The organism is Amycolatopsis deserti, from assembly GCF_014653945.1.
Lineage (GTDB): Bacteria > Actinomycetota > Actinomycetes > Mycobacteriales > Pseudonocardiaceae > Amycolatopsis_E > Amycolatopsis_E deserti.
In genome coordinates this window covers 109,820-165,441 of record NZ_BNAU01000011.1, presented here as the reverse complement: position 1 = coordinate 165,441, position 55,622 = coordinate 109,820, and the positions used below count along the sequence as shown (strand labels likewise).

At 71.8% G+C, this 55,622-nt stretch carries 55 protein-coding genes (2 of these 55 running past the window's edge); 25 read left to right on the top strand and 30 right to left on the bottom strand.

The genetic code is table 11. The features are described from left to right. Together IE290_RS34455 and IE290_RS34450 are read right to left on the bottom strand one after the other, a co-directional pair. Nucleotides 1-104, bottom strand: partial view of a hypothetical protein gene (locus IE290_RS34455; protein ID WP_191248919.1) — the beginning only. The gene continues 118 nt to the left of window position 1, outside the view; 104 of the gene's 222 nt are visible here — the first part of the coding sequence; its start codon is at nt 102-104; the stop codon falls past the left edge of the window. Next, complete coding sequence (locus tag IE290_RS34450; protein ID WP_191248918.1) at nt 101-1,147, bottom strand: aromatic ring-hydroxylating dioxygenase subunit alpha; 1,047 nt, start codon at nt 1,145-1,147, stop codon at nt 101-103. Before IE290_RS34450 ends, IE290_RS34455 begins: the two co-directional genes overlap by 4 nt. Nucleotides 1,148-1,425: 278 nt before the next feature. Between IE290_RS34450 and IE290_RS34445 the strand changes: the two genes are divergently transcribed. Continuing rightward, a complete protein-coding gene (locus tag IE290_RS34445; protein WP_191248917.1) occupies nt 1,426-1,893 on the top strand; it encodes a mycothiol transferase in 468 nt (155 codons plus the stop codon). A gap of 4 nt (nt 1,894-1,897) precedes the next feature. Here IE290_RS34445 and IE290_RS34440 read toward each other — a convergent pair whose 3' ends face one another. After that, the gene (locus IE290_RS34440) at nt 1,898-3,424 is read right to left on the bottom strand and encodes an AMP-binding protein (RefSeq protein ID WP_191248916.1); all 1,527 of its coding nucleotides are present in this window, start codon (nt 3,422-3,424) and stop codon (nt 1,898-1,900) included. 9 nt (nt 3,425-3,433) lie between these two features. Continuing rightward, nucleotides 3,434-4,297 carry an amidohydrolase family protein gene (locus tag IE290_RS34435; RefSeq protein ID WP_191248915.1) on the bottom strand — a complete coding sequence of 288 codons (864 nt, stop codon included), beginning with the start codon at nt 4,295-4,297 and terminating at the stop codon, nt 3,434-3,436. Between the two features lie 187 nt (nt 4,298-4,484). Between IE290_RS34435 and IE290_RS34430 the strand changes: the two genes are divergently transcribed. From IE290_RS34430 to IE290_RS34400, 7 genes are all read left to right on the top strand, one after another. Then, on the top strand, nt 4,485-7,010 hold the full coding sequence (locus IE290_RS34430) for an MFS transporter (protein ID WP_191248914.1): 2,526 nt from the start codon (nt 4,485-4,487) through the stop codon (nt 7,008-7,010). Next, entirely contained in the window at nt 7,007-7,759 is a 753-nt protein-coding gene (locus tag IE290_RS34425; protein ID WP_191248913.1) for an MSCRAMM family protein, read from the top strand. The genes IE290_RS34430 and IE290_RS34425 overlap by 4 nt, the downstream gene beginning before the upstream one ends. Nucleotides 7,760-7,961: 202 nt before the next feature. Beyond that, on the top strand, nt 7,962-9,164 hold the full coding sequence (locus IE290_RS34420) for a sensor histidine kinase (protein WP_191248912.1): 1,203 nt from the start codon (nt 7,962-7,964) through the stop codon (nt 9,162-9,164). Further along, nucleotides 9,161-9,592, top strand: a complete 432-nt coding sequence (locus IE290_RS34415; RefSeq protein WP_191248911.1) for a roadblock/LC7 domain-containing protein — start codon at nt 9,161-9,163, stop codon at nt 9,590-9,592. Before IE290_RS34420 ends, IE290_RS34415 begins: the two co-directional genes overlap by 4 nt. A gap of 26 nt (nt 9,593-9,618) precedes the next feature. Further along, the gene (locus tag IE290_RS34410; protein WP_191248910.1) at nt 9,619-9,999 is read left to right on the top strand and encodes a DUF742 domain-containing protein; all 381 of its coding nucleotides are present in this window, start codon (nt 9,619-9,621) and stop codon (nt 9,997-9,999) included. Then, nucleotides 9,974-10,588 carry a GTP-binding protein gene (locus tag IE290_RS34405; protein WP_191248909.1) on the top strand — a complete coding sequence of 205 codons (615 nt, stop codon included), beginning with the start codon at nt 9,974-9,976 and terminating at the stop codon, nt 10,586-10,588. The genes IE290_RS34410 and IE290_RS34405 overlap by 26 nt, the downstream gene beginning before the upstream one ends. After that, complete coding sequence (locus IE290_RS34400) at nt 10,581-11,810, top strand: styrene monooxygenase/indole monooxygenase family protein (protein WP_191248908.1); 1,230 nt, start codon at nt 10,581-10,583, stop codon at nt 11,808-11,810. Before IE290_RS34405 ends, IE290_RS34400 begins: the two co-directional genes overlap by 8 nt. A gap of 36 nt (nt 11,811-11,846) precedes the next feature. On the opposite strand, the gene IE290_RS34395 is transcribed toward IE290_RS34400, so the two are convergent. The 5 genes from IE290_RS34395 to IE290_RS34375 form a co-directional block, all read right to left on the bottom strand. Beyond that, nucleotides 11,847-12,335, bottom strand: a complete 489-nt coding sequence (locus IE290_RS34395; protein WP_191248907.1) for an AMIN-like domain-containing (lipo)protein — start codon at nt 12,333-12,335, stop codon at nt 11,847-11,849. Nucleotides 12,336-12,422: 87 nt separating this feature from the next. After that, entirely contained in the window at nt 12,423-12,701 is a 279-nt protein-coding gene (locus tag IE290_RS34390) for a PRC-barrel domain-containing protein (RefSeq protein ID WP_191248906.1), read from the bottom strand. Beyond that, the gene (locus tag IE290_RS34385; protein WP_191248905.1) at nt 12,691-13,083 is read right to left on the bottom strand and encodes a hypothetical protein; all 393 of its coding nucleotides are present in this window, start codon (nt 13,081-13,083) and stop codon (nt 12,691-12,693) included. Before IE290_RS34385 ends, IE290_RS34390 begins: the two co-directional genes overlap by 11 nt. Then, the gene (locus IE290_RS34380) at nt 13,080-14,312 is read right to left on the bottom strand and encodes an NRAMP family divalent metal transporter (protein WP_191248904.1); all 1,233 of its coding nucleotides are present in this window, start codon (nt 14,310-14,312) and stop codon (nt 13,080-13,082) included. Before IE290_RS34380 ends, IE290_RS34385 begins: the two co-directional genes overlap by 4 nt. Beyond that, nucleotides 14,309-14,746 carry a hypothetical protein gene (locus tag IE290_RS34375; protein WP_191248903.1) on the bottom strand — a complete coding sequence of 146 codons (438 nt, stop codon included), beginning with the start codon at nt 14,744-14,746 and terminating at the stop codon, nt 14,309-14,311. The genes IE290_RS34380 and IE290_RS34375 overlap by 4 nt, the downstream gene beginning before the upstream one ends. Before the next feature lie 121 nt (nt 14,747-14,867). Between IE290_RS34375 and IE290_RS34370 the strand changes: the two genes are divergently transcribed. After that, nucleotides 14,868-16,031: a S1C family serine protease gene (locus IE290_RS34370; RefSeq protein ID WP_191248902.1), complete on the top strand. Its 1,164-nt coding sequence runs from the start codon at nt 14,868-14,870 to the stop codon at nt 16,029-16,031. Nucleotides 16,032-16,059: 28 nt separating this feature from the next. After that, the gene (locus tag IE290_RS34365) at nt 16,060-16,887 is read left to right on the top strand and encodes an SDR family oxidoreductase (RefSeq protein ID WP_191248901.1); all 828 of its coding nucleotides are present in this window, start codon (nt 16,060-16,062) and stop codon (nt 16,885-16,887) included. 39 nt (nt 16,888-16,926) lie between these two features. Here the strand turns inward: IE290_RS34365 and IE290_RS34360 are convergent, their stop codons facing one another. Continuing rightward, nucleotides 16,927-17,217: a 4a-hydroxytetrahydrobiopterin dehydratase gene (locus IE290_RS34360; RefSeq protein WP_191248900.1), complete on the bottom strand. Its 291-nt coding sequence runs from the start codon at nt 17,215-17,217 to the stop codon at nt 16,927-16,929. Between the two features lie 126 nt (nt 17,218-17,343). Here IE290_RS34360 and IE290_RS34355 point away from each other — a divergent pair, with 126 nt between their 5' ends. Further along, nucleotides 17,344-18,459 (top strand): WD40/YVTN/BNR-like repeat-containing protein, encoded by a 1,116-nt coding sequence (locus IE290_RS34355; protein ID WP_191248899.1) that lies wholly within the window; start codon nt 17,344-17,346, stop codon nt 18,457-18,459. Beyond that, nucleotides 18,456-18,752, top strand: a complete 297-nt coding sequence (locus IE290_RS34350; protein WP_191248898.1) for a MoaD/ThiS family protein — start codon at nt 18,456-18,458, stop codon at nt 18,750-18,752. The genes IE290_RS34355 and IE290_RS34350 overlap by 4 nt, the downstream gene beginning before the upstream one ends. 95 nt (nt 18,753-18,847) lie before the next feature. On the opposite strand, the gene IE290_RS34345 is transcribed toward IE290_RS34350, so the two are convergent. Then, nucleotides 18,848-19,255, bottom strand: coding sequence for a hypothetical protein (locus IE290_RS34345; protein ID WP_191248897.1), 408 nt, complete (start codon nt 19,253-19,255; stop codon nt 18,848-18,850). A 347-nt stretch (nt 19,256-19,602) separates the two neighbouring features. Between IE290_RS34345 and IE290_RS34340 the strand changes: the two genes are divergently transcribed. Then, nucleotides 19,603-20,826 carry an alpha/beta fold hydrolase gene (locus IE290_RS34340; protein ID WP_229874878.1) on the top strand — a complete coding sequence of 408 codons (1,224 nt, stop codon included), beginning with the start codon at nt 19,603-19,605 and terminating at the stop codon, nt 20,824-20,826. Between the two features lie 36 nt (nt 20,827-20,862). On the opposite strand, the gene IE290_RS34335 is transcribed toward IE290_RS34340, so the two are convergent. The 8 genes from IE290_RS34335 to IE290_RS34300 all read right to left on the bottom strand — a co-directional run bounded on the left by IE290_RS34335 (nt 20,863) and on the right by IE290_RS34300 (nt 32,767). Beyond that, nucleotides 20,863-26,346: an ATP-binding protein gene (locus IE290_RS34335; protein WP_191248896.1), complete on the bottom strand. Its 5,484-nt coding sequence runs from the start codon at nt 26,344-26,346 to the stop codon at nt 20,863-20,865. Nucleotides 26,347-26,598: 252 nt separating this feature from the next. Beyond that, entirely contained in the window at nt 26,599-27,201 is a 603-nt protein-coding gene (locus IE290_RS34330; RefSeq protein ID WP_191248895.1) for a dihydrofolate reductase family protein, read from the bottom strand. A 408-nt stretch (nt 27,202-27,609) separates the two neighbouring features. Next, a complete protein-coding gene (locus tag IE290_RS34325) occupies nt 27,610-27,801 on the bottom strand; it encodes a hypothetical protein (RefSeq protein ID WP_229874877.1) in 192 nt (63 codons plus the stop codon). 36 nt (nt 27,802-27,837) lie between these two features. Further along, nucleotides 27,838-29,010 carry an FAD-dependent monooxygenase gene (locus IE290_RS34320; RefSeq protein WP_191248894.1) on the bottom strand — a complete coding sequence of 391 codons (1,173 nt, stop codon included), beginning with the start codon at nt 29,008-29,010 and terminating at the stop codon, nt 27,838-27,840. 11 nt (nt 29,011-29,021) lie between these two features. Continuing rightward, nucleotides 29,022-29,609, bottom strand: coding sequence for a maleylpyruvate isomerase family mycothiol-dependent enzyme (locus tag IE290_RS34315; RefSeq protein ID WP_229874876.1), 588 nt, complete (start codon nt 29,607-29,609; stop codon nt 29,022-29,024). Then, nucleotides 29,596-30,429: a fumarylacetoacetate hydrolase family protein gene (locus IE290_RS34310; protein WP_191248893.1), complete on the bottom strand. Its 834-nt coding sequence runs from the start codon at nt 30,427-30,429 to the stop codon at nt 29,596-29,598. The genes IE290_RS34315 and IE290_RS34310 overlap by 14 nt, the downstream gene beginning before the upstream one ends. After that, a complete protein-coding gene (locus tag IE290_RS34305) occupies nt 30,426-31,499 on the bottom strand; it encodes a cupin domain-containing protein (protein ID WP_191248892.1) in 1,074 nt (357 codons plus the stop codon). The genes IE290_RS34310 and IE290_RS34305 overlap by 4 nt, the downstream gene beginning before the upstream one ends. Next, nucleotides 31,496-32,767 carry an MFS transporter gene (locus tag IE290_RS34300; RefSeq protein WP_191248891.1) on the bottom strand — a complete coding sequence of 424 codons (1,272 nt, stop codon included), beginning with the start codon at nt 32,765-32,767 and terminating at the stop codon, nt 31,496-31,498. The genes IE290_RS34305 and IE290_RS34300 overlap by 4 nt, the downstream gene beginning before the upstream one ends. Nucleotides 32,768-32,815: 48 nt before the next feature. Here IE290_RS34300 and IE290_RS34295 point away from each other — a divergent pair, with 48 nt between their 5' ends. Beyond that, nucleotides 32,816-33,553, top strand: coding sequence for an IclR family transcriptional regulator (locus IE290_RS34295; protein WP_191248890.1), 738 nt, complete (start codon nt 32,816-32,818; stop codon nt 33,551-33,553). 63 nt (nt 33,554-33,616) lie between these two features. On the opposite strand, the gene IE290_RS34290 is transcribed toward IE290_RS34295, so the two are convergent. The 5 genes from IE290_RS34290 to IE290_RS34270 all read right to left on the bottom strand — a co-directional run bounded on the left by IE290_RS34290 (nt 33,617) and on the right by IE290_RS34270 (nt 38,265). After that, nucleotides 33,617-34,093, bottom strand: coding sequence for a GNAT family N-acetyltransferase (locus tag IE290_RS34290; protein ID WP_191248889.1), 477 nt, complete (start codon nt 34,091-34,093; stop codon nt 33,617-33,619). 195 nt (nt 34,094-34,288) lie between these two features. Further along, nucleotides 34,289-35,368: a sensor histidine kinase gene (locus tag IE290_RS34285; protein ID WP_191248888.1), complete on the bottom strand. Its 1,080-nt coding sequence runs from the start codon at nt 35,366-35,368 to the stop codon at nt 34,289-34,291. Nucleotides 35,369-35,471: 103 nt separating this feature from the next. Further along, nucleotides 35,472-35,930 (bottom strand): MaoC family dehydratase, encoded by a 459-nt coding sequence (locus IE290_RS34280; protein WP_191248887.1) that lies wholly within the window; start codon nt 35,928-35,930, stop codon nt 35,472-35,474. Between the two features lie 14 nt (nt 35,931-35,944). After that, the gene (locus tag IE290_RS34275) at nt 35,945-37,255 is read right to left on the bottom strand and encodes an MFS transporter (protein ID WP_191248886.1); all 1,311 of its coding nucleotides are present in this window, start codon (nt 37,253-37,255) and stop codon (nt 35,945-35,947) included. A 107-nt stretch (nt 37,256-37,362) separates the two neighbouring features. Continuing rightward, nucleotides 37,363-38,265 (bottom strand): LysR family transcriptional regulator, encoded by a 903-nt coding sequence (locus IE290_RS34270; RefSeq protein WP_191248885.1) that lies wholly within the window; start codon nt 38,263-38,265, stop codon nt 37,363-37,365. Nucleotides 38,266-38,372: 107 nt separating this feature from the next. Here IE290_RS34270 and IE290_RS34265 point away from each other — a divergent pair, with 107 nt between their 5' ends. From IE290_RS34265 to IE290_RS34250, 4 genes are read left to right on the top strand one after another with little or no spacing between them, the layout of a single operon-like run. Continuing rightward, nucleotides 38,373-39,308 carry a CoA transferase subunit A gene (locus tag IE290_RS34265; RefSeq protein WP_191248884.1) on the top strand — a complete coding sequence of 312 codons (936 nt, stop codon included), beginning with the start codon at nt 38,373-38,375 and terminating at the stop codon, nt 39,306-39,308. After that, complete coding sequence (locus tag IE290_RS34260; RefSeq protein ID WP_191248883.1) at nt 39,305-40,060, top strand: CoA-transferase subunit beta; 756 nt, start codon at nt 39,305-39,307, stop codon at nt 40,058-40,060. Before IE290_RS34265 ends, IE290_RS34260 begins: the two co-directional genes overlap by 4 nt. Beyond that, nucleotides 40,057-41,559 (top strand): 3-hydroxyacyl-CoA dehydrogenase, encoded by a 1,503-nt coding sequence (locus IE290_RS34255; RefSeq protein ID WP_191248882.1) that lies wholly within the window; start codon nt 40,057-40,059, stop codon nt 41,557-41,559. The genes IE290_RS34260 and IE290_RS34255 overlap by 4 nt, the downstream gene beginning before the upstream one ends. 14 nt (nt 41,560-41,573) lie before the next feature. Further along, nucleotides 41,574-42,734, top strand: a complete 1,161-nt coding sequence (locus IE290_RS34250; protein ID WP_191248881.1) for an acyl-CoA dehydrogenase family protein — start codon at nt 41,574-41,576, stop codon at nt 42,732-42,734. Here IE290_RS34250 and IE290_RS34245 read toward each other — a convergent pair. The 3 genes from IE290_RS34245 to IE290_RS34235 form a co-directional block, all read right to left on the bottom strand. Further along, nucleotides 42,718-43,335: an FMN reductase gene (locus IE290_RS34245; protein ID WP_191248880.1), complete on the bottom strand. Its 618-nt coding sequence runs from the start codon at nt 43,333-43,335 to the stop codon at nt 42,718-42,720. The genes IE290_RS34250 and IE290_RS34245 overlap by 17 nt on opposite strands. Before the next feature lie 73 nt (nt 43,336-43,408). After that, nucleotides 43,409-43,651: a DUF2630 family protein gene (locus IE290_RS34240; protein ID WP_191248879.1), complete on the bottom strand. Its 243-nt coding sequence runs from the start codon at nt 43,649-43,651 to the stop codon at nt 43,409-43,411. 45 nt (nt 43,652-43,696) lie between these two features. After that, nucleotides 43,697-44,791 carry a glycosyltransferase gene (locus tag IE290_RS34235; protein ID WP_191248878.1) on the bottom strand — a complete coding sequence of 365 codons (1,095 nt, stop codon included), beginning with the start codon at nt 44,789-44,791 and terminating at the stop codon, nt 43,697-43,699. 221 nt (nt 44,792-45,012) lie between these two features. On the opposite strand from IE290_RS34235, the gene IE290_RS34230 reads away from it, so the two are divergent. The 3 genes from IE290_RS34230 to IE290_RS34220 are packed head-to-tail and all read left to right on the top strand — an operon-like array spanning nt 45,013 to nt 46,339. Then, nucleotides 45,013-45,909 (top strand): acyl-CoA desaturase, encoded by an 897-nt coding sequence (locus IE290_RS34230; RefSeq protein ID WP_191248877.1) that lies wholly within the window; start codon nt 45,013-45,015, stop codon nt 45,907-45,909. Beyond that, nucleotides 45,906-46,109, top strand: a complete 204-nt coding sequence (locus IE290_RS34225; RefSeq protein WP_191248876.1) for a hypothetical protein — start codon at nt 45,906-45,908, stop codon at nt 46,107-46,109. The genes IE290_RS34230 and IE290_RS34225 overlap by 4 nt, the downstream gene beginning before the upstream one ends. 29 nt (nt 46,110-46,138) lie before the next feature. Next, nucleotides 46,139-46,339, top strand: a complete 201-nt coding sequence (locus IE290_RS34220; protein ID WP_020421349.1) for a cold-shock protein — start codon at nt 46,139-46,141, stop codon at nt 46,337-46,339. A 58-nt stretch (nt 46,340-46,397) separates the two neighbouring features. On the opposite strand, the gene IE290_RS34215 is transcribed toward IE290_RS34220, so the two are convergent. Next, the gene (locus tag IE290_RS34215; protein WP_191248875.1) at nt 46,398-47,654 is read right to left on the bottom strand and encodes an ROK family protein; all 1,257 of its coding nucleotides are present in this window, start codon (nt 47,652-47,654) and stop codon (nt 46,398-46,400) included. A gap of 190 nt (nt 47,655-47,844) precedes the next feature. Here IE290_RS34215 and IE290_RS34210 point away from each other — a divergent pair, with 190 nt between their 5' ends. Then, nucleotides 47,845-49,614, top strand: a complete 1,770-nt coding sequence (locus IE290_RS34210) for a DUF8728 domain-containing protein (protein WP_191248874.1) — start codon at nt 47,845-47,847, stop codon at nt 49,612-49,614. Nucleotides 49,615-49,620: 6 nt separating this feature from the next. Here IE290_RS34210 and IE290_RS34205 read toward each other — a convergent pair whose 3' ends face one another. Both IE290_RS34205 and IE290_RS34200 read right to left on the bottom strand, forming a co-directional pair. Next, nucleotides 49,621-52,152, bottom strand: coding sequence for a GH116 family glycosyl-hydrolase (locus IE290_RS34205; protein WP_191248873.1), 2,532 nt, complete (start codon nt 52,150-52,152; stop codon nt 49,621-49,623). Between the two features lie 72 nt (nt 52,153-52,224). Continuing rightward, nucleotides 52,225-53,298, bottom strand: a complete 1,074-nt coding sequence (locus IE290_RS34200) for a Gfo/Idh/MocA family protein (protein WP_191248872.1) — start codon at nt 53,296-53,298, stop codon at nt 52,225-52,227. Between the two features lie 359 nt (nt 53,299-53,657). Between IE290_RS34200 and IE290_RS34195 the strand changes: the two genes are divergently transcribed. The 3 genes in view from IE290_RS34195 to IE290_RS34185 are tightly spaced (at most 57 nt apart) and all read left to right on the top strand, a layout consistent with a single transcriptional unit that may run on beyond the window. Then, nucleotides 53,658-54,104, top strand: a complete 447-nt coding sequence (locus tag IE290_RS34195) for a hypothetical protein (protein WP_094007941.1) — start codon at nt 53,658-53,660, stop codon at nt 54,102-54,104. Nucleotides 54,105-54,161: 57 nt separating this feature from the next. Then, nucleotides 54,162-54,665, top strand: a complete 504-nt coding sequence (locus IE290_RS34190; RefSeq protein WP_191248871.1) for a hypothetical protein — start codon at nt 54,162-54,164, stop codon at nt 54,663-54,665. A gap of 25 nt (nt 54,666-54,690) precedes the next feature. After that, nucleotides 54,691-55,622, top strand: partial view of an MAB_1171c family putative transporter gene (locus IE290_RS34185; RefSeq protein WP_191248870.1) — the 5' portion only. Its footprint extends 196 nt past the window's final position; the window shows 932 of its 1,128 coding nt (coding positions 1-932); it begins with the start codon at nt 54,691-54,693; its stop codon lies off the right edge, out of view.

The window sequence follows — 55,622 nt, the reverse complement described above, 5'->3', positions numbered from 1 at the left end:
TGCTCGGCTCCGCAGTAGCAGACACCGACCAGCAGGTCCGTGCCGAGTTTCCAGTGGATGCGGTACACGGTGTCGCCGTGCAGCATCGCGGTCCGTTCGGTCATCGCGTGGCGGCCTTCTCGGCTTCGCCGGCCATCTTCTTCAGGATGCGGCGCGCGGCCAGCCCGCCGGTGTCGATGTTGACCGACAGCTCCTGGTAGCCCTCGGGCTCGGACTGGATGACCTTCTCCAGGATGTCGAGCGCGACGACGTCCTGGAGCACGACGGTGCGGTTGTTCTCCGCGAGGAAGTCCGAGACCTCCTGGTCGCCGAGCGCGAAATCCCGTGCCACCGCCCAGAAGTCGTGTGTCGAGTGCTCGGTTTCCGGAGTGATCGCGTAGACGACCTCGACGTGGAACCCGTCCGGGTCGGTGCCGTCGGCGTTGGGCAGCACACCGGCCGGCGCGATGCGGCTGTGCAGCAGGTACAGGCACGGCGGGTGGTATTCGATGTCCTGCCAGCGGGTGATGCGGCCGTCGATGCCGGTGGACTTGGCGTAGAACGGCGGGCAGGCCGCGTCGTCCATGTGGCGGCTGACGTAGATGATCCGGCGGTCCTCGTCGACCTCGGTGGTGATCGGGGTGTCGGCGACCTCCGGGGTGCCGATGTAGCCGCCGTGCAGGTAGGTCTCGTGGGACAGGTCCATCAGGTTGTCCACTAGCAGGTCGTAGCGCGCGGCCAGCGGCTCCATGCCGCACACGGTGGTGTAGGCCGGGTCGGCCAGCCACGGCGCGCGCGGGATCAGGGCCGTGTCGGCGCGGGCGGGGTCGCCGATCCACACCCACACGAAGGAATCCTGCTCGACGACCGGGTAGGACGGCACACGCGCGGTGCGCGGGATGCGGGCCTGGCCGGGGACGAACACGCAGGTGCCGGACGGTTCGTAGGTGAATCCGTGGTAGCCGCACACGATCCGGTCACCGTCCAGGCGGCTTTCCGACAGCGGGTAACGGCGGTGCACGCACCGGTCGGCCAGGGCGACGACGTCCCCGGACTCGGTGCGGTAGAAGACGATGGGCTCGCCCAGGATCGTCCTCGCCAGCAGTTCCCGCCCGACCTCGCTCCCGTAGGCGGCGACGTACCACTGGTCGCGCACGAACGCAGTCATCTGCAGCTCCTCTGGTGTAGATGCGACGACCACACTGTGGCCGCCGCCTCCCCGCGCGGACCAGCGGTGTTTTCACCAGGTGAAAGATCACCGGCGGAATGACGGGCCGCGGACGCGGGATCCCGGACGGGGAACGGACTGGTGGTTCGAAAACCGAAGCACCACCTGGACCCGCATCGTGGTGCTGGCCGGCTGGTACCGGACGATCAGCGGGCTCGCCAACGCCCTCGCCCTGCCGCCCGAACCGTGGGCGGCGCGCTTCGGGGAAGATGGTGATCATGCTGGATGAGGAGAGTTTCCTGTTCTTCACCGACCGCGCGCTCGACGGCATGACGGCGATCCTCGCCGGGCTGGGCGACGAGCTGGCGAACACGCGGCCGGACCTGCCCGGCGCGAACTCGCCCTACGCGATCGTGAACCACTGTCTCGGCGTGATCGCCGCCTGGGCCGGGCAGGTGGTCGCGGGCCGCTCGGTGCACCGCGATCGCGAGGCCGAGTTCACCGCCTCCGGACCGGTGGCCCCGCTCCTCGACCGGGTCGCGCGGGCGCGTGAGCAGCTGCGCGCGGACGTCGCGGGCGCCGAGTTCGACGCCCCGCCGCGCGGCGAGGTCCCGGACAAGTACGCGGGCACCCCGGTCGGGCGGCGGCAGGGCGCCGCGCTCGTGCACGTCTACGAGGAGCTGGCCCAGCACCACGGTCAGCTCGAGCTGACCCGCGACGTCCTGCTGGCCTCCGCCAGGTCCTGAACAGTCAGGGGCGGAGCAGCCGCCGCAGGATCTTGCCCGTGGGGGACTTCGGGATCCGCTCGACGAACTCGACCTCGCGGACCTTCTTGTACGGCGCGACCTGCCCGGCCACGAACGACATCAGCTCGTCACCCGTGACGGGCTGCGCCGTGACCACGAACGCCTTCGGCGCCTCACCGCCCTCCGGGTGCGGCACGCCGACCACCGCGGCGTCCAGCACGGCCGGGTGGGTCAGCAGCACCGCTTCCAGCTCGGCGGGCGCGACCTGGTAGCCCTTGTACTTGATCAGCTCCTTGAGCCGGTCGACGACCCAGAACACGCCGTCCTCGTCGGCGCGCACCAGGTCGCCGGTGTGCAGCCAGCCGTCGGTGATGGTCGCGGCGGTGGCGTCCGGGTCGTCCAGGTAGCCGGCCATCACCTGCGGCCCGCGGATCAGCAGCTCGCCGGTCTCGCCCGGGGCGACGTCTTCGTCGGTGCCCGGCACCACGATCCGGGCTTCGGTGTTCGGCGACAGCCGCCCGACACTGCCCGGCGGCGTCGACGCGAAGTCGTCGTCGAACACCTGGTGCGTGCCGGGACTGGCCTCGGTCATGCCGTAGCCCTGCCGGATCAGGCAGCCCAGCCGGCGCTGCGCGCGCTCGGTCACCTCCACGTCCAGCGGCGCCGCCCCGCACAGCGCGAACCGCAGGCTGGACAGGTCGTGGTCCTCGACGTGCGGCGCGGTCGCCAGCGCCAGCACCATCGGCGGCGCGAAGTAGGCGCGCGTGACCCGGTGTCCGGCCAAAGTTCGCAGGTACTCGTCCAGCTCGAACCGCGGCAGCGTCACCACCTTCGCCCCGCCGAGCAGCCCTGAGTTGAGGATGATCGTGAACCCGTAGATGTGGAAGAACGGCAGGACCGCGGCCTGCACGTCGTCCGGGCCGATCCGCCACCCGGCCCGCGTCTGCGCCAGGTTCGCGACGAGGTTGCGGTGGGTCAGCCGCACGCCCTTCGGGATCCCGGTGGTGCCGCTGGAGAACGGCAGCACCGCGACCGTCGTCGCCGGGTCCAGGTCGAGCCGCGGCGCCGGCCCGTCGGTGAACAGCGACGTGAACGACCGGGCGCGCGGGTGCTCGCCCAGCACGAACACCTCGTCGGCGACCTCGAGCGCCTTGTCCGCCACCGGTTCCGCCGCGATCACCACACGCGCCCCGGACAGGCGCAGCTGCTCGGAAATCTCCCCCGGGGTCAGCGCCGGGTTGACCGGGGTGACCGCCGCCCCGGTCGCGATCGCCGCGTGCAGGGCGACCACGAACGACGGCTGGTTGTGGCTCATCAGCGCGACGACGTCGCCGGGCCCGATGCCGTGCGCAGCGAGGCCCGCCGCCCCGGCGGTCACCGCCGCCCGCAGTCCGGCGTACGTCAGGGTCTCCCCGGTGCGGCCGTCGACGAGCGCGGTCGCGTCGCCGAAGCGGGCCGCCCCGCCGATCACGTACTCGGTGAGCGTGACGTCGGGGATCTCGACGTCCGGCAGCGGGCTGCGGTGGATCATCTCCGGCTCCTAGCCCAGGCCGAGCACGCGCACGGCGTTGTCCTTGAGGATCTTCGGGCGCACGTGGTCCTTGATGTCCAGGCGCGCGAAGTCGGCCATCCACCGGTCCGGCGTGATGAGCGGGTAGTCCGAACCGAACAGCACCTTGTCCTGCAGCAGGCTGTTGGCGTAGCGGACCAGCTGCGGCGGGAAGTACTTGGGCGACCAGCCGGACAGGTCGATGTGGACGTTCGGCTTGTGGGTGGCCACCGCGAGCGCCTCGTCCTGCCACGGGAACGACGGGTGGGCCATGATGATCGTCAGGTCCGGGAAGTCGATCGCCACGTCGTCCAGCAGCATCGGGTTGGACAGGCCCAGCCGCACTCCCCCGCCGCCGCGCATGTTCGCGCCGATGCCGGTCTGCCCGGTGTGGAACAGCGCGGGCAGCCCGTGCGCCTGGGCGATCTCCAGCAGCGGGTAGGCGCTGCGGTCGTTGGGCGCGAAGTCCTGCAGGCTGGGGTGGAACTTCAGGCCGCGCACGCCGTGGTCGGCGATCAGCCGCTCCAGCTGCCGCGCGCCGGCCCGGCCCTTGGCGGGGTCGATGCTTGCGAACGGGATGAGCACGTCCGGGTGCTTGGCCGCCGCCTCGGCGATCTCCTCGTTGGACAGGGCGGGGTGCCCGGTGAACGCCTCGATGTCGACGGTGAACAGCACCGCGCCGATGCGGCGTTCGCGGTAGTAGGCGGCGATCTCGTCGATGGTCGGCCGCCGGGCGTCGGCGCCGAAGTAGGCCGAGGACGCCTCGACGAAGTCGTCGGGCAGGGACAGGTGCCCGTGGTCGTCGGTCTCGACGTGGACGTGCACGTCGATCGCCTCGAGCTGGCTGGGATCCATGGTTATCAGGTCTACTGATACTCCCGTGGCGCTGTCAACGCCGCTTCTGCTCGCCGGAAGTGTCCGCTTGAGTGCACATCTTCCGGAATCGCACCAGATGCCTGCGAGCCGGATCACGCGCGAGCCGCATCACCCGAAAGGCGAAAATCAGTTAGCATAGGTCAACTAATTTTCCCTGGTTGGAGTGATGGAAGTGCAGCCTGCGCTCGGTCCCCGGTACAAGTGGATCGCGCTGTCCAACACCACCCTGGGCATGCTGATGGCCACGATCAACTCCTCGATCGTGCTCATCGCGCTGCCGGACATCTTCCGCGGCATCGACATCAACCCGCTGGAGCCGTCGAACACCAGCTACCTGCTGTGGATGATGATGGGCTTCCTCGTCGTCACCGCGGTGCTCGTGGTCGGGTTCGGCCGGCTGGGCGACATGTACGGCCGCGTCCGGATGTACAACCTGGGGTTCGCCGTCTTCGCCGTGTCGTCGGTATTCCTGGCGATCACGTGGATGACCGGCGGCGCGGCCGCGATCTGGATGATCGCCTGGCGCATCGTCCAAGGCATCGGCGGCGCGTTCCTCATGGCGAACTCCAGCGCGATCCTCACCGACGCCTTCCCCAAGCACCAGCGCGGCATGGCGCTGGGCATCAACGGCGTCGCCGCGATCGCCGGCTCCTTCCTCGGCCTGGTGATCGGCGGCCTGCTCGGCCCGGTCGAGTGGCGGCTGGTCTTCCTGGTTTCCGTCCCGTTCGGCGTGTTCGGCACCATCTGGGCCTACCTCAAGCTCAAGGACACCAGCGAGCGCCACCGCGCGAAGATGGACTGGTGGGGCAACCTGACCTTCGCGGTCGGCCTCATCGCGGTGCTGGTGGGCATCACCTACGGCATCCAGCCCTACGGCGGCCACACCATGGGCTGGACGAGCCCGTTCGTGCTGTCCTGCCTCATCGGCGGCGCCGTCGTGCTCGTCGTGTTCTGCGTGATCGAGACGAAGGTCGCCAACCCGCTGTTCAACCTCGGGCTGTTCAAGATCCGCGCGTTCACCTTCGGCAACCTGGCGAACCTGCTCGCCTCGCTCGGCCGCGGTGGCCTGCAGTTCGTACTGATCATCTGGCTGCAGGGCATCTGGCTGCCGCAGCACGGCTACAGCTTCGAACAAACCCCGCTGTGGGCCGGCATCTACATGCTGCCGCTGACCATCGGGTTCCTCGTCTCCGCACCGGTGTCCGGCGTCATCTCCGACCGGATCGGCGGGCGGCTGCTGTCCTGCGGCGGCATGCTGATCACCGCGGTCAGCTTCGTCCTGCTGGAGGTCCTGCCGGTCGATTTCAACTACTGGGCCTTCGCCGCGATCCTGCTCCTCAACGGGCTCGGCATGGGCCTGTTCACCTCGCCCAACCGGGCCGAGGTGATGAACAGCCTGCCGAACAACGCGCGCGGCGCCGGCGCCGGCATGACCGCGACCTTCCAGAACTCGGCGATGGTGCTGTCCATCGGCTTCTTCTTCAGCCTGATGATCGCCGGACTGGCCGACCACCTGCCGACGGCGATGGCCCAGGGCCTGACCGCGCACGGCGTGCCGGCCACCGACGCCGACCAGATCGCGTCGCTGCCGCCGGTCGGCGTGCTGTTCGCCGCGTTCCTCGGCTACAACCCCATCGAGCAGCTCCTCGGCGGCGTGCTGCACACCCTGCCGCCGGACCAGGCCGCCTACCTGACCGGGCGCAGCTTCTTCCCGCAGCTCATCTCCGGCCCGTTCGCCGACGGCCTGACCGCCGCGTTCTGGTTCGCGATCATCGCCTCCGTGGTCGCCGCGCTCGCGTCCTGGTTCACCGGGCCCGCGCGCAAGGCCGCGCCCGGGCAGCCGCACGAGACCGCGGGCTCCGAACTGGCCGCCGCGGCGGGCGAGATCGTCGACGTGAGCGAGCACGACGCGGGCCCGGGCCGGATCGCCGGCCGGCTGCGCACGGCCGGGGGCACCGCGCTCGCCGGCGGGGTGGTCACCGTGACCGGCGCCGACGGCAGGCAGGCCGCCCGCACCCGGGCCGGCGCGGACGGCGGCTACGCGGTGTCCGGCCTGCGCCCGGGCACCTACACGCTCATCGTCACCGCACCCGGGTTCCAGCCGGAGGCCGCCGCGGTCATGCTGAACGGCTCGGGCGCGGTGCGCGACTTCGTGGTGTCCGGGGGCGGGACCGTGACCGGCATCGTGCGCCGCTCCCCCGGCGGCTCCGGCGTCGGCGACACCGCGGTGGTCGCCACGGACGGCGGCGGCCAGGTGATCGCGCAGACGCTCACCCTGGCCGACGGCACGTTCCAGCTGTCCGGCCTGCCCGCCGGGGAGATCACGGTGACCGCCCACCTGGACGGCCACCGCCCGGCGGCCGCCACCGTCGCGGTGTCCGGCACCGAACCCGCCGTCGCGGACCTGCTGGTCCAGGCCGCCGGGACGCTGCGCGGCACCGTCACCGGGCCGGACGACCGTCCGGTGCCCGGCGCCCGCGTCACCGTCAGCACCGCTGCCGGGGAACTCGCCGCGACCGCGGTGACCGACGAGCACGGCGACTACGCGGTGGCGGACCTGGCGCCCGGCGACTACACCGTGGTGACCAGCCTGTTCGAACCCGTGGTGCGGCAGGTCGACCTGGGCGGCGGCGAGTCCGCGACCGTCGACGTCGACCTGCGCGCCGGCCGTCCCGAGCAGGCGCGCTCATGACCGCCCTCGAGGTGCGCGGCCAGGTGCGGGACACCGCGCAGGATCCGGTGGCGGGTGCGGCGGTCACGCTCGTCGACTCCAGCGGGCAGCAGATCGCGCGCGGCACCACCGGCCGCGACGGCGGCTACCGGCTGCTCGCGCCCGGCCGGGGCGTCTACGTCCTGATCGCCTCGGCTCCGGCGTACCGGCCGGAGGCGGCCACCGTGACCGTCGGCGACACCGCGGCCGGTGCGGACCTCGTACTGGAGAGCGCGACCGGTCTCGGCGGCGTGGTGCGCTCGGCCGCCACCGGGGTGCCGGTCGCGGACGCGACGGTCACGCTGGCCGACGCCCGCGGTGAGGTCGTCGGCTCCTACATCTCCGGCCACGGCGGCGAATACTCCTTCGGCGCGCTGCCCGCCGGGCCGTACACGCTCGCCGTGAACGCCCCCGGGTACCGGCCGGCCGCGGTCGCGGTGCACATGACCGACGCGTCCGTGCGCCAGGACGTCGAACTGGCCGACGCGGCGGTGATCCACGGCTCGGTCAACGTGCGCGACCTGCCGCGGCCGTGGCCGCGGATCACGGTGAGCCTGCTCGACGAAGCGGGCAACGTCGCCCGGAGCACGTACGCGGGCGAGGACGGCCACTACGCCTTCCACGACCTCGAGCCCGGGACCTACACCGTCGTCGCCACCAGTTACGCACCGGTCCGGCAGGCGACGCGCGTGGGCGACGGGCCCGCCCGGCTGGACGTCCGGCTCACCTGAGCGTTTCCGTGCCGCGCAAGGCAAAACACCATCCGTTGATCACCCGGGCACGGTGGGTCAAGATCGCGGAGAGTGGTGGACACGGCCGGGGTTCGAGTGGTTGCATGGCGTGCACCGGCGCGGGTTCGGCCACACGCGGGGAACGGTGTCCCCGCGACGGTTGGGGCCCCGGCACGTGACGAACCCAGGCAGTTAGGACGACATGGCGACGCGGGCTCGAGAACTGCTCAACCGCTCACGCGCGCTGCTGGATCGCTCGAAGGAAGCGGCCTCGCAGCTCTTCGGTCCCCCGCCCGCCGGGCCGCCCCCGCGGCCGCCGGTGATCGTGCGGTCCCCGTCGCCGGAGCGCGAGCGGGTCGACGAAGAAGCGCTGGCCGCGCTCTGCGCCAACGTGGCGCTGCGGGACCTCAACCTGGTCGACTCCCTGCTCTCGCAGCTGGAGGAGATGGAGGCCAAGGAGGAGGACACCGACCGCCTGGCCGAGCTGTACCGGCTGGACCACCTGGCCACCCGGCTGCGCCGCAACGCGGAGAACCTGCGCGTGCTGGCCGGCCGCGACGCCAGCGACACCGCGGCCGAGACCACCTCGCTGGTCGACGTGGTGCGGGGCGCGATGTCCTCGATCGACCAGTACGCCCGGGTCACCATCGGGCGGATCGTGTCGCTGGGCGTGGTCGGGTTCGCGAGCGAGGACCTCAGCCGGCTGCTCGCCGAGCTGCTGGACAACGCGACGAAGTCCTCGCCGCCCAACACCCCGGTGCGGGTCAGCGCGCACCTGACCGAGCAGGGCAGCGTGCTGGTGCGCATCGAGGACGAGGGCATCGGGCTGCCGCCGGACCGGCTGCGCGAGCTCAACGACCGCCTCTCCGGCGAGCCGGTGCTCGACGACTCCGCGGTGCGGCACATGGGCCTGGCGGTGGTGCGGCGGCTGTCCGCCCGCCACGACCTGCGCACCCGGCTCGACCGCCGCGTCCCGCACGGCACCACGGCCACCGTGCTGCTGCCCGCCGGGCTCGTCGCCGACCTGCCCGAGGCCAGCTGGTCGGGCACCCAGACGGTGGTGTTCCCGCAGGCCGCACGCGGCGCCACCACGACCGAAGCGCCGGCCCGGCCGCGCGCCGGGCTGCCCAAGCGGGAACCGGCGCCGCCGAGGCCCGCGCCCGCGCGCCGTCCCCAGCCCGGGTCGATGGTCGGCGGCACCACGGCCAGCGGCCTGCCCCGCCGGGTGTCGCACAGCCTCAAGAACCCCCAGGGCCAGGCACCCGCGGCGGCCGCACCCGCCCCCGCCGAGGACCAGGCGGCAGGGCACGAGAAACTGCTCGCCGACCTCGGCGCCTTCACCGACGGCGAGCGCGAGGCGCGCGAGAAGCAGGGCACCGACGAATCCGGGGAGCAGCAGCAGTGACCGCCGACACCGGCCAGGACTTCACCTGGCTGATCAACGACTTCGTCCGCAAGGTCCACGGCGTGTCGCACGCGCTGATCATGTCCTCGGACGGCTTCCCGCTCACCGCCTCCGACGACATGTCGACCGAGGAGCGCGAGCAGCTCGCCGCGATCGCCAGCGGCCTGCTCAGCCTGGCGCGCAACAGCGCGGCGCTGTTCGACAAGGGCACCTGCGAGCAGATCATCATCCGGCTCACCCACGGGTACTTCCTGTTCATGGGCATCGACGCGCACGCCGGACTGGCCGTGCTGACCACCTCCGACTGCGACATGAAGGTCGTCGCCTACGAGATGACGCAGTTCGTCTCCAGCGCCGGCCACGCGCTGACCCCCGAGATGCGCGCGGACCTGCGCCGCGTGCTCACCGGCCGCCGGCCCCAGGCCTGAGCGTTCCCGACAGGATGTGATTCGCGATGTCCCAGGACACCGGGCCGGACGAGCGGGCGGTCAAGCCGCGCAGCAAGCGGATCCGCCCGTACACGCTGACCGGCGGCCGCACCCGGGCGCGCCACCAGCTGCTGGTCGAGACGCTGATCTCGGTGCCGCACTACGACCCGGCCCTGGCGGAGAAGCTCATGCCGGAGTCGCGGGCCCTCTACGAGCGGGCCCGCTCCCAGGTCTCGATCGCCGAGCTGTCCTCGCTGCTGACCATCCCGCTCGGGGTGGTTCGCGTGCTGGTCAGCGACCTGGCCGCGCAGGGGGCGGTGTTCATCCACCCGACCGCCCACGCCTACTCCCACGACCGGACCATGCTCGAGAGGATCCTCAATGGACTCAAGCAGCTCCCCGTCTGATCCGGGCACGCTGACGATCTCGGCGAAGATCGTCGTCGCGGGCGGGTTCGGGGTGGGCAAGACGACGCTGGTCGGGTCCGTGTCCGAGGTGCCGCCGCTGAACACCGAGGCGTGGATGACCGAGGCCAGCGAGGGCGTGGACGACCTGCCGCCGGACGGCGCCAAGACCACCACCACCGTCGCCATGGACTTCGGCCGGATCTCGCTGTACGACGACCTGATGCTGTACCTGTTCGGCACTCCCGGGCAGGCCCGGTTCTGGTTCCTGTGGGACGACCTCTCCCGCGGCGCGCTCGGCGCCATCGTGCTGGTCGACACGCGCCGGCTGGACCAGTCGTTCGCCGCGATCAACTACTTCGAGAACGACTCGGACCTGCCGTTCATCGTCGCCATCAACCGGTTCGACGGGCAGCTCGCGCACGACGTCGACGAAGTCCGGGAGGCGCTGGCGCTCAGCCCGGACGTCCCGCTGGTCACCTGCGACGCGCGGGACAAGGCGTCGGTGCTGGAAACCCTGCAGGAACTGGTGTCCTACACGCTGTCACTGGCCGAAGTCTCGGAGGGGGGCCGGATCCGCGCCCATGCGTAAGATCCTGATCGTCGGTTCGGGCCAGTCGGGCCTGCAGCTCGCGCTGAGCCTGCAGGAGCACGGCTACGACGTCACCGTGATGTCCGCGCGCACGCCGGACGAGATCCGCGCCGGCTGGGTCACCTCGACGCAGTGCATGTTCGCCGACGCGCTCGCCATCGAGCGCCGGCACGGGCTGAACCTGTGGGACGACGTCGCGCCCCGCGTGGCCGGGCAAGGGTTTTCGATGGCCGGGCCGGACGGGCAGCGGGCGCTGAACTGGATCGCCTCGTGGGACGGCGGTCCGGCGCAGTCCATCGACCAGCGGGTGAAGATGTCGACGTGGCTCGAGCTGTTCGAGGAGCGCGGCGGCAACGTCGTGATCCACGGCGTCACCACGGCCGATCTCAACGCGCTGGCCCGGCTCTACGAGCTGGTGATCGTCGCGGCCGGCAAGGGCGAACTGGTGCAGCTGTTCGACCGCGACCCGTCGCGATCGCCCTACACCAAGCCACAGCGCCGGCTTTCGGTGTCCTATGTGCACGGTCAGGAGTCGCGCCCGGAACGCCCGGGCACCACCGACGTGTGGATGAACATCATCCCGGGCGTCGGCGAGCTGATCAACATCCCGGCCTACACGCTGTCCGGCCCGTGCGACATCTTCTACGTCTCCGGCGTCCCGGGCGGTCCGTTCGACGCGTTCGCCGACCGGCCGCCCGCGGCCGAGCAGCTGCGGCGGCACCTGGAGCTGTTCCGGCAGTACATCCCGTGGGAGTACGAGCGGGCGAAGAACGCGGAGCTCACCGACGGCAAGGCCGTGCTGGTCGGCGGGTACGCGCCGGTGGTGCGGCACCCGGTGGGCGAGCTGCCGTCGGGCACCTTCGTGCTCGGCATGGCCGACGTGGTGGTGGCCAACGACCCGATCACCGGCCAGGGCGCGAACAACGCAGCCAAGTGCGCCGAGTCGTACCTGGGCAGCATCCTGGAGAACGAGGACCGGCCGTTCGACCGCGACTGGATGCAGCGGGCGTTCGACCGGTACTGGGAGCACGCCCAGTGGGTCACCACGTTCACCAACGCGATGCTGCAGCCGCCACCGCCGCACGTGCAGCAGATCCTCGGCGCGGCGCAGACGAACCCGGCCGTGGCGAAGCGGTTCGTGAACGGCTTCAACAACCCGACCGACTTCCAGCACTGGCTGCTGGACCCGGTCAAGACCGAGGAGTACCTGGCGTCGGTGTGACCGGGCGGCCTCCGTGCGGCCGCCCGGCGCTCGATTTCAGTTGCCCACGTCGATGACGACGCGGGTCGGTGCGGTGAGGGTGAACACCCGGACCCAGGACTGGTACCGGGTGCCGAGGCCGATCGACACGTACCCCTCGTAGTCCCCGGTCACGGCCACGGCCATGACGTTGCGGAGGTTGCGGGTGCGGAACTTGTCCGGCCCGGGGTAGGTGCGGTTGCCGTTGTCGTCGTGCGCGCGGGCCGGAGTGGTGGTGACGGCGAGGAAGTGCTCGCCGGTGAGCCACACGATCTCCCCGGAACCGTCGGCACGCAGCTCGTCGGTCCACTGGTAGGAGACCTGGGGCGGCGGGCCGGTCATGTCCAGCACGATCCGGTCGAAACCGGTGTTGAGGCCGGTGCGGATGTTCGTCATGGTGGCGACACCCGCTTGGGCGCCGGCCGGCGCCGCGGCGACCACGGCGCCCGAGAGAGCGAGCAGAGCGGCGGCGCAGGCTGCGAGCAGGCGCCGTGGGGTGAGGGTCATCGGTGACCTCCTGCCGGGAGAGGAACGGGAATCCCAGCGCTGGTGCTCTCCAGACGTGCCGGCGGGCCGGAGGTTGCGTCCCGTTATTCAGCGGGTCCAGCGCACCTGCGACCAGGGCACCTCCCGCGTTCCCCGGTGCAGCACGGCCGCCAGCCACGCCAGCAGCCACGGCCCGCGCTGGCTGGTCCGCTCGTAGCCGAGCAGCCGGCCCCGCCGCCCCGGGGTCACCAGCACCGCCACGACCTGCTCCCGCTCCTGCTCGTCCAGCCGCGTGATCAGGTCGGTCACCTTCCCCAGCGGCCGCCCGCCCGAGTCGTAGACCCGCCGGCCGAGCAGCTGACTGGCCCGCACCACCTCATCCGCCATGACCGGACCCCGGGATGCGCGCGATCAGCTTGTCCCGCAACCACTTCTCCAACGGCGGCACCTCCAGCACCTCCGCACGCAGCGACAGGGTCACGTCGCTGCTGACCTGTTTGACGTGGTCGTAGGTGATCCGCAGCGGCTCGATCCGGCCGCCGCCGAGCCGCACGGCCAGCCGGCACAGCATCCGGCCGAGGAGCCCGCCGACCCGCTCCCCCAGCACGTGCTGGCCGACCAGCAACGCGGTGACCCGGTAGGTCCCGTCGGGGGCGCGCACCAGCTCCACGTCGTCGACCTTGCCCACGGGGTGCCCGTCGACGTCGACGATCTGGCGGTCGAGGAGGTGGAACTCGACGCGCAGCGGGTCCGGCCGTCCGAGGATCACGTCTTCCCCATCCCGGTGATGATCATGAGCGGGATCGCGGCGACCGCGGCGATGACGATGATGATCAGGAAGGTCACGCCGAGGAAGTTCTGCACCCGCCCGTTGGCGTGGTCGCCGAGGTAGTCCCGGTCGTTGGCGACGACCAGGATCGGCAGGTAGGTCAGCGGCAGCACCACCGCGCTGAACAGCAGCGACAGCTCGGTGATCTGCACCGGGTCGATGGTGGTCAGCAGCGCCGCGGTGCCCAGCAGGACGCTGACCAGCATCACGGTGTGGAACCGCGCCGCCTCGCGGGGTTTCACCAGCTTGCCCCACTGCCAGCCGAAGTACTGCGCGATCGAGTAGCCGGTGGACAGCCCGGTCTCCAGGGCGGCGCCGAACGTGGCGGCGAAGAACCCGATCATCACCACGACCAGGCCCAGCTTGCCCAGCGCGAGCGCGACCGGCAGCGCGGTCTGGCTGAGCTGGTCGACCTCGATCCCGGCCGGCTCGAACACGGTCGCCGCGCAGCCCATGATCGCCAGGCCGAGCAGCCCGCCGAGCGGGAAGCCGACGAAGGTGTTGCTGCGCTCGGTGGACAGGTCCTTCGTCGTCCACTTCTCCTCCACCCCGCCGGAGGAGAAGAAGAACACCTCGTAGGGGGTGAGCGCGGAGGCGAACAGCGACACCGCGACGTACCCCCAGGTGCCCCAGTTCTCCCCCTGCGGCGGCCCGGCGTGCGTGAGCTGCTGGGCGAAGGTGCCCCACGGCGGGTCGAGCGCGATCAGGGCGACCACGAACACCACCAGCGCGAGCCCGAACACGCCGAAGACCTGCTCCATCACCTCGAACTTCACGCGCCACAGCACGATCCACACGGCGAACCCGGCCAGCGGCACCCACAGCACGTGGGGCAGGCCGCTGGCGAGCTGGATGGTCAGGGCGATGCCGCCGATCTCCGCGGTCAGGGTCAGCAGCGTGACCAGGTAGGACCCGATGAGGTTGGCCATCGCGGTGCGCGGGCCGAGCCGCTCGCGGACCAGGTCGAACACCGGGCGGCCGCTGACCGCGGCGACCCGGCCGGCCATTTCGGCGAACACGCAGATGCCGATGACTCCGACGACCACGATCCACGCCTGCCGCATGCCGAAGCGGGCGCCGGACTCGGCGTTGGCGACCAGGTCGCCGATGTCGACGAACCCGCCGATGGCGGTGAGGACGCCCAGGGTGACGGCGAGGGCCTTCTTCATGCGTGACTCTCCACGAACGCGGTCAGCTGGTCGCTGACGCGCACCAGCTCGCCGTCCACCGCGGCGATCCGTCCGGTGTCGGCCGCCTCGAGCGCTTCCTGGGCCTCGGTGGCGCGCGCGACCGCGTCCTGCAGGCGCGGGTGCAGCTCGTCGTAGAGCTGCTGGGTCTCCGGGCTGGTGGGTGGCTGGCTGTCCAGCTCGTCGAGGGCCTTGGTGGCGGTGGCGAGCGCGTCGTCCACGGCGGCGGTGGCGAACGTGGGGAACAGGCGGCCCTCGGTGTGGGCCACGATGATCTGGTGCAGGGTGCCGACGGCGGACAGGCCCTCCTGCGCGCGGACCACCGCGCTGTCCGCGTAGCTCGCTGCTGAGCTGCCGGAACAGGCGGTGAGCGTGATCGCGAGCACGAGACCCGCGAAGGCCGTCCTCTTCCGCATCAGGCCCGGTGTACCCCATGGTCAACTGGGCAAACGCGGGGGCTTCTCAGGTGTTTCACGGTCCGGCCGCAGGCCAATCTCAGAGAAGGGGGGTTCACTGGACGGCGGAGGAGAGGCACGCATGAGCTACTACCCACCGCGGTACGACCCCTGGGCGCCCCCGCCGCCACCGCCGCCGCGCCGCAAGCGCGGGCTCGGCACGCTGCTGAGCGTGCTCGGGCTGGTGGTGCTGCTCGCGCTGGGCTTCGTCGCGTGGGACCTGGGGCGCGGGTCCCTGTCGCCGGGCAGCACCTCGTCGCCGTTCGAGCGCGGCCTGCGCAACGAGCAGACCAGCAGCTCCACACTGGACGTGGCCGACGTCGCGAAGAAGGTCGAGCCGGGCCTGGTCGACGTCTACGCCACGCTGGGCTACTCCGGGCAGCAGGCCGCCGGCACCGGGATGGTGCTCACCGCGGACGGCCAGGTCCTGACGAACAACCACGTCGTCGCGGGCGCCACCAGCATCAAGGTGACCGACGTGGACACCGGGCGCACCTACCGCGCCGGGGTCATGGGGTACAGCCGGTCGCGGGACGTGGCGCTGCTGCGGCTGCAGAACGCCTCCGGGCTGGACACCGTCACCACGGGCGACTCCTCGGCGGTGTCCGTCGGTGATCCGGTGGTCGGGCTCGGCAACGCCGGTGGCGACGGCGGCGAACCGAGCGTCTCACCCGGGAAGGTGACCGCGCTGAACCAGTCGATCACCGCGACGGACGAGTCGACGGGCAGCAGCGAGCAGCTGACCGGGCTCATCCAGGTGGACGCGAACATCCAGTCGGGCGATTCCGGCGGCGCGCTGGCCGACGCCGACGGCAAGGTGATCGGGATGAACACCGCGGCCTCGACCGGCTACCAGTTCGGGCAGGACGGGCGCTCCAGCGGGGTGAGCGGGTTCGCCATCCCGATCGACGACGCGCTGAACCTGGCCCGGAAGATCGCGGCCGGCCAGGGTTCGGACACCATCCACATCGGACCGTCGGCGTTCATCGGCGTCTCGGTGAGCGACGCGGGCGGGCCGGGCGCGCTGGTGCAGCAGGTGGTCTCCGGCGGCCCGGCGGACAACGCGGGGCTGCGGGCCGGGGACGTCATCGCCGGCCTGGACGGCCGCACGGTGGGCTCGGCGACCGATCTGACCGCGGTGATGGACACGCTGCACCCGGGCGACCACGTCACGGTCACCTGGCTGGACCAGGCCGGGCAGCGGCACAGCGCGACCGCCGCCCTGGTCGAGGGGCCCGTGGGTTAACGGCGCCGCGCCCGGGTAGCTGGTCGGTATGACGCACACAGCTCCCCTTCCCGCAGAGCAGGCCGGACGGCCGCGGACCGCGATCGTGACCGGGTCCGACTCCGGCATCGGCCGCGCGATCGCCGTCGCGCTCGGTGGTGGCGGCGTGGACGTCGGCATCACCTGGCACCGCGACGAGGACGGCGCCAACGCGACCGCCGAGCAGGTGCGCGAGGCCGGCGCCCGCGCCGAGGTGCGGCGGCTCGACCTGGGCGACCTGCCCACCGCGGCCGCCGCCATCGACGAGCTGGCCGACGCGCTCGGTGGCGTCGACGTGCTGGTCAACTGCGCCGGCACGGGCACCGGCCAGCGGGTGATGGACATGGACTTCGACACCTGGCGGCACGTGCTGAGCGTCGACCTGGACGGCGCGTTCCTGTGCGCGCAGCGGGCGGCGCGGCGGATGATCGACGCCGGCACCGGCGGGCGGATCGTCAACATCACCAGCGTGCACGAGCACGCCCCGAAGGTCGGCGCGGCGCCCTACTGCGCGGCGAAGGCCGGGATGGGCATGCTGACCAAGGTGCTGGCGCTGGAGCTGGCCGAGTACGGCATCACGGTCAATTCGGTGGCGCCGGGCGAGATCTCCACGCCGATGACGGGCCAGACCGACGTGAACCCGCACGACCAGGAGCGCCCCGGGGTGCCGCTGGGGCGGACCGGGCACGCGGAGGAGGTCGCTGCGGTGGTGGCGTTCCTGACCACGCCCGCGGCCGGGTACGTGACCGGCTCGTCGTACGTGGTGGACGGCGGGATGCTGCTGATGGGCCCGCAGGGCGCCTCCGGCCTCGGCGACAACAGCTGGCGCAAGATCTGACGCCGGCGAGTCCCACGCTCAGGTGGGACTCGCGCGGGGTCAGGTCAGCTCGGCCAGCAGCGCTTCGATGCGGCGCGCCAGCCACAGGTCCGGCTCGGTCACCCGGCCCGGGAAGCCCGTGGTCACCGTGAACGTCAGCTCGCCCCGGCGGCGTTCGAACTGGGCGTGGTCGCTCAGCTCCGCGGCGTCCTGCTGCACGCGGCCGATCAGCGTGCCGTGCGCCTGCTCCGGCACGCGGACGGTGCGCCACAGGTGGCTGGTGTCCCCGCGCCAGTTCGCGAGCCCGCCCAGGGCACGGGCGATTTCGGTGTCCGACAGCGCCTGCGGCATGGCTGCTCCTTCCGGTGCGTTTCCCGGGCGGGTACCCGGGGCCCCGCCGGCAAACCGCAAGATTGGAGAAGACGCGGCACCCCGCCGCTCCCTACGGTCTAACCACCGACGCGGGAAGGAGCGGCGATGAGCGGAGTTCGCGTACTGGTCGGCACACGCAAGGGTGCGTTCGTCCTGACGTCCGACGAGCGACGCGCCGACTGGGAGGTCAGCGGACCGCACTTCCCGGGCTGGGAGATCTACCACCTCAAGGGCTCCCCCGCCGACCCGGACCGGATCTTCGCCGCCCAGTCGACCAGCTGGTTCGGCCAGCTGATCCAGCGCTCGGACGACGGCGGGAAGACGTGGCGGCCGGTGGGCAACGAGTTCACCTACGAAGGCGTCCCGGGCACCCACCAGTGGTACGACGGCACGCCGCACCCGTGGGAGTTCGCCCGCGTGTGGCACCTCGAGCCGTCGCTGACCGACCCGGACCTCATCTACGCCGGGGTGGAGGACGCGGCGCTGTTCCGCTCGAACGACGCGGGCGCGACCTGGCACGAGCTGCCCGGCCTGCGCGGGCACGGGTCCGGCCCGAAGTGGCAGCCGGGCGCGGGCGGGCTGTGCCTGCACACGATCATCCAGGACCCGCGTGACGCGAACCGCCTGGTCATCGCCATCTCCGCGGCCGGGGCGTTCCGCACCGACGACGGCGGCAAGACCTGGCAGGCGATCAACCACGGCCTGAAGTCGGGCCAGATCCCCGATCCGGACGCCGAGGTCGGCCACTGCGTGCACCACATCGCCCGCCACCCGGAGCGCCCGGACGTGCTGTTCATGCAGAAGCACTGGGACGTCATGCGCAGCGACGACGGCGGCGACAACTGGTACGAGATCAGCGGGGACCTGCCGACGGACTTCGGGTTCGTCATCGACGTGCACGCCCACGAGCCGGACACGGTGTACGTGGTGCCGATCAAGAGCGACGAGCACCACTTCCCGCCGGACGGGCGACTGCGCGTGTACCGCAGCCGCGGCGGCGGCAACGAGTGGGAGCCGCTGACCGCGGGGCTGCCGCAGGAGAACTGCTACGTGAACGTGCTGCGTGACGCGATGGCGGTGGATTCCCTGGAGTCGTGCGGGGTCTACTTCGGCACGACCGGCGGACAGGTGTACGCGTCGGCCGACTCCGGGGACACCTGGGCGCCGATCGTGCGCGACCTGCCCGCGGTCCTCTCGGTGGAGGTCCAGACGCTGCCATGATCCGCGTTCACCTGCCCGCGCACCTGCGCACCATCGCCCACATCGACGGCGAGGTCGAGCTCGACCTGGACGGCACCGTCACGCAGCGCGCGGTGCTGGACGCGCTCGAGGAGCGATATCCCGTGCTGCGCGGCACGATCCGCGAGCACGGCACCGGCAAGCGGCGGGCGTTCGTCCGGTTCTTCGCGTGCGAGCAGGACCTGTCGCACGAGGAGCCGGACGCCCCGCTGCCGGCAGCGGTGGTCGCGGGAACCGAACCGTTCCTCGTGATGGGCGCGATGGCCGGGGGTTGATGTCGCCCCGGGCCCGGACGCCGGACACCGGGAAACGGTGACCCCCGGCCGGAGCGGGGGGTCACCGTCAGGGAGAGAGGCAGTCCGCGGCGAGGTCAGTCGTCGTCGCCCTCGTCCTCGTCGCCGTCCCAGTCGTGGTTGTGGTGGTGCAGACCCGCGACCGCGTGGGTCTCGCTCGAGTGCGCCCCCTCCGGGCCGGCCCAGAAGCAGCCGTCGGCGTACCACGCGTGGTGGCCGTTGGTGCCGGAGACGGTGTACTCGCCACCGGCGCCATCCGGGCCGGCCGACAGACTGGCGTCGTGGTAGGCGGCGTAGCCGTGGTGACCGTGGCCCCAGCCGTCGTAGTCGTGGCCCGCGACCGAGCCGGTGCTGGTGATCGCGGCGCCGTCCGGGCCGGCGGAGGCGCTGGAGTCGCCGTAGCTGTCAGCCGAGGCGATGCCCGCGGCACCGAACGACAGCGGGATGGCCAGCAGGCTGGCGATCGCGAAGCGACGAACGTTCATTGTTCTGAATTCCCTTCGTATCAACGGATTCCGGGCCGGAACCTGAGCGGCTCCGGGGACCGGGTGCCCGGGACGGCTGGGGCAAATCCGACACTCAGATGTGACGCAGGACACGTTGTGATCACGGCATGTCGGCGCGTCACGCGAACTCCCGCTGGTCGGCCCCGCGAAACCGATCCGTCACGGCGGGCACTGCGGATTCCGTTGCGGCGCAGGGCATCCATCCTTGGTGCGTCACTCACGCGTGTGGACTGGACCAGATTCCGGCGCTTGACAACACCTTCCCGGCCGCCGATGCTCATCGCAGTAACTGTTACTTCGAGTAATAGCTTCAGCGAGGAGGCGGTGTGGTCCGGCGAGTGGTGTCCCGGGACGGCACGCGGATCGCGGTCGCGGAGGCGGGCGATCCGGTCGCGCCGACCGTGGTGTGCGTGCACGGCTACCCCGACGACCGGTCCGTGTGGGACGGCGTGGTGGCCCGGCTCGCGGATCGGTTCCACGTGGTCACCTACGACGTGCGGGGCGCCGGCGAGTCGGACCGCCCGTCGCGGCGCGCGGCCTACGCGCTCGACCGGCTGGCCGAGGACCTGGCCGCCGTGCTCGACGAGGTCAGCCCGGACCGCCCGGCGCACCTCCTCGCGCACGACTGGGGGTCGATCCAGAGCTGGCACGCCGTGACCACGGACGGGCTGCGCGGCCGGATCGCGTCGTTCACCTCGATCTCCGGGCCCTCACTGGACCACGCCGGGCACTGGTTCCGCACGCGCTTGCGGCGGCCGTCGGGGTGGGCGCCGGCGCTGCGGCAGCTGGTGCACTCGACCTACATCGCGTTCTTCCGGATTCCGCTGGTTCCCGAGCTGAGCTGGCGGTCCGGGGTGGGCCGCCGGGTGCTGCGGCGGTTGTCGGGCAGCGCGGCGGGCCGTCCCGCGGTGGCGGACGCCGTGCACGGGCTGGAGCTGTACCGGGCCAACGTCGGCGCCCGGCTGTCCCGCCCGCGACCACGGCCCGCCGAGGTGCCGGTGCAGGTGCTCGCCCCCCTGGGCGACCCGTACGTGACGCCCGCGCTGCAGACGGACGTGGCGCGGTGGGCGCCGCGACTGTGGGTGCGGCGGTTGCCGGGCGGGCACTGGATCCCGCGGGAGCGGCCGGATGTGATCGCGCGGTGCGCGGCCGAACTGGTGGAGTTCGCCGAGGGCGCACCGGAGAGCCGCTCGCTGCGGCGGGCGCGATCAGCCGGATTCGAGGGGTATTCGGTGGTGGTCACCGGGGAGAGCCGCTTCGCGCGGGCCGTGTCGGCGGCGTTCGCGGCCGCCGGGGCGGAGGTGCGCCGCGACGGGCCCGAGGTGCCGGACGTGGTGGTGGACGGCCAGGGCACGGCGCGGGCGTTCGCGGCCCGGATGGCCGAGCGTGGCGAGGGCGGCTGCCTGGTGCTGCACGATCCCGCGGAGGCCGCCCGCCTGCGGAAGGACTTCCCGGGACTGGGTGTCGTGGTCGCCGGGGACGGCTCCCCCGAGCGCGCCGCCCGGCGAGTTGTCCGCGCGGTGGCGCGCGACCGCCACGCGGGAGTCTGAGCGGCGCCCGGGCCGGAACCCGGGCGCCGCTCGAACCTAGCTGCGCGCCAGACCGCGCTCCACGGCGGCGATGATCTGCGGCCGCAGCTCCTCCGGGCGGATGATCGCGTCCACCGAGCCGACCCGCTGCGCCCGCTGGATCGAGTGCACCCCGTCGAACTCGGCGGCCACCTCGCCCAGCTTCTCGGCCCGCACCGACGCGCGCACATCGGCCAGCTGGGTCACCAACGCGGCCCGCGAAGCGCTGTCCGCAGCGGCGATCCGCGCCTCCAGCTCGGTCACCCGCGGGTCGTTCGCCGTGCGGGCGTTGACCTCCTGCGCGAACACCACCGCCGCCGCGGGGGCGCCGCCCAGCACGGACGCGTACGAGCCGTCCACGGCCAGCACCGTCATGTTCGGGTTCAGCGTCTTCGAGAACACCACGAACGCCCCGCCGTGGTACCGCGAAATGACGCAGAACACGATCGGCCCGCGGAAGTTCACGATCGCCCGCCCGATCTCCGCGCCGTACTCCAGCTGGAGCTTGCGCATCGACTCCGGGGAACCGTCGAAACCGGACAGGTTCGCCAGCACCACCAGCGGCCGGTTCCCGCTCGCCGCGTTGATCGCGCGCGCCGCCTTCTTCGACGAGCGCGGGAACAGCGTGCCGGCGGTGTAGGTGTCCGGGCCGTCGGTGGGCGGGAAACCGCGCCGCGGCACCGACCGCGACTCGATGCCCAGCAGGCACACCGGGATCCCGCCGAGGTGCACGTCCTGCACGACCGCGGTCTCCGCGTCCGCCATGCCTGCCCAGCGTTCCAGTATCGCGTGGTCCTGGTCGGCCAGCGCGCGCATCACGGTGCGGATGTCGAACGGCTTCTTGCGATCCGGGTTGGTTTCCCGCGAGAAGATCTGGCCCACCGTGGTGAAGTCCGACCCGACGATCGCGTGCGGGTAGTCGCACACGTCCCGGTCGATCGGGTCCGTCGTCGCCGCCCGGCGCGGGCCGGTCTCCCCCGGCAGCACGTAGGTGTGGTCGTAGTGGGTCATCAGCACGCCGTGCGCGGCGCCGAGGTTCGGCGCCCAGTACTGCGCCTGCCCGTTCGGCCCCATCACCCGGTCGTAGCCGCCGATGCCGAAGTTGTCCTCGGCCGACACACCACCGGAGAAGTCCAGCGACTGCTTGCCGGTCAGCACCATCGCCGAGTCCGGCGTCATCACCAGGATGCCCTTGGTGTGCATGAGCATCGTGGCTTCGGCGTTCCAGTACGGCTGCGCGCCCACGTTGATGCCGGCGACCACGATGTTGATCTCGCCACCGTCCTGGGTGAACTGGACGATGCGGCGCAGGGCCGCGGCGATCCAGTCCATGTTCTCGGTGCCGGAGTCCATCGCGATCCGCGCACCGGCCGACAGCGCGTACCACTCGACCGGGACCCGCAGCCGGTCCGCCAGGTCCAGCGCCGCGATGACCCGCGCGCACTCCGGTTCGGACAGTGCGCCCAGCGCCTTCGTCGGGTCCCCGAGCAGCACCACGCGGGTCACGCCCTCCGGGTACCGCTCGGTCGGCGTGGTCGCCACCCCGGCGACGATCCCGGCCTTGTTGAGCCCCTTCTCGCGCTCGACCGGCACCAGCGCGCCGGAGTCGTCGAGGTCGTACTCGGTGAACGAGCCGCCCTCGCCGGCCAGCATGCCGGTCAGCTCGTACGGGTAGACCGTGCCGCGGCGCCGCGCGCGCAGCACCTTCTGGCCGTAGTCGTCCAGCGGCTGGATCAGCTCGGTCGGCGGGTCGGTGATGGTCAGCCGCACCCCGGTGGCGACGTCGTAGGTGACCCGCACGGCGACCGGCCGCAGCTCACCGGTCTCCTTGTCGCGCTGACGGCCGAGGAACAGCACCTCCTCGACGCCGGCGCCCGCGGTCGTCGGCACCACGCGCTGCGCGACCGTGTTCAGGTCCTCGGCCGTGAGGTCGCTCGGCGGCCACACGTAGAGGAAGATCCGGTTGGTGTCCAGCCGCTTCTTGGCCGGGCGCTGGGCCTGCACCTTGCGGATCGCGTCCAGGCACGCGCCCAGCGCGCCCTCGACGGCGGGCAGGGCGAGGATGCGGCCCTCGTCGTCGCGCAGCGGGGTCAGGTCGCGGACCTGCGCCATCGCGACCAGGCGCTCGTCGGACGGGTTCTTCGGCGCGACGCAGCGCAGCAGGTAGACGTCCTCGTCGGCCGACGGCAGCCGGGTGAGGTCGAAGTTCTGCAGGCGCCGCAGCTGCAGCCGCTGCCCGATCAGCGGGTGCAGGCCGCGGATCAGCCGCTCCTCGGTCAGGCCCGCCGACGACGGCCGGAACGTGAAGTGGTGGTGCATCGCCGAGCCGCTGCGCCCGGCGACCGTGGTGGTGACGCGGCGCAGGTTGCCCGGCAGCGCGACCCGGGACAGCACCTCGCGCAGCTCCGCGGCCATCAGGTCGGCGTCGGCGGGCTGGCCGGGCCAGGTCAGGTAGATGTCGGCGACCAGCGCGCCGGGCTCGGCCTTCGCGGCGACCTCGGCGACCGTGCGCACCGCGTCGGCCAGATCGGTGAAGTCGGCGACGGTGGCGATGAGCCGCTGCCGCTGGCCGTCCAGGTCGTAGCCGGCGGTGACGAACGCGTGCCCGCCCGCCGTGCCGGTCTCCACGCCCTCCAGGCCGTGCTCGCGGTAGTAGCGGCGGCTGAGCACCTCCAGCAGCGGGCCGGGGTCCAGGCCCGGCCGCCCGATGCGCTGGCCGAGCAACCGCACCAGCGGTTCCGGGCTGGCGACCATCTCGGCGATGCGCTGCTCGCGGTCCGGCGCCTCCGGGTTGGCGTCCAGGTAGGCCAGGTGACGGCGCACCTTGGTGTAGACCTCGGCGCGCGTGCGGCGCAGCAGCGGCTGGGCGAACCAGCGGAACACCAGGCTCCGCGCGAGGTCGCCTACCACCGGGAACCGCAGCTGGGTGGCGCGGATCAGGTGCTCCAGCGCCTGGCCGACGGTCTGGCGGAGGCCGTTGTGCGGCGGGGTCTCGGTGAGCCACTGCTGCAGCAGCGCGGTGATCACGGCGACGTCGGAGGTGGCGCGCTGCTGGGCGAGGAAGATCCGGAAGACCGCCTCCTCCAGCTGCGGCGTGCGGTCCAGCCCGTCGACGCCGTAGTGGCCCAGCACGCGGGTCAGGCGGCCCTGGAAGGTCTCCGACAGCCCGGCGCGCTCGGCGTCCAGGCTCTGCAGGTAGGTGTGGAAGTGCTCGCGCGGGCTGTGCACCCGCGTCTCGGCCTTGGTCTCCTCGCCGTCGGGCTTGTTGCGGGACAGCTCGGACAGGTCGGCGAAGACCTCCAGCAGCGCGGTCTCGGCCGCCAGCGGCCGCTGCGGCAGCTCGGCGCGCGCGTCCAGGTACCTGGCCAGGGTGCGGCCGCCGTCGCGCGGGTCGACGTCGAAGCCGAGCAGCATGCTGCGCAGGTCGGCCAGGCCCCGTTCGACGCGGTGCGCCGCGGTCAGACCGTCCGGCTCGGACGGCAGGTCCAGGTCCACCCCGGCGGTCTCCGGCGCGGCGTCGGCGTCGTCGGCCAGCGGTTCCAGGCGGAGCAGGGCGGCGCCGGTCTCGACCTGGCTGCCGACGGAGACCATCGACTCCTTGAGCAGCGCCCGGAACGGCGCGCGCAGGACGGTCTCCATCTTCATCGACTCCAGCACCAGCACCGGTGCGCCGGCCTCGACCTCGTCGCCGACCGTGAGCGGGGTGGCGACGACCAGGGCCGGGGCGGGCGAGCGGACCACGCCGCCCTCGTCGCGGCTGATGCGGTGCGTGACGCCGTCGACCTCGACCAGGTGGATCGGCCCGTGCGTGCCGGTCACCAGGCGGAAGCGGCGGCCGTTGACGTGGATCTGGCCGGTGTGGGAGTCGTAGCGCTCCAGCACGGCGTCGACGGTCTCCACGTCGTCGCCGGTGACGAACCCGATCCGGTAGCGCCCCGGCCCGGTCTCGGCGACGGTCAGCCGGTAGGTCGCGCCACGCAGCTTGAGGTCGATCGGGCGGCCGACCTCGTGCTGCACCTGCGGGCGGCCGCCGTGCGCGGTCGACAGCAGGCGCTGCAGCTCCACCTGCTTCTCGTCCTGGTAGGCCTCGATCGCGGCGGCGGCCAGCGCGATGCCGGAATGGGCGTGCGAGACCAGGCGGCCCTGGGCGCGGACCCGGTCGATCCAGCCGGTGTCGGCGCTGGCGTCGATCACCTCGGGCTGGTCGAGCAGGTCGAGGACAAAGCTCTTGTTGGTGGTGCCGCCCTCGATGAGCACGGTGGTCTCGCGCATCGCGCGGCGCAGGCGGGACAGCGCCTCGTCGCGGTCGCGGCCGTAGGCGATGATCTTGGCGATCATCGAGTCGAAGTCGGCGGGGATGGTGTCGCCCTCGCTGACGCCGGTGTCCACGCGGATGCCGGGGCCGGCAGGGAGGTCGAGCAGCGCGATGCGGCCAGGGGCCGGCGCGAAGTCGCGGTCCGGGTCTTCGGCGTTGAGCCGCGCCTCGATGGCGTGGCCCAGCTCGACGGGCGGGGTGCCCTCCAGCTTGCCGCCGGAGGCGACGTGCAGCTGCGCCTTGACCAGGTCCATGCCGGTGGTGGCCTCGGTGATCGGGTGCTCGACCTGCAGCCGGGTGTTGACCTCGAGGAAGGCGAACAGCTTCTCCACCGGGTGGTACAGGAACTCGACGGTGGCCGCGCCGCGGTAGCCGACCGCGACGGCCAGCCGTTCGGCGGAGGCCTTCAGCTCGGCCACCTGGTCCGGCGCGAGCAGCGGCGAGGAGGACTCCTCGATGATCTTCTGGTTGCGGCGCTGCACCGAGCAGTCCCGCACGCCCAGCGCCCACGCGGTGCCCTGGCCGTCGGCGATGACCTGGACCTCGACGTGCCGCGCGCCGGTGACCAGGCGCTCCAGGAACACCACACCGCTGCCGAACGCGCGCGCGGCCTCCTGGCTGGTGCGCTCGTAGGCGTCGCGCAGCTCGTCGGCGTTGTTGATCACGCGGATGCCGCGGCCGCCACCGCCCGCGGTGGCCTTGAGCATGAGCGGGTAGCCGATCCGCTCGGCCGAACTCAGCGCGGCGTCGAGATCCTCGACCGGGCCGCGGCTCCACGGCGCGACCGGCACGCCTACCTCTTCGGCGATCAGCTTGGCGCCGATCTTGTCGCCCAGTTTGCGCATGGCGTCCGGGTTCGGGCCGATGAAGGTGACGCCGATCTTCTCGCACAGCTCGGCGAAGGCCGGGTCCTCGGCGACGAAGCCCCAGCCGACCCAGGCGGCGTCGGCCTTGGTCTCGATCAGGGCGCGTTCGAGGACGGCGAGGTCGAGGTAGGGGCGGTTGGCCGCGGGGCCCAGGTTGTAGGCGATGTCGGCTTCCCGCACGAACGTGGCGTTGCGGTCCGCGTCGGTGTAGAGGGCCACCGTCTCGATGCGTGGCCCGCCCTCCGCGTTGAGCTCACCGACGGCGTGGATGAGCCGCATCGCGGCTTCTCCCCGGTTGACGATCGCGACACGACTGAACACCGAATCGAGCCTCACAAGTTGTGGTGGTTGGACGGCGCGGCCTCCCCTGGCCGCTGGTCCAGCATCGCGCGTACCCACCGGTAGTGTGATCGTCGCACCCGCACCGTGCCGACGGCGGATTTTTGTCGGAACCCTCCAAAGGACCGCTCTGACCCGGGACAATGCGCGCGGCTCGCGCGCACGCGGGACCCGGGGAGCCCTGAGAGCCTGGTCACTCCGCAGTTGTAGGAGACGGCCAACGGCCGGGGGCGGTCAGCGGCGGACCGGGAAGCGCAGGTGCAGCACGCCGTCGCCCTGGATGACCACGTCGGGATCGCCCAGCATGAGGTTGCCGTCGGCGAGCGTGCCGAAGAACGGCTTGCCCCGGCCGAAGACGACCGGCACCACGTCGATCGCCACGTGGTCGATGAGTCCCAGCTCCAGCGCCTGCCCGCCGACGTCACCCGCGCCCACGCCGATCTCGCCGTCGCCGGCCAGCTCCTGCGCTCGCGCGATCCCCTCCGCCACCGAGCCGGCGAAGTGGTACGGCGCCTCCGGGTGCCAGCCCTCCGGCCGCGGCCGGTGCGACACGACCACGACGTGCTCGCTCGCCGGCGGATGCCCCTCCCAGCCGTTGGTCAGATCGAACTGGTGCCGCCTGACGACCAGGACCTTCTGGCGCGACCACATGCCGCGCACGTACTCGGCCGAGGCCGCCGAAACGCGGAACGGCGCGCCGTGGACGTCGGCGTGGTCCTCCTCGACGAGCGGGTGGTCGCCGTTGAAGTACCAGTCGTGGAGCGGCCCCACGTCGTCGTGCTCGTCGGCGATGTAGCCGTCCAGCGAGGCCACCGCGTGCAGGTAGGTCGTCCCCATGGTCGCTCCTCCCAGTGGGACCAGCGTCCCCCTGGGGCGGCGCCGACGCAACAACCGCCGACGGGGCACCCCGTGGCGAGGTGCCCGGTCACCGAATGTGCCCGCTCGCCAGACACGAGCGTGGCGGCCGGGTGCTCGCCGACGATCCGCGCGCCCCAACGTGCGGCGAGGCACACCAGGCCCGCCACCCGGCTGGCCGCGGTTTCGGGCATCCGGTTCGTGGATCCGCTTACCGGCGCACCTCGTGGTGCGAAGGCCCCGACCCGCGCGGACTCCCGCCACGCCAGCGGTTTCGCGGAGCCGTCGAACGGCGCTGCGCCCACGGGGTGCGAGCCCAAGCCAAGACACGAGCGCGGCCAGCCGTGCCGCACCGGGGGCACCCCGCGCGCGAGGTGCCCCGTCACCGCCTCAGGGCTGGTACAGCCAGTCCGTCCAGCGGTAGTCGTCCAGGCGACGCTCGGCCAGGTACTGGTTGCGCAGCAACCGGGCCAGCCCGTCGCAGTGCCACAGCTCGCCCCACACGCGGGCGCTCAACTGCACCCGCCCCGTGCGCGCCTGCTCGTACACCACGAGCGCGGCCAGCCAGTCCAGCGCCGCCACCGGGGGCACCCCGTAGCGAGGTGCCCCACCACCGCCTCAGGGCTGGTACAGCCAGTCCGTCCAGCGGTAGTCGTCCAGACGGCGTTCGCTCAGGTACTGGTTGCGCAGCAGCCGGGCCAGGCCGTCGCAGTGCCACAGCTCGCCCCAGACGCGGGCGCTCGACTGGACGCGCGCCGTCCGCGCCGTGCGGGCCTGCTCGTACGCCGCGAGCGCGGCCGGCCAGTCCAGCGCCGCCGCGGCCTGCTGCTTGGTGACCTCCCCGGCGAGGCTGTGCGCGTCCTCCAGGGCCTGGCACGCACCCTGCGCGAGGTACTGCAGCATCGGGTGCGCCGCGTCGCCGGTCAGCGCCAGCCGGCCGTCGACCCAGCGGTCCACCGGCAGCCGGTCGTACATCGGCCACCGCCGGTCCCGCCACAGCCACGCCAGCCCACGCCGCACCGCGTCGCACGTGCCGTCGAACGCCGCGTCCAGCTCGTCCGGGCCACCCCACTCCGCCTCACCTCGCGCGTAGGCGGGCGAGGCGAACACCGCGACCGTGTTGAGCAGTTCCCCGCCCCGCAACGGGTACTGCACCAGGTGACACCGCGGTCCGAAGTGGACGACCACGTCGGTGAGCACATCGGAATCCAGCCCGGTCACCTCGGCCACCGGGCGGGTGCCCCGGTAGGCGACGTAACCCGAGCACACCGGCTGGTCATCGGACAGCCTCGGCCGCAGCGACGACCACAACCCGTCGGCCGCCAGCGCCGCGCCCGCCGCGAACTCCCGCTCCCCCGCCCGCACGCGCACGCCGCCGTCCAGCACCTCGACGTCGTCCACCTTGTGGTCGGCCAGCAGCTCGACCCCGGCGTCGGCGCACGCGTCGTGCAGGATGGTCAGCAGGTCGCTGCGGTGGATCACCACGTACGGCGCGCCGTAGCGCTCGACGAACCCCGGGCCGAGGTCCATCGAGGTCAGCTCGGCGCCGTCGAGCGCGTCCTTGAGCACGAGCCGCCGCGGCAACACGCCGCGCGCGACGACCTCGTCGAGCAGGCCCCATTCGCGCAGGATCCGGGTGGCGTTGGGAGCCAGCTGCAGCCCGGCGCCCACCTCGGCGAACGCGGGCGCCCGCTCCAGCACGCGGACCCGCTGCCCGGCCGAGGCGAGCGCGAGGGCGTTGGCCAGCCCGCCGATCCCGCCGCCCACCACCACGACATCGGTGTCGGTCATGTCCTCTCCTCCTACAGCCACGGGCCGAGCTCGGGGGCCTGGCCGGTGCGTCCGGTGAGCCAGCGCGCGAGGGCGGGCCCGTGCCCCTGCGCGATCCGGCGCTTGAGCGTGTCGGCGATCAGTGCCTCGACCAGGTCCGCGGGCAGGTCGTCGAACCCCACCCCGCGGTCGAGGTCGGCGGCGTGCACGGCGACCTCGCGGGTGCGCATCCACACGATCTCGGTGGCCGGGACCGTCCGGCCCTGCGCGGTGACCACCTGGTTGGACCACGCTTCCTCGGGCAGCGCGTCGAGGTCCGCGGCCAGCGCGTCCGCCGATTCCCGCACCAGGCGGCGCAGTTCGGCCACGGGCAACCGCGCACCCGTCTCGATTTCGGCGTTGCGCTGTTCGGTGCTCGCGTACATCCGCGACTCGACCCCGGTGCGGGCCCAGCTCACCAGGCGGCGCAGTGCTTCGGCGTTGTAGTGCAGGTGCGCGACGAGGTGGCGGCGGGTCCAGCCGGGCAGCAGCGTCGGCGCGTCGAACTCCGCGTCGTCGAGCTGGTCGATCGCCGACAGGATCAGCCGCGTGCCCTCGTCCATCCAGTCACGCGTGCTCATCACGCGCCACGTTCTCCAGCCGGCCCAGGCCGCTGATCTCGGTGACCAGCCGGGCGCCGTCGGACAGGTAGCGCGGCGGCTTGCGCGCGTGGCCGACGCCGCCGGGCGTGCCGGTGGCGATGACGTCGCCGGGCCGCAGCGTCAGGATCGTGGACGCGTAGCGGACCAGTTCGACCGGGTTGAACACGAGGTCGTCGGTGTTCGCCTTCTGCACCTGCTCACCGTCCACCGAGCAGGTCAGGTCAAGCGCGGGTGTGGTGCCGCCGGGCAGTTCGTCCGGGGTCACCAGGTACGGGCCGAACGGAGTGGTGCCCTCGAACGTCTTGCCCTGCAACCACATCGGCGAGCGGTACTGCCAGTCGCGGGTGGTGACGTCGTTGAGGACGCTGAACCCGGCGATCGCCGCGGCGGCCTCGGTTTCGCTCGCGCGGCGCACGGTCGCGCCGATGACCAGCGCCAGCTCGGCCTCCCAGTCCACCGCGTGCGATTCGGGTGGCAGCGCGATCGGATCGGCCGGGCCGATGAGCGCCTCCGGGTACTTCGCGAACAGCGTCGGGTATTCCGGCAGCTCGCGGCCCATTTCCAGGATGTGGTTGCGGTAGTTCAGGCCGACGCACAGGATCTTGCCCGGCCGCGGCACGACCGGGGCGAGGTCGGCGCCCGCCAGCGGCCGCTCCGGCGTGACCGCCTCGGCCTGGGCGCGCCAGTCCTCCTGTGCCAGGAAGGCGCCGACATCCGGGGCGCCGAGTTCGGCGTAACGCTCGCCCTCGACGCGGATGGCGCGGGTGCCCTCGGCGGTGCGCAGGGTCGCGAGTTTCACTGCTGTCCTCCCACCCGCACGCGGTCGGCGTGCAGTCGTTCGAAGATCGGGGTGTCGCTGAACCGGAACAGGTCCAGCTGGGTGCCGGCGGCCAGGGTCACCTCGGCCCAGGACGGCACGACGAACAGGTCACCGTGGTCGACGGTCCACTCCTGATCGCCGACGCGGACCGTGCCGGTTCCCTCGAAGACCTGCCACACGGCCGAGCCGACCTCCTGCCGCGGCGCGGTTTCCGCGCCGGGGCGCAGCCGGTGGAACTCGGCGCGGATCGTCGGCATCACGTCGCCGCCGGTGGTCGGGTTGGTGAAGCGGACCGCGGCGTGGCCCGGTTCGACCACGCCCGGGTGGCCCTCGTCCTCCAGGGCGAGCTGGTCGGTCAGCGCGGCGTCGGTGTGCTCCCACCGGTAGGCGGCGATCGGCGAGTTCACCGCGGGCGCGGTCTGCGACACCGGGCGCAGGCCCGGGTGGGCCCACAGCCGCTCGGCGCGCGAGCGCTCCGGGGTCTGCGTGCTGGACACCTGCTCGGGGCCGAACTCGAAGAACGCCGAGCCGGTGTAGTGCACGAACGGGATGTCCAGGCCGTCGATCCAGGCCATCGGTTCGGTGGAGGTGTTGTGGTGGCCGTGGAAGTGCCAGCCGGGGGTGAGCAGGAAGTCACCGCGGCGCATGGCGACGGGGTCCCCGTTGACGACCGTCCACACGCCTTCGCCCTCGACGACGAACCGGAACGCGTTCTGCGTGTGCCGGTGCTCGGGCGCGTTCTCGCCCGGGCCGAGGTACTGGATCGCCGCCCACAGCGTCGGCGTCGCGTACGGCGCGCCGCCCAGTCCCGGGTTGGCGAGCGCGATGGCGCGCCGCTCGCCACCGCGGCCGACCGGCACCAGCTCGCCGGCCTTCTCCGCCAGCGGCAGCAGGGTCTTCCAGCGCCAGGCGTGCGGGCGCATCGCCGGGGACGGGCTCATCGGCATCAGGTCGCCGATCTCGGTCCACAGTGGAACGAGGAGTTCCTCGGCGAACCCCCGGTACAGCTCGTCGAGTTCGGGGGACGGTTCGGGCTGGTTGCTGGTCATCGGGTGACCACTCCTTCCTTGGCGAGGACGGGACGGGGGCAGGCCCAGACGAAGCCGCTGGCGACGGCCGCGCCGACGGCGAACATGAGGAAGTTGGCGGTGACGCCGAACCCGGCGGCCAGCAGCCAGCCGCCGGCCTGCGGCGCGAGCACCGCGCCGATGCGGCCGATGCCCAGCGCCGAGCCGAGCGCGGAGCCACGCAGCGGGGCCGGGTAGTGGTCGGCGACCGCGGCGATGATCAGGCACTGCGTGCCGTGCGTGCCGACGCCGGCCAGGACCAGCGCGAGGTAGGCGACGAACTGGGACGGGCGCAGTACCAGCACGAGCAGGCCGGCGGCGGCGACGGCCGCGGCGAGCACGGCGGCCTGGCGCGGGCCGAGGCGGGCGCCGGCCCACGCGGTGACGAGCGAGCCGCCGACGGCGCCGAGGTTGAGCGCGAGCAGGAACGTCAGCGACGAGCCGAGGTCGAACCCGCTCTGCCGCATCAGCTGCGGCAGCCAGGTGCCCAGCCCGTACCAGGCGAACAGCGTCGCGAGCGTGGCGAGGGCGAACAGCACGGTGGCGCGGATGTAGGGCGGCTTCAGCAGCGCGCGGAAACCCCGGTGCGGCACGGTTTCCGTCTCCGGGACGAGGTGGTACTCGCGTTCCAGTGCCTCGGCTTCGGCGGTGCGGCCCTTGGCGCGCAGCCAGGCCGGGGACTCGGGCAGCAGCCACGCGCACAGCGGCAGCACGAGGACGAGCGCGAGCAGCGCGAACGCGAACATCGCCTGCCAGCCGTAGCGGGGCAGGACCGCGATGCCGATCAGCGCGGCGAGGCTGCCGCCGATCGGGACGCCGGACATCATCAGCGTGGCGACCAGCGACCGGCTGCGGGCCGGCACGAACTCGCTGCCCAGCGCGTTGGCCGAGGGCACCAGGCCGCCCAGGCCGAGCCCGGCGAGCAGGCGGAAGGCGCCGAAGACGACCGGGTCCGGGGCGATCGCGCAGAGCGCGGTGAACACCGAGAACCAGGCGGTGCAGGCCAGGATCGTCCGGCGGCGGCCGAGCGCGTCGGCCAGGCGGCCGGCCAGCAGGGCGCCGAGCAGCATGCCGAGGAAGGCCAGGCTGCCGAGCAGGCCGGCGGTGCTGCTGGTCAGGTTCCAGCCGGGTTCGGTGAGCAGGCGCGGGAGGACCGTGCCGTAGACGATGAGGTCGTATCCGTCGAACACGACGACCACCCAGCACAGGGCGGTCACCAGGGGCGCGACGTTGCGCGGTGCGGCGGGCATGGGAGGAACGTAAGCGAGGTTCTGTCAGCAGGGATCTACAATTCTGCTGTGAAGAACAAACCGCCGTACGCGATCGACTCGGTCGACCACGCGCTGCACCTGGCGACGATGCTGCAGGAGGGGCCGCTGGGGGTGTCGGAGGCGGCGTCGCGGCTGGGGGTGTCGCGGTCGACGGCACACCGGCTGCTGGCGATGCTGGTGTACCGGGACTTCGCCGAGCAGGGCCCGGACCGCCGCTACCAGGCCGGTCCGGTGCTGCGACCGGCCGATCCGGTGGGCGCGCCGGTGACGTTGCTGCGCCAGGCGGCGATGCCGCACCTGCGGACGCTGGTGGAGCGGGTGCGGGAGACGGTGAACCTGCAGGTGCTGGCCGGGACGGAGGCGCGGTTCCTGGCGTCGGTGGAGTGCGAGCAGATCCTGCGGGTGGGCGACCGGGCCGGGCGGGTGCTGCCGGCGCACCTCGTGTCGGGCGGCAAGGCGCTGCTGGCCGCGCTGCCGGCGGCCGAGCTGACGCGCCGGTATGCGGGGACGGACGTCAACCTGGCCCGCCTGCGGCGCGAGCTGGGCCTGATCCGGCGGCGCGGCTTCGCGATCAACGACCAGCTGACGGAGACCGGACTGACCGCCATCGGGGTGTCGATCCCGTGGCCCAGCACCGACGAACCGGCGGCGGCGGTTTCGGTGGCGCTCCCGTCGGCCCGCTTCGACCACGACCTCCTGCCCACGTGGGTGGGAGCCCTGTCCGCCACGGCGACAGCGATAGCCCGCGACCTGGGCGAGGGCTGAATCGCGCGCCTGCGGGTCAGCCGCTCGGTAGGTCGACGCGGGCGCAGCAGACGTCGGCGGCGGTCAACGGGCCGGTGGGAGGAGGACCGTTTGCAGCAGGCACGGCGAGACGGCGAACCCGTGCCGCTGATAGGCCGCCACCGCCCGCGACGACGAATGCACCGTCACCCGCTCCAGCCCCAGCTCCGCGGCCAAGTCGAGGAGCCCCTGGATGAGCCGCCCGCCGAGGCCGGTGTCGCGTGCTTCGGGCACGACGTAGACGCACTGCACGTCGCCGGAGGCGCGGGTGAACGTGTACGGCGCCGGAACGCGCGGGGTGAGCGCGAGGAACCCCATCCCGATCACGGCGCCGTCCCGGACGAGGACCAGGCACCGGTGGGTGGCCGCGTGCTGCCGCGCCCAGGCGGCGAACTCCCGCACGAACCGGTCCCGCTCCACCCCCGGCGGTGGCCCGTCCCGCTCGGCCACCCACCGCCACCGCAACCCGGCGACGGTCTCGAGTTCTTCCGGACGGGCGGGGCGGATCTCGGTTCCCGGCATGGGCCGATCGTGCCCGCTGGGGCTACGGCGCGCCGGGCAGCCGCACCGACCACAGGCCCTCATCGGCGCGAGACCGATCCCGACCCCCCGCAAGGGCAATCGCAACCCGCGGCGCTACGGCGCACCGGGCAGCCGCACCGAGGCCACGAGCTCCACCACCGAAACGGATCCGACTCCCCGCTGGGAGCAACCAAACTACGGCGCAGCCGGCAGCCGCACCACCGCCACGAGCCCACCGCCGGCGCGGGGCCTCAGCTCGAGCGTCCCGTCGTGGGCTCCGACGATGCTGTGCACGATGGCCAGCCCGAGGCCGACCCCCGCGTGCTCGCCGGTTCGGGTGCGCTTCGTGCCGCGCTGGAACGGTTCCGTCAGCGTCGGCACCAGTTCCGGCGGCAGCGGGTGCCCGGTGTTCTCCACCCGCACCACGCTCGCGCCGCCCTCGGGTCCGGTGTGGACGGTCACGGACCCGCCCTCGGGGAGGTTGTGGACGATCCCGTTCTGGACGAGGTTCGTCACCGTCCGCAGGATGAGCTCGGCCGAGCCCGCGGTCCGCGCGGCCTCTCCGGTGACCTCGAGCGTGATCCCGCGCCGTTCGGCCAGCGGCAGCAGCGTTTCCGCGGCCTGTTCGGCGATCAGCGACAGGTCGACGGGCTCGCGGGTGAAGCTCCGGCGGTCGCTGCGGCTGAGCAGCAGCAGCGCCTCGGTGAGGTCGATCGCGCGCGTGTTGACCGTGTGCAGGCGGTCGATGAGCTCCTCCCGGTCCCACGTCGGGTCCTTGCGCGCGACGTCCAGGAGCGTCTGCGAGATCGCCAGCGGCGTGCGCAGCTCGTGGGAGGCGTTCGCGGCGAACCGTTGCTGCTCGGACACCTGGGATTCGAGTCGTTCGAGCATCGTGTCGAACACGTCGGCCAGCTCGCGGAACTCGTCCTCGGGGCCGTCCATCCGGACCCGGTGGGACAGGGACCCGTTCGCCGCCTTCCGCGCCGCGTCCGTGATCCGGGTGAGCGGTGCGAGCATCCGGCCGGCGAGGACCCATCCGCCCAGCAGCCCGAAGAACAGCAGGAAGGCCAGCGAGGTCACCGCGGCGGGGACGACGGCAGGCAGCAGGCGGAGAACGTGCGGCGGCGGCCCCGGCGCGCCGAGCACGCGCTCCGGCACCGACTGCGTCAGGAACACCCAGACCACGGCCAAGAGGATCACGCCGGCGAGGAGGAGGAAACCGGCGTAGCTGAGGGTGAGTTTCATCCGGGCGCTCAGCGCGGGGCGTCTACGCATGAGCACTGCCGGTATCGATCCGGTCGGGCCCGTCCCCCACGATCAGCACGCGCATCCGCCCAGCCTAGGCAGGACCGCGTATCGCCGGCATATCCGATACGCCCTACGGGTAGTAGCGCGTCAGCGATTCCGCCACGCAGGCCGGCTTCTCCGCCCCCTCGATCTCGAAGGTGAACTTCCGCGTCACCTGCACCCCGCCGCGGCCGACCTCCTCGACCGCGGCGATCTCGGCGTGCAGGCGCACCCGGCTGCCCACCGGGACAGGCGCCGGGAAGCGGACCTTGTTCACGCCGTAGTTCAGCGCCATCCCGACGCCGGTGACCTGCAGCAGCTCGGCGACCATCGGGATGCCCCAGCTCAGCGTCATGTACCCGTGGGCGATCGTGCGGCCGAACGGGCCCCGCGCGGCGCGCTCGGGGTCGGTGTGGATCCACTGGTGGTCCCCGGACACCTCGGCGTAGGCGTCGATCAGCTCCTGCGTCACCTCCCGCCAGGACGAGTACCCCAGGTCGCGCCCCGCCAGCGCCAGGATCTCCGGGATCCCGTTCGCCACCACCGGCATCGCAGTCACTCCCCTCAGGCCGCGACGGCCTGCGCGCTGGACTCCTCGCCGGCGCGCTCGTCGTAGTTGGGCTTGCGCAGCAGCGCGAGCATGCAGCCCAGCGTCAGCAGCACCTGGAACACCGCGTACACGATCACGGCGACGATCGATCCGGTCTGGCTCAGCAGGAACTGGCCCACGATCGGGGTGGTGCCGCCGAGCAGCGTCCCGCACAGCTGGTAGCACAGCGAGATGCCGGTGTAGCGCACGTTCGCCGGGAACCGGCTGGCGAGCATCCCGGCCAGCGCCGCGTAGTACAGGCAGTGCGGGACGGTCGCGACCACCGTGCCGACCATCGCCAGCGCGTAGTTCTCCGTGCCGATGAACAGGAACATCAGCGGCATCAGCAGGATCTCCGGCACGAGCATCACGATCACCGCGCGGGACCAGCTGCGCATCTTCGTGGCGATCAGCGCGCCCCACGGCTGCACCAGGATCTGGGTGATGTTGGCGACCAGGATGATCGTCAGGAACGAGCTCTTGTCGAAGCTGAGGTCCGAGGTGGCCCAGGACAGCGCGAACGTCGACTTGAAGTACGTGGCCGACAGCCCGATGGTGCACGCGCCGATGCCGAGCACGATCAGCAGCGGCTGGGTCCGCAGCACCTCGGTGAACGGCAGCTTGGCGACCGCCTTCTGCTCGATGAGGTTCGCCATCGCGGGCGATTCGGCCACCCGCAGCCGGATGAACAGGCCGACGATCACCAGCAGCGCGGAGAACAGGAACGGCACCCGCCAGCCCCACGAGACGAACGCGTCGTCCGGCAGCTGGCTGATCGCCAGGAAGCTGACGGTGCTCAGGGTGTTGCCCACGGGCGAGCCCTGCTGGGCGAACGCGCCGTAGAGGATCGACTTGCCCTTGGGCGCGTGCTCGGAGGCGATCAGGACGGAGCCGCCCCACTCCCCGCCGAGGCCGATGCCCTGCACCATGCGGATCGCGACGAGAAGCAGCGGAGCGGCGACGCCGATCTGGGCGTAGGAGGGCAGGACGCCGATCAGCGTGGTCGAGATGCCCATCATGAGCAGGGTGATGACCAAGGTCTTCTTGCGGCCGAGGCGGTCGCCGTAGTGGCCGAAGATGATCCCGCCCAGCGGCCGGGCGAGGAAGCCCACCCAGAACGTGGCGAACGCGACGAGCGTGCCCAGCGCGCCGTCCAGTTCGGGGAAGAAGACCTTGTCGAAGACCAGCGCCGACGCGGTGCCGTAGATGTAGAAGTCGAACCATTCGATGGTCGAGCCGATGAACGACCCGATGCCCGCTCGCCTGGCCGCCGTGGCCGTGCTCATGGTGATTTTCTCTCTCCCTTGAGATCCCGTGTTGCTCGCACACCGTGCCAAACAGGACCTAGAAGAGTCCAATACCGAATGACGGGGTCGGTAAGACGATGGTCGTCTCACTGGGCGCGGACAGGCGTCGGCAACGCCTGCTCCGCGATCGCCAGCACCGTGCGAAGAGCCGCCGACGGGTTGTCCGGCCGCCAGGCCAACGCGGCCTGCAACCGCACCGGCTCCCCCGCCAGCCGCCGGTACGCCAGCCCCGTCTGCTGGATGTGCTGGCACGACGACACCGTCAACGTCACCCCGACCCCAGCGGCCACCAGCGCCAGGATCGTGTACGAATCCGGCGCCTCCTGCACCACCCGCGGGTTGAACCCGGCCGACACGCACACCCGCACCGTCGCATCCCGCACGCTCGACCCCGCGTTCGCCGGGAAGCTCACGAACGGCTCCTCCGCCAGGGCCTCCACCGGCACCTCGTCCAGGCGCGCCAGCGGGTGGTCCGACGGCAGCGCGCAGATCATCTCCTCCTCGTCGATCACCCGCGCCTCCACGCCCGGCTGGGTGATCGGCAACCGCACGAACCCCAGGTCCAGCGAGCCGTCCGCGACCCTCGCCAGCGCGACGTTCGCGTAGGTCTGCCCGCGCATCACCAGCTCCAGCCCGGGGTGCGCGGCCCGCACCGCCCGGGTCAGCAGCGGCAGGCTCTCGTGGCTCGACGCCCCCGCGAACCCCACCGTCACGCGCCCGTACTCGCCCCGGCCGGCGGCGCGGGCGGCCTTCGTCGCGATGTCCAGGTCCTCCATCACCCGCCGCACCGGGCCCAGGAAGGACTCGCCCGCGCTGGTCAGCCGCACCGACCGGGTGTTGCGCTCGAACAGCTGGACCCCCAGCTCCTTCTCCAGCTGCCGGATCTGCTGGGACAGCGGCGGCTGCGCCATCTGCAACCGCTTGGCGGCGCGCCCGAAGTGCAGCTCCTCCGCCACCGCCAGGAACGACGTCAGATAACGCAACTCCATTATTACCGTCTCCGTCTTGATCTGACCCGAATTCGGTATTGGACTCTAATCAATGTTCCTGGCACGGTGAAGACCGCCCCAACCCACGAGCTTCGAGGAGCGCGACGATGCCCCGCCCGGGTCCGGACAAGACGATGAGCCTGCGCGACGCGGTCGCGGCCTTCGTGCACGACGGGGACACCGTCTCGCTGGAAGGGTTCACGCACCTCATCCCCACCGCGGCCGGGCACGAGATCATCCGCCAGGGCCGCCGCGACCTCACCGTCGTCCGGATGACCGCGGACATCGTCGTCGACCAGATGCTCGCCGGGGGCTGCGTGCGCAAGCTGGTGTCGTCGTTCGTCGGCAACTCCTCGGCCGGCTCGCTGGGCGAACTGCGCCGCCGCATCGAGCACGCCGACCCCGAACCGCTGGACTTCGAGGAGTACAGCCACTACGGCATGATCTGCCGCTACCTCGCCGGGGCGCAGCGCCTGCCGTTCTACCCGCTGCGCTCCTACGCCGGCTCCGACCTGCCGCGGGTCAACGCGAACATCCGCAAGGTCGCCTCGCCCTACGGCGACGAGCAGATCTACGTCGTCCCGCCGCTCAATCCGGACGTCACGATCATCCACGCCCAGCGCGCTGACCGGGCCGGCAACACCCAGATCTGGGGTCTGACCGGCATCCAGGCCGAAGCGGTGTACGCCGCGGAGAAAGCCATCGTGGTGGTCGAGGAGATCGTCGCCGACGAGGTGATCCGCTCCGACCCCAACCGCACGGTCGTGCCCGCGCACGCCGTGGACGCCGTGGTCGAGTGCCCGCGCGGCGCGCACCCGTCGTTCGCGCAGGGCTACTACGACCGCGACAACGCCTTCTACCGCTCCTGGTCGGGCATCAGCAGGGACAAGGAGAAACTGGCCGCGTGGATGGCGGAGTGGGTGCACGGCACCGCCGACCACGCCGAGTACGTCGCCAAGCTGGGCGACGAGTTCTGGGCGGGCCTCGCCGTCGGCGAAGCCCTGAGCGAGCCGGTGAACTACGGACGGAGGCTGCAGAAGTGACCACGTCGAGCGAAATCCTGTCCGTCGTCGCCTCCCGCGAGCTGGCCGGCAAGCGGACGGTGTTCGCCGGGATCGGCCTGCCCACGCTGGCCGCGTCGCTGGCGCACCTGACCGTCGCGCCCGACCTGGAGATCGTCTACGAGTCGGGCGTCTGCGGGGCGCACCCCTCGCACCTGCCCGAGACCATCGCCGACGCGGTGCTGATCACCGGCGCCGAGGCCGTCCTGTCGATGCCCGCGTTGTTCGGGTACGTGCTGCAGGGCGGGCACATCGACGTCGGGTTCCTCGGCGCCGCCCAGATCGACCGCTGGGGCAACCTGAACTCGTCGGTGATCGGCGACTGGCAGTCCCCGAAGGTGCGGCTGCCCGGTCCCGGTGGCGCGATGGAGGTCATGGCGAACTCGCGCGAGGTGTTCGTGGTGATGCGCCGCCACGATCCGCGGTCCTTTGTGGACGAGCTGGACTTCTGCACCTCGCCCGGGCCGGACCGCGCGCTCGCCGACGGGGTGACCCCGTTCGGGCTCGGCGTCACGAAGGTGATCACCGAGCTGGGCATCCTCGCCCGCGGCGGCCCCGGCGAAGAGCTGCGGCTGGTCGCCCTGCACCCCGGCGCCACCGTGGAGCAGGCGCGCGCGGCCACCGGCTGGCCGCTGAAGGTCGCCGACGACGTGACGGTGATCGCGCCACCGAGCGAGGCCGAACTACGGTTGCTGCGCGAGGATGTCGACCCGGAGCGGGTGTATCTGCGATGAAGGAGAGAACCGTGCGCATCAGGATCGTCGGGACGGGGGTGATGGGCCGCGGGATCGCCCAGTGGGCGGCGACCGCCGGGCACACCGTGGAGCTGGCCGACGCCCGGCCGGAGTCGGTCGGCGAGGCTGTGGAGTTCATCCGCGGCATGCTCGACCGGGCCGTGGCGAAGGGCCGCAGCACCGCCGAGGAAGCCGCCGCGATCGGCCAGCGGCTGGTGCCGCTGGACTCCCCCGCCCAGCCGGGCGAGGCGGACCTGGTGATCGAGGCGATCCGCGAGGACCTGGACACCAAGGCCGCGTTGTTCACCGACCTGGAGAAGGCGCTGCCGGCCTCGACGGTGTTCGCCACCAACACTTCGTCGCTGCCGGTCACGCAGATCGCCGCGCGGCTGTCGGATCCGACCCGGCTGGTCGGCCTGCACTTCTTCAACCCGGCGCCGCTGATGAAGATCGTCGAAGTGATCCCCGGCGCCCGCACCCGGCCCGAGGTGGTGGACACGGTGTCCGCGCTGGTCCGCGAGACCGGGCACAACGCCGTGGTCGTCTCGGACACGCCGGGCTTCCTGATCAACCACGCCGGGCGCGGCCTGGTCACCGAGGCGCTCGCGCTGCTGGAGCGCCAGGCCGCCGACCCGGCCGAGCTGGACCGCATCGCGCGGGACGTGCTGGGCCTGAAGATGGGCCCGTTCGAGCTGATGGATCTCACCGGGCTGGACGTCACCGCGACGGTGATCGAGTCGATCTGGGCCGGGTTCCGCTACTCCGACCGGCTGCGCGCGTCCTTCCTGACGCCGAACCGCGTGGCCGCGGGCCTGCACGGCCGCAAGACGAAGCAGGGCTGGTTCGACTACTCCGAAGGCGCCGAAAAGCCCGGCGAAAAGCCGGTCACCGGGGACGCCGATCGTCCGGTGTGGACGGACGACGAGGAGCTGCGCGCGGCGCTGACCGAAGCCGGGGCGAAGGTCGCCGACACGGTGACCGCGGACGCCGTCGCGCTCGTCACGACCTGGGGCACCACGGTCGCGACCGCGATCGCCGCGCAGGGCCTGCCGCCGGAGCGGACGTTCGGCGTCGACCCGCTGTCGATCCGGACCGATCGCCGAGTTCTGGCGATCACCCCGGCCGCCGACCCGGCCGCGGCCCGGGACGCACGCGCGGTGCTCGCGCGTGACGAGAAGAGCGTTTCGGTGGTGCGGGACGTCGAGGGCGGGGTGGCTCAGCGGCTGGTGTCCTCGATCGTGTCGGTGGCCGCCTCGATCGCCGAACAGGGCATCGCCGCGCCGGCGGACATCGACCTGGGCGTGCGGCTCGGGCTCGGCTACCCGCGCGGCCCGCTGGCCTGGGGCGACGAGGTCGGCCCGGCGCGGCTGCTCACGCTGCAGCGCGCGCTGCACGAGGCCACCGGCGACCCGCGCTACCGGCCGACGCGGTGGCTGACCGAGCGCGCCCAGCTCGGCCTGCCGCTGACCGCCCCCGGCACCGCGCCCGAAGACGTCTGAGAAGGAGAAGAGCAATGCTGGCACGGGATTTCGGGCTCACCGAGACCCAGCGCGACTTCCGCCGGATGGCGGCGGAGTTCGTCGACGCCGAGATCGCGCCGAACGCCCGCGAATGGGACCGCGCCGAGCACGTCGACCAGTCCGTGGTGCGGCGGCTGGGCGAGCTGGGGTTCCTCGGCCTGACGCTGGACGAGCGCTACGGCGGGGTGGACGCCGACATGCTGTCCTACGTGCTGGTCACCGAGGAGCTGGGCCGCGGCGATTCGGCGGTGCGCGGGATCGTGTCGGTGTCGCTCGGCCTGGTGTCCAAGACGATCGCCGCGCACGGCACCGACGAGCAGAAGCAGGAGTGGCTGCCTCGGCTGATCAGCGGTGAGGCGCTGGGGTGCTTCGGCCTCACCGAGCCCGGCACCGGATCCGACGCCGGGTCGCTGACCACCCGCGCCAAGCGCGACGGCGGCGACTGGGTGATCAACGGCAGCAAGATGTTCATCACCAACGGCACCTGGGCCAAGGTCGCGCTGACCTTCGCCCGGACGAGTGAGGCCGGCATCACCGCGTTCCTGGTGCCCACCGACTCCCCCGGGTTCACCGCGAAGGAGATCAAGGGCAAGCTGGGCCTGCGCGGCCAGGCGACGGCCGAGCTGACCTACGACAACGTGCGCGTGCCCGACTCGGCGCGGCTGGGCGAGGTCGACAAGGGCCTGGGCATCGCGCTCGGCACGCTGTCCCGCGGCCGGATCTCGGTGGCCGCGGGCGCGGTCGGTGTCGCACAGGCCGCCCTGGACGCGGCCACCCGGTACGCGACCGAGCGTGAGCAGTTCGGCAAGCCGATAGCGTCGTTCCAGCTGGTCCAGGAGCTGCTCGCGGACGCCGCGGTGGACGTGCAGGCCTCGCGGCTGCTCACCCACCAGGTGGCGCGCATGGCCGACGCCGGGATGAAGCCGAAGGAGTACGCCACGGACGCCTCGGCCGCGAAGTACCACGCGAGCGAGACCGCGGTGCGCGTGACGAACAACTGCCTGCAGGTGTTCGGCGGTTACGGCTTCATCGACGAGTACCCGGTCGGCAAGTACGTGCGCGACGCGCGCGTGCTCACCCTCTACGAGGGCACCAGCCAGGTGCAGAAGCTGATCATCGGCCGCGACCTGACCGGCGTCAACGCGATGACGTGATGCCCAGCCGGGCCAGCTGCTGATCGAAGGGGACGAACTCGTCCTCGTCCGCGGGAGGTGCGGCGGCGGGCCGGCCACCCATCGCCGTGGCCAGCTCACCGGCCGCTCGCTCGATGCGGGCGGTCAGGTCGCCCTCCGGCCCGTCGGAGGCGCCCCAGTCCTCGGAGGCGGCGAACACGGCGGTCGGCACGACGTCGGCGCGCAGGTAGGCGAACAGCGGCCGCAGGGCGAACTCCAGCGCGAGCGAGTGCCGGGCGGTGCCGGCGGTCGCGGCGATCAGCACGGGTTTGCTCTGCAGCGAACCGGCCTCGATCACGTCGAAGAACGACTTGAACAGGCCGCTGTAGGAGGCGTTGAAGATCGGCGTGACGACGATCAGGCCGTCGGCGCCGGTCACCGTCTCGATCGCGTCGGCCAGCTTGGCGCTGGGGAAGCCGGTGACCAGGTTGTTCGCGATGTCGCCGGCGAGGTCGCGCAGCTCCACGACCTCGATGCCGGCGCCGATCTCGGCGGCCGTGGCCTTGGCCAGGCGGTCGCCCAGCAGCCGCGTCGAAGACGGGCTGCTCAGACCGGCCGAGACGACCACGAGTGTGCGGGACATGGACCTCACCCTGCTCAGGTAGTTGTGCGTTCAACTAGTCGGCACAACGGCCCGGGCGGGGCGGGTATTCCCGTCACTGCCGGTAGGACTCGACCTCGCTGACCGGGCGGGCCTTGGCCTCGTCCGGGTTCTCGCCGAACTCGCGCGCGGCGCGGCGCTGGCGGAGCAGGTCCCAGCACTGGTCCAGCTGCTCCTCGACCTGACGCATCCGGGTCCGGTCCTCGTCGCTCAGGCCACCGCCGACCGAACGCGACCGCAGCTCGTGCTCCTCGGCGATCAGCTTGTCGATGTTGGCGATGATGTCCTGGTCGGCCATGGCGTCACTCCTCGTTCCGGTCACCGCCTCAGACCGTACCCGCGATCACCCGTAGCTGCGCCCCTTCCAGGTCGCGCCGCGCCCGCGCCAGTGCCGCACCGCCGAATCGACGGTCATCAGCAGGTACAGCGTCGCGGTGACGGGCAGCAGCAGCGCGGCCGGCCAGGGCTGCCGGTAATAGCGCAGCATCGGGACGAACGTCGCCGTCATCAGCAGCCACGCCGCGAGCGCGAGGGCCCGGGCGGCGCCGGTGGCCGCGAAGGTCAGCACCGGCGGCGCGAGGAACACCAGCGCCAGGCCCAGCACGGTGCCGGCGAGGAGCAGCGGGGAATGCCGCAGCTGGGTGTAGGCACTGCGCGCGATCATGTCCCACAGCGAGCGCAGCGTGGGGTACGGGCGGACGCTGCGCACGTCGTCGGCCAATCCGAGCCAGATGCGGCCCCCGGCGCGCTTGATGGCACGGCCGAGGGCGACGTCGTCGATCAGCGCGTCCTTGATCGCCGCCACTCCCCCGGCCCGCTCGAGCGCCGTGCGCCGCACGAGGCAGCAGCCTCCGGCCGCCGCGGCGGTGCGGCCGGGGCCGTTGACGCGCCGGAACGGGTAGAGCATCGCGAAGAAGTACACGAACGCGGGAACGATCAGCCGCTCCCAGCGGGTGCCGGTGCGCAGGCGGGCCATCTGGGACACGAGATCGCGGCCGTCGGCGGAGGCGACCAGCGCGGTGACCGAGTCCGGGCCGTGGGCGATGTCGGCGTCGGTGAACAACAGGAAGTCGACCTCGCCGGCCTCGGTGACGCCGTGCGCGAGTGCCCACAGCTTGCCGGTCCATCCGGGCGGGCGGTCACCCGGTGTGGTGACGATGAGCCGCGCGCCGCCCAGGGCGCGGGCGAGATCGCCGGTGCCGTCGCCGCTGCCGTCGTCGACGAGGATCGTCCGGAGTGGTCCCGGGTAGCGCTGGGCGAGCAGTGCCGGGAGTGTTTCCGGCAGGATCGCGGCCTCGTCGCGCGCGGGTACCACGACCGCCACCGACGGCCACGCGACGGGCTCGCGGCGGGGCGGTAACCGCTGGTCAGTGCGCCAGAAGCCGGTCGCCGCCAGCCACAGCCAGGCCAGCAGCGCGACCACCGCGGTGATGATCATGAACCGCAGTTTCCCACGCGGTGACCGTGACGGAGGCGATCCGATGCGGTAGAGTCGTTCTTGTCGGGAGATTCTCGCAGGCTGGCACCGGGCCGGTTTCGTTCCCTTCGGTTGGCCCATCGTGGTTGATCCTCCACGAGAGAAGTTCCTTTTTGACCTCTTCGACTTCCGTCGTCCCGGACCGGAAGACTCCCAAGCCTCTGCTGTCGGAACCAGCGTCGATGACCGAGATGGTGGTCATCCGCGCGTTCCTGATCATCCCCTTCGCCGCGCTGATCGCCGCCGTTCCCCTGCTCTGGGGCTGGGGACTGAGCTGGCTCGACCTCGCCGTGGCCGCCGCGTTCTACACGGTGTCCACTTTGGGCATCACGATCGGCTACCACCGCTACTTCACCCACGGCGCCTTCCGCGCGAACCGTCCACTTCGGATCGCGCTGGCGATCGCGGGGAGCATGGCCGCGCAGGGACCGGTGATCGGGTGGGTGGCCGACCACCGTCGCCACCACGCGTTTTCCGACCGTGCGGGCGATCCGCACTCGCCGTGGCTGTTCGGCACCTCGCCGGCCGCGCTGGCCAAGGGTTTCTGGCACGCCCACATGGGGTGGCTGTTCGGCCGCGACCGGACCAATGTGGAGCGATTCGCGCCGGATCTGGCCGCTGATCCCGACATCCGCGCGGTGGACCGGTTGTTCCCGCTGTGGGTCTCGTTGTCGGTGCTGCTGCCGGCGCTGATCGGCGGGCTGGCGACGATGTCGTGGTGGGGCGCGCTGACCGGGTTCCTGTGGGCCGGGCTCGCACGGGTCGCGTTCCAGCACCACGTGACCTGGTCGGTGAACTCGATCTGCCACATGATCGGTGACCGCCCGTTCGCCAGCCGGGACCGCTCGGCCAACTTCTGGCCGCTGGCGATCCTGTCGATGGGCGAGTCGTGGCACAACTCCCACCACGCCGATCCGACCTGCGCCCGCCACGGCGTGCGGCGTGGCCAGATCGACGTGTCCGCCCGGGTGATCTGGGCGTTCGAACGTCTCGGCTGGGCCTGGCAGGTGCGCTGGCCCACCGAGCAGCGGCTGGCACGGCTGGCCGTGAAATCCGCACCACCGAAGGGATCGTCATGACCTGGGCTCGCCACGCTTCCCCGCCGCGTCCCGAAAGCGGCCCGATCGCCGAGGCACGCGCCCGGATGGCCGAGGACGAGGCGATCGCCAACCACCGTGCGGCGCGCACGGTCGCCGACCACGCGCTGGACGTCCACGACTGCCGCGAGCTGCTCGCCATGCTCGGGCTGACCACGAAGGGCGCGGCTTCCGCGCTCTGATTGTTAGAGAAAATATCAAGGAGAAACACATGGCACAGGGCACCGTCAAATGGTTCAACGCCGAAAAGGGCTTCGGCTTCATCGCGCAGGAGAGCGGACCGGACGTCTTCGTCCACTACTCGGAGATCGACGGCAACGGCTTCCGCAGCCTTGAAGAGAACCAGCAGGTGACCTTCGAGATCACGCAGGGCGCCAAGGGCCCCCAGGCGAGCCGCGTCAGCATCGTCTGAGTCCTCGCGACGGTTCAACGGGCCGGTTCCCCACTGGGGGACCGGCCCGTTGCCGTGTTCAGGCCGCCGTCAGGTCCGGCAGCCCCGCCGGGGTGCCGGCGTCGATCCACCTCGCCAGGCGGTCGCGCGTGAACAGCTCGTCCAGCACCATGAACGCCGCGCCCACCACGCCCGCCTGGTCGCCCAGCGAGGAGCGCACGATGCGCAGGTCCCGCGTCGCCAGGGGCAGGGACCTGCCGTAGATCACCTCGCGGATCGTGGCGAGCAGGTGGTCGCCCGCACCGGCCACGCCGCCGCCGATCAGCAGCAGCGACGGGTTGAAGAAACTCACCAGCATCGCGAGCTGGTCGCCGATCAGCCGTCCCGCGCGCTGGATCAGCTCCAGCGCCGCCCGGTCGCCGTTCTGCGCCGCCCACGCCACGTCCTCCGCGGTGACCACACCGTTGCCGGCGAGCCGCTCGGCCAAGATCGGGCTGGCGCCCTCCTTCGCCGCCGTCTCGCCGTCGCGGGCCAGCGCCGCGCCCCCGGCAAGCGCTTCCAGGCAGCCGACGTTGCCGCAGCGGCACACGACCGTCGTGTCGGTGCGGGCCGCCGTGTGCCCGATGTCGCCGGCGCAGCCCTGGCTGCCGCGGTGCAGGTGGCCGCCGGAGATGAGCCCGGCGCCGATCCCGGTGCCGATCTTGACGTAGAGGTAGTCGCGCACCCCGGCCGCCGCGCCGGCCCGGAACTCGCCGAGCGTCATCGCGTTGACCTCGTTGTCCACCCACACCGGCGCGTTGTGCCGCCGGGCGAAGTGGTCGCGCACCGGGTAGCCGTCCCAGCCGGGCATGATCGGCGGGGCGCTGGGCCGCCCGGTGGCGAACTCGACCGGCCCCGGAAGCCCGATGCCCACACCCCACACCTGCGCGTCCGGCCGGGCGGCCAGCAGGTCGTCGAAGAGCGCGCCGACCTGGGCGAGCACGGGTTCCGGCCCGCGGGCGACGTCGGAGGGCTCGGTGCGCTGCGCGAGCAGGGTCCCGGCGAGGTCGGTGAGCCCGGCGCTGATGCTGGTGGCGCCCAGCTCGGCGGTGAGGATCACCCCGGCGCCGGAGCGGAACCGCAGCTCCCGCGGCGCGCGCCCGCCGCTGGAGGGGCCCAGCTCGCCGTCTTCGAGCAGCCCGGCGCGCATCAGGTGGCCGACGCGCTGGCTGATGACGGTCCGCCCGAGCCCCGACCGCCTGCCCAGCTCCGGCCGGGTCCGCGCGGCGCCGGAGCGCACCAGGTCGAGCACCAGGACCAGATCGTCGAGCTGGTCGGACGGGATGGTTGCGGTCACCAGTTCAAAATAGCGGATTCACGCCGACATCGGCGTGAAATGTCGCCCGATCAGCCGCCCACGCGCAGAGATTTACCTGGAATCAGCACAAGGGTGTCGGCTTGGCCGGTTGAACTCGCCCCGTCACCCTGCCGCCTCGACTCTGCCAATCTCCGACTACGTCAGTGCGCCACAGGTGGCAGGGGGCCTCGTGATCGTTCTCGACCAGCGACCGGACCTGACGGAGTGGCTCACTGCGGCCGTCTTCATCAGCTGGGCGGCGATGGCCATCGTCTTGATTCTCGGCTGGCCTCGCTTCCCCACCTCAACAAGGTGGCGAGCAGCAGGCCTCGGCACCACCGTGGCGGTGTCACTCGCACATCAGATGCTCTTCTACACCGTCACCGAGGACGCGTTCATCACCTACCGCTATGCCCTCAACCTCGCCGAAGGTCGCGGCCTGGTGTTCAACCCCGGCGAACGGGTCGAGGGGTACTCGAACTTCCTGTGGACCGTGGTTGTCGCGATTCCGCAGGCGATCGCCGGCCGGGGGATCATGGCCGTCTCCATCGCGCTCGGCATGGCCTGCACTGTCGGCTGCGTCGTGCTGGCCTACCTCCTCACGAATCGGATCGTCGCCTCCGCCGGTTCGAAGAGCCGCGCCGAGGTCGGACGGTTCGGGCTGTTGGCCGCCGCGCTCACCGCGGTCGCCGGCAGCCTCGCCGCCTACGCCAGCTCCGGAATGGAAAGCTCGCTCTTCACGTTGCTCGTGCTCGCGACCTGCTTCGCCGTGTTCACTGATCACCACTTCACGGCAGGCGTCCTGGCCGCGCTCGGCACGATGACGAGGCCGGATGGCGCACTGGTGGCCGTAGTGGTCCTGGGCTCGCTGCTGGCCGGCCGGGGCGACAGGGTTTCGCGACCGCGCCCCGTCGTCCTCTACACGGCCGGAGTACTCGTACTGGCCGTGCCCTGGACGGTCTGGCGACTCCTCTATTACGGACACCTGCTGCCGAACACGCTGGCCGCGAAGTCGGGCGGCGCCCTCGGATGGCAGCTGAGCGAGGGGCTCAAGTACTTCGCCGACTTCGGGCTCGCGCATCACGGACTCCTGCTCGTCGCTGTCGCGGGCGCGACAGTGCTGGCACTGCACGGGAAGGCCGGACCTGCCGCTTCCTCGAAGCCGGCCCGCCACGCGGTGTGGCTGCTGTTCACCATCGCGGTCGCCTACACCTTGTTCGTCGTATACGTGGGCGGCGACTACATGGCGGCATGGCGCTTCTTCGCACCAGTGCCACCCCTGTTGGCGACAGCCACCGCGTCGGCGACGGGCATCGTCCTCGCCGGACGCGCCACCGACCGGCAAGACTTGGAGGTCAGGCCGACTCACCAGGACGCGCACCGCGGCCTACCACTCGTCACCGCGACACTCTGCCTGATGTCGTTGCTGATCAGCGTCATGGCGCCGAGAATGGCGCCCCTCATCCACACCGGCGGTCGCTACACGGCCGCTCTCGCCGAAATCGGCGACTGGTTCCACGCTCGGCTCGAACCGGGGACCGTGATCAGCACCGTGGCCAACGGAGCGATCTCGTACAACGCCGGCCCGGAGATCGTCGTCGTGGACGCCCTCGGCCTGACCGACGAGCACATCGGCCGGCAGGGGACGAAGGACAACCCGATTCACGTCGCCGGGCACATCTCGAACGACTGGGAATACGTGGTGAACGAACGGAGGCCGTCGCTCGTGATCGTCACGGGCCGCGGATACGCGACGAGTCAGCCCTGTGCCGTCGATGCTCGCTACGCCGGAGCTTTCCGGCACTGGGTCGAGAACGGAAGCTATCGGACCGCCACGTTCCGGCGGGACGGACAACAGAACTGGGTGGTGGTGTACTTGCGCAGCGACAGGTTCCCGGACTTGCGGGCAGCCCTCGACGGGGATCCTCGCTTCACGTATGTGCCGTGCCCGGGTCAGTGACCGCCGTCAATGCCCCTCGCCGTACAGCAGGACGGACTGTCCAGCCGAAACCGAGGCGGTCGACGCCGCATCCGCACGACGGCATGTCCCCAACCCTGCCAGTTCGACGACGAGAAGCTCGAGCGAGCCCCCGTGCACCTCGACACGCACCTGAGCAGCCCCGTCACCGAGATGCTGATATGCCGTTCCCCAGGCGTCGCCTGTGGACCAGAAATCCCTCGCGCCCTTTTTCCCTCTCAACCACAGGGTGGCGGAGCGTCTGCTGTAGCGGAATCCCGTGACTGCCAGCGAAACACCCCAGCTCGCCAGTGCCCGGACGTAATGGTGTCCCGCTTCGGCTTCGTCGAACGGATTGCGTTTGAACCCGTCGTACCTGTCGCGCACGTCCTGGACGATCCGCACCGCGTCGTCCACCCGACCCTCGTAGGCGAGCGCGGCCGCGGCGGTGTACTCGGCGCCGGTCATCACCTCGGCGTAGTAGGGAAACGGCCGACGGGGCCGCTCCCCCTCGTCGTAACTGCACATGATCAAAGCGTTCTCGTCCCCGAGCGCGTAACTACGCATTGGGTTGAAATGCGCGTCGAGTCCGGCTCGGCGGTTGAGGCGCAGGACGGATTCCAGGGTCGTTCGGATGTGGTCGGGATCGAGAAGGTGGCCGAGCCCGGTCTGGTGCGCCAACACCTGCCCGACCATCTGATCGAGCAGGCAACCGTCGCCGAGCTGGTAGTCGGGTGCGCCGGGGTCGATGGGTAGCAGGGGCCAGAGCAGGCCGGCCGCCACCGGCTCGCCAGGAGCCACCGGCCGCACGAGCTGGCGGTAGTAGGAACCGGTGAAGAGGTTGTCGTCGATCCACGTCGAGCCGCTTCGGAACAACGATCCACATGTCTCGGCGAAGGCGTCTTCACCGAGATGCCGAGCCATCTCCTCCGCCGCCCGTAGCGCCGCCAGATACCAGCCGCCCATCTGCGGGTTCGGGCCGTAGTACTCGACATCCATCGTGTTGTGCTGGCACCCTTCGAGCACCCCGTCGCGATCGGCGTCCCAGCCGCCCGGGATCCAGCAGAACTCCAGCGCGCGGCGGGCGGTGGGCCACAAAGCACTCAGCAGCCGGTCGTCCCCCGACAACGTCCATTCGCGGTACAGCTTGACCAGGCAACCCAGCTGTCCGTCGGCCGCCGCGAAAGCCCACTCCTGCGCACGATCCAGGGGAAGCATCACCCGGAAGCTCATCCGCCCGTCCGAGTCGGTCGCGTGGGCGAACTCCACCTCGCGCATCGCCCTCGCGAGAGACCCGAAAAGGTGCGCGGTCGCCGGCTCGTAGTTCCAGACGTGGGTACAGCTTCCGAAACAGCTGCCGGACCGGTCGTTGCACCCCTCCCAGCCGTAGAAGCGGCCATCACCGGTACGAAAACAGGTTTGGCTGCGCAGCGTGCTGAGGTTGAACAGCGCCGCCTCCTTGACCGGCCCCGGCAGGTCGGACGAACAGAAGGCCCGCACGAATTCCACTGTCCGCGACTCGAGTTCGTCGTACCTCTCGGCCACGTCGGCCGCGACCGCCCACGCGTCCGACCAAAGACCGGTGTAGTGGTTGCCGACGATCTCCGGCGTCCGCTCGTTCCCCGGCAGCAGTTCCTCGTCGACCCATGCTCGCCTGTGCGGAAAGTGCCAGGTGATGAGGAACGGGAAGGTCGTCGACTCCCCTGGTCCCAGCCATCGCGTGACCGCCACGGAGCCAACGGGATCCCGTCGATCGCTCGCCCGCTCGTCGAGCCTGCCGTCCGCGGCCAGATCGTCCCAGAAATCGAGCAGGTCGTCGCCGACGCCCCGCGCGATCCAGTTCGTCCGCGCGGTGACGTCGTCCCCTGGCGAGGTCATCGCGGCGATTGCCATCGTTCCCCAGCGTTCGGCATCGCAGTGCTCCGGACTTCCCGAGCACTGTACACCGATCAGGTCGCCCACCGCCTGACGAGTGTTGAAACCTCCCTCGACCAGGGCGCCGTCGGTGTTCTGACCCACCAGATTGGGCATGCTCCCGCACAGTGTCACCAGCCGCGGGCGGTCATCGGAGTTCGACACCACATAGCGGAGTACCGCCACCGGTATGCCGCTGAAGTCCGCGTCCACTGGCACGAACGGGTTGAACGCCTCCAACCTCACCCAGACCGGGAACCCAGGATCCGACAACGTGACCTGAGCGAGCGGGTACGCCGCATCGAAGGTCGCGTGACGAAAGCGAGGAAGGCCGCTGCCGGGCACGAGCGATCCGTATCGTCCCTCGTAGTCGCCGGGATCGATCCGCCCTTCCGCTGCCCGCAGCAGCGACGAACCGTCCTGCTCGGCAACGCGTACCGCGAAGAACGCCCGCTCCGGCGTGAAGCCCTTGGCCGGCCGGTTCATGATCTCCCAGTCGCGGAGGTCGCCACGTCCACCGAGACCGACAGTGCCGGTTCCGATGCCGCCGAGCGGCATCGTGATTCGCCGCAGCCTGTTCTCCGGATACGACCGGAGAACAGGCCAGTTGCCCGAGTCGCTCGTCATACCCACCTCGTCCGCTCAATGAAATACGCGTTTCATCTTCGCGGACGACGAGCGGATGTCAAGGTTCGTCGCTCAGGCCTGGACCTCCACCCAGTCGCGGCGGGTGGCGGAGCTCAGGACCGCCTCGGTGATCGCCGTGGCGCGGGCTCCGTCGGCCAGCGTCGGCAGGCCCTCGGGCTTCTCGCCGCGGATCGTGGCGTAGGTGTCGGCGATGAAGCCGGTGAAGGAGTCCAGGTAGCCCTGCGGGTGGCCGGCCGGGACGAGGTTGCGGGAGGTCGCGTCGGGGCCGAGGGCGGGGTCGCCGCGGTGCAGGATCCGCGTCTCGTCGCGCCCGCCCATCCACAGGATCTCCGGCTCCTGCTGGTCGAACGCGTACTCGGTCTCGGGCGTGTCGATCCGCAGCTGCAGCTGGTTGCGCCGTCCCGGCGAGATCTGGCTGATCACCGCCGAGCCGAACACGCCCTGCTCGGTCTCGAACTGCAGCAGCGCCGCGTCCTCGGTGTCCACCTCGGTGCCCGCCCGCACCGGCACGACCCGCGGCAGCACCGCGTGCACCCGCGCGATCCGCTGCCCCGTGACGAACTCCGCCAGATCGCACCAGTGCACCCCGATGTCGCCGAACGCGCGCGACGGCCCGCCCAGCTCCGACCGCACGCGCCAGTTCGTGTCGCTGTCGCGGGAGAGCCAGTCCTGCAGGTAGGCGCCGTGGATCAGCCGGATCCGCCGGCCGCGCACCCGCTCCCGCACCTCGCGCACCACCGGGTAGAAGCGGTAGGCGAACGGCACGGCGACCACGCGGTCGGAGTCGCGCCACCGCCGGACGAGGTCGGCGACCTCCGCGCTGTTCGTGCCGACCGGCTTCTCCAGGACGACGTGCTTGCCCGACTCCAGCGCGATGCGGGTCAGCGGCGCGTGCAGGGCGTTCGGGGTGCAGATGTGCACGACGTCGATGTCCGGCGCGGCGGCCAGCTCCTCCGCGCTGTCCACCGCCGTCCGCGCGCCCAGCTCCGCCGCCGCCGCGCGGGAACGCGCGGGCGTGGACGCGGCCACCGCGGCCAGGTCCTGGCCCAGCGTGCGCACCGCGCGGGCGTGCACGGCTCCGATGAACCCGGCGCCGATGATCCCGGCCCGCAACGGCTCGCTCACTTCTCCCCCTGTCGGCAGGTCTTCTGCACTACTGAAATCATCTAATGCATACCGTGAACATAAGTCAAGTCGCAAAAAAGGGGCGTCGTCCTCGACCAGCCTGGGGGTCACTGGGAGAACGACGCCTCCACCATCATAGCCGCTTCCGGGCGGGGCGTGCAGGCTGAACGGATCCCGACACGAAAAAAAGGCCGGCGAGCCCCCAGGCCCCGCCGGCCGCCATCCGCTAGAGCGGATGACGTGGGCCAGAATAGGTGCACGACACCTCCGTTTGTCAACGGCCTCCGGCTGTTTGAGAATGACTGCCGACCACCGGCCGTCCGCCGCAGCGGACGATCCCTTCGAGCGCGAGGAACCCCATGGACCAGGGCGGGCAGGAGGGCGGCTCCCTCGCCGCCAAGATCACGCACCTGATCACCACCCTCTACCCCGAGGGCAGGCCCGGGTACGCGAAGCTGGCGGCGCAGATCCGCGAGCGCACGGGGGCGACGCTGTCCAGCACGTACCTGTGGGAGCTGGCCAGCGGCCGCAAGCGCAACCTGACGCAGGAGACGCTGGGCACGCTCGCCGCGTTCTTCGGCGTGCCGCCCGACTACTTCCTGGACGACGCGGTGACCTCCCGCGTCGACGCCCAGCTCGAGCTGGCCCAGGCGCTGCGCAACCACAAGGTCCGGTCGATCGCGCTGCGCGCGGACGGGCTGTCCGACGATACCCTGGACGCGCTGCTGGCCATGGTCACCGAGGCCCGCAAGATCGAGCGGCTCGGGCCGCCGGCCGAGCAGCCGGACGACGAGCCGGGCGCCTAGACCGGGCAGGTGCCGCGCCCGCTCGCACAACCCGCCCGAGCGGAGGTGACGGCAGCGATGTCGACGCGACGCGATCTGCGACGGTGCCAGGCCCTGGTGGCCGGCCTGCCGCTGCCCCGGCCGTTCTCGGTGCCGGCGCTGGTCGACGCCCTCGCCGCGCGGCGCGGCCGCCCCATCCACGTGCGCACGCTCCCGCCGGGGTCCGGCGCGGGCGCGTGCGGGGCGTGGATCCGGCTGGCGTCGGCGGACGTGATCTACGTCGAGGAGAAGACGAGCCGGGTGCACCGCGACCACATCGTGCTGCACGAGATCGGCCACCTGTTGTGCGACCACACCGGCGCCGGCGGGACGCATCCGCTGTCGCGGGTGCTGCCGGACCTGTCGCCGGAGCTGATCGAGCGGCTGCTGGCCCGCACCGGGTACAGCACGGAGGAGGAGCAGGAGGCCGAGCTGGTCGCCAGCCTCATCCGGACCGCCGCGCAGGCCCGCGCGAGCTGGACGACCACCGGGGCGCTCGGCGAGTTCGAGACGGCGCTCGGCCTGCGGGGGACCTGGGAGTGACGGGCCGGCTGCGCCGGGGTGCGCGGTGAGCCCCGCGGCGCTGGAGAGCGCCGGAACGGACCTGCTGGCCGCCGGGACGCTCGTGCTGTGGGTGACGCTGGTGATCCGCGCGCCGGCCGCCCGACGGGCCCCACCGCGGCGGCGCATGCTGATCGCGATCGCGAGCCTGGCCACCTCGATCACCCTCGTCCTCGAACCGGTCGCCGGCGTGGTCGACCGCGCCTTCGGCCCGGGCGGCGGCTGCGGCATGGTGGTGAGCGTCTGGGGCGTCGTGAGCTCCGCGCTCATCCTCGACTTCGTCCTGGCCGCCACCTCCCGCCGCCGCCCGTTCCTGGTCTACGGCGGAGCGGGCCTGGTGAGCGCGGCGCTGCTGCTGATCAACACGCCCGCGCCGGGTTGCGTCAGCTCCGCCGACGTGCCGTGGTTCGGCCTGTTCTGGTCGCTGCTGTGCCTCGCGCACGTGCTGGGCACCGGTCCCGCGGCGATCCTCTGCGCCCGCTACGGGCGGCGGGCCACCACCCGGCCCCTGCGCGCCGGCCTGTACGTGCTCGCCACCGGGTTCGCCTCCTCGACCGTCTTCTGGGGCCTGGTCGCGCCCGCCTACCTGCTCACGCGGTCACCGTGGCTGAGCGCGGCCGCCCCGCTCAACGTCGCGATCACGGCGTGGGTCATGGCCCTCGGCACGGCGCTGCCGCAGCTGGTGCGGCTGCACCGGGCCGCCGCCGACCGCCGGACGCTGCGCCGCCTGGAACCGTTGTGGCGCCGCCTGGTGACGGCGGTGCCGCGGGTCCACCTGCCGGAGAACGGCCGGTGGACCAGCGACCTGCGGCTGTACCGCCGGGTGATCGAGATCCGCGACGCGGTCCTGGTCCTGCGCGACTACGTGGACCCGGGCACGGTCGAGGCGGCCCGGGCCCACGCGGGCACTGAAGCCCTCGCGACGGCCTGCTGGCTCCC

Bases quoted from the DNA above. Each gene is read 5' to 3' on its own strand.
- IE290_RS34450 (WP_191248918.1), bottom strand. From the start codon at position 1,147: ATGACTGCGTTCGTGCGCGACCAGTGGTACGTCGCCGCCTACGGGAGC.
- IE290_RS34445 (WP_191248917.1), top strand. From the start codon at position 1,426: ATGCTGGATGAGGAGAGTTTCCTGTTCTTCACCGACCGCGCGCTCGAC.
- IE290_RS34440 (WP_191248916.1), bottom strand. From the start codon at position 3,424: ATGATCCACCGCAGCCCGCTGCCGGACGTCGAGATCCCCGACGTCACG.
- IE290_RS34435 (WP_191248915.1), bottom strand. From the start codon at position 4,297: ATGGATCCCAGCCAGCTCGAGGCGATCGACGTGCACGTCCACGTCGAG.
- IE290_RS34430 (WP_191248914.1), top strand. From the start codon at position 4,485: ATGGAAGTGCAGCCTGCGCTCGGTCCCCGGTACAAGTGGATCGCGCTG.
- IE290_RS34425 (WP_191248913.1), top strand. From the start codon at position 7,007: ATGACCGCCCTCGAGGTGCGCGGCCAGGTGCGGGACACCGCGCAGGAT.
- IE290_RS34420 (WP_191248912.1), top strand. From the start codon at position 7,962: ATGGCGACGCGGGCTCGAGAACTGCTCAACCGCTCACGCGCGCTGCTG.
- IE290_RS34410 (WP_191248910.1), top strand. From the start codon at position 9,619: ATGTCCCAGGACACCGGGCCGGACGAGCGGGCGGTCAAGCCGCGCAGC.
- IE290_RS34405 (WP_191248909.1), top strand. From the start codon at position 9,974: ATGGACTCAAGCAGCTCCCCGTCTGATCCGGGCACGCTGACGATCTCG.
- IE290_RS34400 (WP_191248908.1), top strand. From the start codon at position 10,581: ATGCGTAAGATCCTGATCGTCGGTTCGGGCCAGTCGGGCCTGCAGCTC.
- IE290_RS34395 (WP_191248907.1), bottom strand. From the start codon at position 12,335: ATGACCCTCACCCCACGGCGCCTGCTCGCAGCCTGCGCCGCCGCTCTG.
- IE290_RS34390 (WP_191248906.1), bottom strand. From the start codon at position 12,701: ATGGCGGATGAGGTGGTGCGGGCCAGTCAGCTGCTCGGCCGGCGGGTC.
- IE290_RS34380 (WP_191248904.1), bottom strand. From the start codon at position 14,312: ATGAAGAAGGCCCTCGCCGTCACCCTGGGCGTCCTCACCGCCATCGGC.
- IE290_RS34375 (WP_191248903.1), bottom strand. From the start codon at position 14,746: ATGCGGAAGAGGACGGCCTTCGCGGGTCTCGTGCTCGCGATCACGCTC.
- IE290_RS34370 (WP_191248902.1), top strand. From the start codon at position 14,868: ATGAGCTACTACCCACCGCGGTACGACCCCTGGGCGCCCCCGCCGCCA.
- IE290_RS34365 (WP_191248901.1), top strand. From the start codon at position 16,060: ATGACGCACACAGCTCCCCTTCCCGCAGAGCAGGCCGGACGGCCGCGG.
- IE290_RS34360 (WP_191248900.1), bottom strand. From the start codon at position 17,217: ATGCCGCAGGCGCTGTCGGACACCGAAATCGCCCGTGCCCTGGGCGGG.
- IE290_RS34355 (WP_191248899.1), top strand. From the start codon at position 17,344: ATGAGCGGAGTTCGCGTACTGGTCGGCACACGCAAGGGTGCGTTCGTC.
- IE290_RS34350 (WP_191248898.1), top strand. From the start codon at position 18,456: ATGATCCGCGTTCACCTGCCCGCGCACCTGCGCACCATCGCCCACATC.
- IE290_RS34345 (WP_191248897.1), bottom strand. From the start codon at position 19,255: ATGAACGTTCGTCGCTTCGCGATCGCCAGCCTGCTGGCCATCCCGCTG.
- IE290_RS34330 (WP_191248895.1), bottom strand. From the start codon at position 27,201: ATGGGGACGACCTACCTGCACGCGGTGGCCTCGCTGGACGGCTACATC.
- IE290_RS34320 (WP_191248894.1), bottom strand. From the start codon at position 29,010: ATGACCGACACCGATGTCGTGGTGGTGGGCGGCGGGATCGGCGGGCTG.
- IE290_RS34315 (WP_229874876.1), bottom strand. From the start codon at position 29,609: ATGAGCACGCGTGACTGGATGGACGAGGGCACGCGGCTGATCCTGTCG.
- IE290_RS34305 (WP_191248892.1), bottom strand. From the start codon at position 31,499: ATGACCAGCAACCAGCCCGAACCGTCCCCCGAACTCGACGAGCTGTAC.
- IE290_RS34300 (WP_191248891.1), bottom strand. From the start codon at position 32,767: ATGCCCGCCGCACCGCGCAACGTCGCGCCCCTGGTGACCGCCCTGTGC.
- IE290_RS34290 (WP_191248889.1), bottom strand. From the start codon at position 34,093: ATGCCGGGAACCGAGATCCGCCCCGCCCGTCCGGAAGAACTCGAGACC.
- IE290_RS34285 (WP_191248888.1), bottom strand. From the start codon at position 35,368: ATGCGTAGACGCCCCGCGCTGAGCGCCCGGATGAAACTCACCCTCAGC.
- IE290_RS34280 (WP_191248887.1), bottom strand. From the start codon at position 35,930: ATGCCGGTGGTGGCGAACGGGATCCCGGAGATCCTGGCGCTGGCGGGG.
- IE290_RS34275 (WP_191248886.1), bottom strand. From the start codon at position 37,255: ATGAGCACGGCCACGGCGGCCAGGCGAGCGGGCATCGGGTCGTTCATC.
- IE290_RS34270 (WP_191248885.1), bottom strand. From the start codon at position 38,265: ATGGAGTTGCGTTATCTGACGTCGTTCCTGGCGGTGGCGGAGGAGCTG.
- IE290_RS34265 (WP_191248884.1), top strand. From the start codon at position 38,373: ATGCCCCGCCCGGGTCCGGACAAGACGATGAGCCTGCGCGACGCGGTC.
- IE290_RS34255 (WP_191248882.1), top strand. From the start codon at position 40,057: ATGAAGGAGAGAACCGTGCGCATCAGGATCGTCGGGACGGGGGTGATG.
- IE290_RS34250 (WP_191248881.1), top strand. From the start codon at position 41,574: ATGCTGGCACGGGATTTCGGGCTCACCGAGACCCAGCGCGACTTCCGC.
- IE290_RS34245 (WP_191248880.1), bottom strand. From the start codon at position 43,335: ATGTCCCGCACACTCGTGGTCGTCTCGGCCGGTCTGAGCAGCCCGTCT.
- IE290_RS34240 (WP_191248879.1), bottom strand. From the start codon at position 43,651: ATGGCCGACCAGGACATCATCGCCAACATCGACAAGCTGATCGCCGAG.
- IE290_RS34235 (WP_191248878.1), bottom strand. From the start codon at position 44,791: ATGATCATCACCGCGGTGGTCGCGCTGCTGGCCTGGCTGTGGCTGGCG.
- IE290_RS34230 (WP_191248877.1), top strand. From the start codon at position 45,013: ATGACCGAGATGGTGGTCATCCGCGCGTTCCTGATCATCCCCTTCGCC.
- IE290_RS34225 (WP_191248876.1), top strand. From the start codon at position 45,906: ATGACCTGGGCTCGCCACGCTTCCCCGCCGCGTCCCGAAAGCGGCCCG.
- IE290_RS34220 (WP_020421349.1), top strand. From the start codon at position 46,139: ATGGCACAGGGCACCGTCAAATGGTTCAACGCCGAAAAGGGCTTCGGC.
- IE290_RS34205 (WP_191248873.1), bottom strand. From the start codon at position 52,152: ATGACGAGCGACTCGGGCAACTGGCCTGTTCTCCGGTCGTATCCGGAG.
- IE290_RS34195 (WP_094007941.1), top strand. From the start codon at position 53,658: ATGGACCAGGGCGGGCAGGAGGGCGGCTCCCTCGCCGCCAAGATCACG.
- IE290_RS34190 (WP_191248871.1), top strand. From the start codon at position 54,162: ATGTCGACGCGACGCGATCTGCGACGGTGCCAGGCCCTGGTGGCCGGC.